The sequence below is a fragment of the Saccharopolyspora mangrovi genome (assembly GCF_035320975.1).
Lineage (GTDB): Bacteria > Actinomycetota > Actinomycetes > Mycobacteriales > Pseudonocardiaceae > Saccharopolyspora > Saccharopolyspora mangrovi.
The window spans coordinates 169,790-227,460 of sequence record NZ_JAWLNX010000006.1; the positions used below are offsets into that span (position 1 = coordinate 169,790).

At 70.6% G+C, this 57,671-nt stretch carries 48 protein-coding genes and 2 tRNA genes (1 of these 50 cut by a window edge); 16 read left to right on the forward strand and 34 right to left on the reverse strand.

Annotated elements, in window-relative coordinates; all coding sequences use genetic code 11:
• Positions 1-114: 114 nt before the first annotated feature.
• The 6 genes from R4I43_RS11050 to R4I43_RS11075 all read right to left on the reverse strand — a co-directional run bounded on the left by R4I43_RS11050 (position 115) and on the right by R4I43_RS11075 (position 6,323).
• Entirely contained in the window at positions 115-2,466 is a 2,352-nt protein-coding gene (locus R4I43_RS11050; protein WP_324265484.1) for a DNA internalization-related competence protein ComEC/Rec2, read from the reverse strand.
• Positions 2,463-3,275 carry a ComEA family DNA-binding protein gene (locus R4I43_RS11055; RefSeq protein WP_324265485.1) on the reverse strand — a complete coding sequence of 271 codons (813 nt, stop codon included), beginning with the start codon at positions 3,273-3,275 and terminating at the stop codon, positions 2,463-2,465. Before R4I43_RS11055 ends, R4I43_RS11050 begins: the two co-directional genes overlap by 4 nt.
• Before the next feature lie 123 nt (positions 3,276-3,398).
• On the reverse strand, positions 3,399-4,259 hold the full coding sequence (locus R4I43_RS11060) for a DegV family protein (protein WP_324265486.1): 861 nt from the start codon (positions 4,257-4,259) through the stop codon (positions 3,399-3,401).
• A gap of 34 nt (positions 4,260-4,293) precedes the next feature.
• On the reverse strand, positions 4,294-4,914 hold the full coding sequence (locus R4I43_RS11065) for a histidine phosphatase family protein (RefSeq protein WP_324265487.1): 621 nt from the start codon (positions 4,912-4,914) through the stop codon (positions 4,294-4,296).
• Complete coding sequence (gene rsfS, locus R4I43_RS11070; protein WP_324265488.1) at positions 4,911-5,294, reverse strand: ribosome silencing factor; 384 nt, start codon at positions 5,292-5,294, stop codon at positions 4,911-4,913. The genes R4I43_RS11065 and rsfS overlap by 4 nt, the downstream gene beginning before the upstream one ends.
• Before the next feature lie 321 nt (positions 5,295-5,615).
• Positions 5,616-6,323, reverse strand: coding sequence for a DUF1990 family protein (locus tag R4I43_RS11075; RefSeq protein ID WP_324265489.1), 708 nt, complete (start codon positions 6,321-6,323; stop codon positions 5,616-5,618).
• Between the two features lie 92 nt (positions 6,324-6,415).
• Between R4I43_RS11075 and R4I43_RS11080 the strand changes: the two genes are divergently transcribed.
• Complete coding sequence (locus R4I43_RS11080; protein WP_324265620.1) at positions 6,416-6,622, forward strand: hypothetical protein; 207 nt, start codon at positions 6,416-6,418, stop codon at positions 6,620-6,622.
• Positions 6,619-7,338, forward strand: a complete 720-nt coding sequence (locus tag R4I43_RS11085; protein ID WP_324265490.1) for a DUF1990 family protein — start codon at positions 6,619-6,621, stop codon at positions 7,336-7,338. Before R4I43_RS11080 ends, R4I43_RS11085 begins: the two co-directional genes overlap by 4 nt.
• A 10-nt stretch (positions 7,339-7,348) precedes the next feature.
• On the opposite strand, the gene nadD is transcribed toward R4I43_RS11085, so the two are convergent.
• The 5 genes from nadD to R4I43_RS11110 all read right to left on the reverse strand — a co-directional run bounded on the left by nadD (position 7,349) and on the right by R4I43_RS11110 (position 11,696).
• Positions 7,349-7,957, reverse strand: coding sequence for a nicotinate-nucleotide adenylyltransferase (gene nadD, locus R4I43_RS11090; protein ID WP_324265491.1), 609 nt, complete (start codon positions 7,955-7,957; stop codon positions 7,349-7,351).
• 281 nt (positions 7,958-8,238) lie between these two features.
• Entirely contained in the window at positions 8,239-8,460 is a 222-nt protein-coding gene (locus tag R4I43_RS11095) for a ferredoxin (RefSeq protein WP_324265492.1), read from the reverse strand.
• A 31-nt stretch (positions 8,461-8,491) separates the two neighbouring features.
• Complete coding sequence (locus R4I43_RS11100) at positions 8,492-9,700, reverse strand: cytochrome P450 (RefSeq protein WP_324265493.1); 1,209 nt, start codon at positions 9,698-9,700, stop codon at positions 8,492-8,494.
• A gap of 83 nt (positions 9,701-9,783) precedes the next feature.
• Entirely contained in the window at positions 9,784-10,365 is a 582-nt protein-coding gene (locus tag R4I43_RS11105) for a TetR/AcrR family transcriptional regulator (RefSeq protein WP_324265494.1), read from the reverse strand.
• Positions 10,366-10,367: 2 nt separating this feature from the next.
• A complete protein-coding gene (locus R4I43_RS11110; protein WP_324265495.1) occupies positions 10,368-11,696 on the reverse strand; it encodes a glutamate-5-semialdehyde dehydrogenase in 1,329 nt (442 codons plus the stop codon).
• A gap of 301 nt (positions 11,697-11,997) precedes the next feature.
• On the opposite strand from R4I43_RS11110, the gene R4I43_RS11115 reads away from it, so the two are divergent.
• Positions 11,998-14,118, forward strand: a complete 2,121-nt coding sequence (locus tag R4I43_RS11115) for a RecQ family ATP-dependent DNA helicase (RefSeq protein WP_324265496.1) — start codon at positions 11,998-12,000, stop codon at positions 14,116-14,118.
• On the opposite strand, the gene R4I43_RS11120 is transcribed toward R4I43_RS11115, so the two are convergent.
• Positions 14,096-15,709, reverse strand: a complete 1,614-nt coding sequence (locus R4I43_RS11120) for a DUF885 domain-containing protein (protein ID WP_324265497.1) — start codon at positions 15,707-15,709, stop codon at positions 14,096-14,098. The genes R4I43_RS11115 and R4I43_RS11120 overlap by 23 nt on opposite strands.
• Before the next feature lie 136 nt (positions 15,710-15,845).
• Between R4I43_RS11120 and R4I43_RS11125 the strand changes: the two genes are divergently transcribed.
• A complete protein-coding gene (locus R4I43_RS11125) occupies positions 15,846-17,117 on the forward strand; it encodes an MFS transporter (RefSeq protein ID WP_324265498.1) in 1,272 nt (423 codons plus the stop codon).
• A gap of 7 nt (positions 17,118-17,124) precedes the next feature.
• On the opposite strand, the gene proB is transcribed toward R4I43_RS11125, so the two are convergent.
• The 4 genes from proB to rplU all read right to left on the reverse strand — a co-directional run bounded on the left by proB (position 17,125) and on the right by rplU (position 20,498).
• Positions 17,125-18,240 (reverse strand): glutamate 5-kinase, encoded by a 1,116-nt coding sequence (gene proB, locus R4I43_RS11130; protein ID WP_324265499.1) that lies wholly within the window; start codon positions 18,238-18,240, stop codon positions 17,125-17,127.
• Positions 18,237-19,733, reverse strand: a complete 1,497-nt coding sequence (gene obgE, locus R4I43_RS11135; RefSeq protein WP_324265621.1) for a GTPase ObgE — start codon at positions 19,731-19,733, stop codon at positions 18,237-18,239. The genes proB and obgE overlap by 4 nt, the downstream gene beginning before the upstream one ends.
• A gap of 184 nt (positions 19,734-19,917) precedes the next feature.
• A complete protein-coding gene (gene rpmA, locus R4I43_RS11140; protein WP_093421130.1) occupies positions 19,918-20,175 on the reverse strand; it encodes a 50S ribosomal protein L27 in 258 nt (85 codons plus the stop codon).
• 14 nt (positions 20,176-20,189) lie between these two features.
• The gene (gene rplU, locus R4I43_RS11145) at positions 20,190-20,498 is read right to left on the reverse strand and encodes a 50S ribosomal protein L21 (RefSeq protein WP_324265500.1); all 309 of its coding nucleotides are present in this window, start codon (positions 20,496-20,498) and stop codon (positions 20,190-20,192) included.
• 435 nt (positions 20,499-20,933) lie between these two features.
• Between rplU and R4I43_RS11150 the strand changes: the two genes are divergently transcribed.
• The 4 genes from R4I43_RS11150 to R4I43_RS11165 all read left to right on the forward strand — a co-directional run bounded on the left by R4I43_RS11150 (position 20,934) and on the right by R4I43_RS11165 (position 27,788).
• The gene (locus tag R4I43_RS11150; RefSeq protein WP_324265501.1) at positions 20,934-22,634 is read left to right on the forward strand and encodes a hypothetical protein; all 1,701 of its coding nucleotides are present in this window, start codon (positions 20,934-20,936) and stop codon (positions 22,632-22,634) included.
• Entirely contained in the window at positions 22,631-23,593 is a 963-nt protein-coding gene (locus R4I43_RS11155; RefSeq protein WP_324265502.1) for a glycosyltransferase family 2 protein, read from the forward strand. The genes R4I43_RS11150 and R4I43_RS11155 overlap by 4 nt, the downstream gene beginning before the upstream one ends.
• A gap of 132 nt (positions 23,594-23,725) precedes the next feature.
• On the forward strand, positions 23,726-26,953 hold the full coding sequence (locus R4I43_RS11160) for an arabinosyltransferase domain-containing protein (RefSeq protein ID WP_456115122.1): 3,228 nt from the start codon (positions 23,726-23,728) through the stop codon (positions 26,951-26,953).
• A gap of 127 nt (positions 26,954-27,080) precedes the next feature.
• Positions 27,081-27,788 (forward strand): helix-turn-helix transcriptional regulator, encoded by a 708-nt coding sequence (locus R4I43_RS11165; RefSeq protein ID WP_324265503.1) that lies wholly within the window; start codon positions 27,081-27,083, stop codon positions 27,786-27,788.
• On the opposite strand, the gene R4I43_RS11170 is transcribed toward R4I43_RS11165, so the two are convergent.
• From R4I43_RS11170 to R4I43_RS11195, 6 genes are all read right to left on the reverse strand, one after another.
• The gene (locus R4I43_RS11170; RefSeq protein ID WP_324265504.1) at positions 27,770-28,678 is read right to left on the reverse strand and encodes a hypothetical protein; all 909 of its coding nucleotides are present in this window, start codon (positions 28,676-28,678) and stop codon (positions 27,770-27,772) included. The genes R4I43_RS11165 and R4I43_RS11170 overlap by 19 nt on opposite strands.
• 70 nt (positions 28,679-28,748) lie before the next feature.
• Entirely contained in the window at positions 28,749-31,706 is a 2,958-nt protein-coding gene (locus tag R4I43_RS11175; RefSeq protein ID WP_324265505.1) for a translation initiation factor IF-2 N-terminal domain-containing protein, read from the reverse strand.
• Between the two features lie 167 nt (positions 31,707-31,873).
• Complete coding sequence (locus R4I43_RS11180; RefSeq protein ID WP_324265506.1) at positions 31,874-32,668, reverse strand: TIGR03936 family radical SAM-associated protein; 795 nt, start codon at positions 32,666-32,668, stop codon at positions 31,874-31,876.
• A 219-nt stretch (positions 32,669-32,887) separates the two neighbouring features.
• Positions 32,888-34,852 carry a TIGR03960 family B12-binding radical SAM protein gene (locus R4I43_RS11185; RefSeq protein ID WP_324265507.1) on the reverse strand — a complete coding sequence of 655 codons (1,965 nt, stop codon included), beginning with the start codon at positions 34,850-34,852 and terminating at the stop codon, positions 32,888-32,890.
• A gap of 268 nt (positions 34,853-35,120) precedes the next feature.
• Entirely contained in the window at positions 35,121-35,537 is a 417-nt protein-coding gene (ndk, locus tag R4I43_RS11190) for a nucleoside-diphosphate kinase (protein ID WP_324265508.1), read from the reverse strand.
• A 209-nt stretch (positions 35,538-35,746) separates the two neighbouring features.
• Positions 35,747-37,279, reverse strand: a complete 1,533-nt coding sequence (locus R4I43_RS11195; protein ID WP_324265509.1) for an alkaline phosphatase D family protein — start codon at positions 37,277-37,279, stop codon at positions 35,747-35,749.
• 165 nt (positions 37,280-37,444) lie between these two features.
• Between R4I43_RS11195 and R4I43_RS11200 the strand changes: the two genes are divergently transcribed.
• Entirely contained in the window at positions 37,445-38,545 is a 1,101-nt protein-coding gene (locus R4I43_RS11200) for a zinc-binding dehydrogenase (protein WP_324265510.1), read from the forward strand.
• A gap of 104 nt (positions 38,546-38,649) precedes the next feature.
• Here R4I43_RS11200 and R4I43_RS11205 read toward each other — a convergent pair whose 3' ends face one another.
• The 5 genes from R4I43_RS11205 to R4I43_RS11220 form a co-directional block, all read right to left on the reverse strand.
• Positions 38,650-39,114, reverse strand: coding sequence for a DUF4233 domain-containing protein (locus R4I43_RS11205; RefSeq protein ID WP_324265511.1), 465 nt, complete (start codon positions 39,112-39,114; stop codon positions 38,650-38,652).
• Positions 39,111-40,469 (reverse strand): bifunctional tetrahydrofolate synthase/dihydrofolate synthase, encoded by a 1,359-nt coding sequence (gene folC / locus R4I43_RS11210; RefSeq protein ID WP_324265623.1) that lies wholly within the window; start codon positions 40,467-40,469, stop codon positions 39,111-39,113. Before folC ends, R4I43_RS11205 begins: the two co-directional genes overlap by 4 nt.
• Positions 40,470-40,606: 137 nt before the next feature.
• The gene (locus R4I43_RS11215; RefSeq protein WP_324265512.1) at positions 40,607-43,258 is read right to left on the reverse strand and encodes a valine--tRNA ligase; all 2,652 of its coding nucleotides are present in this window, start codon (positions 43,256-43,258) and stop codon (positions 40,607-40,609) included.
• 131 nt (positions 43,259-43,389) lie between these two features.
• A complete protein-coding gene (locus tag R4I43_RS34560) occupies positions 43,390-43,506 on the reverse strand; it encodes an MFS transporter small subunit (protein ID WP_443706188.1) in 117 nt (38 codons plus the stop codon).
• On the reverse strand, positions 43,503-44,840 hold the full coding sequence (locus tag R4I43_RS11220) for an L-lactate MFS transporter (protein ID WP_324265513.1): 1,338 nt from the start codon (positions 44,838-44,840) through the stop codon (positions 43,503-43,505). Before R4I43_RS11220 ends, R4I43_RS34560 begins: the two co-directional genes overlap by 4 nt.
• Positions 44,841-44,947: 107 nt before the next feature.
• Here R4I43_RS11220 and fdhD point away from each other — a divergent pair, with 107 nt between their 5' ends.
• Positions 44,948-45,784 carry a formate dehydrogenase accessory sulfurtransferase FdhD gene (gene fdhD / locus R4I43_RS11225; RefSeq protein WP_324265514.1) on the forward strand — a complete coding sequence of 279 codons (837 nt, stop codon included), beginning with the start codon at positions 44,948-44,950 and terminating at the stop codon, positions 45,782-45,784.
• 53 nt (positions 45,785-45,837) lie between these two features.
• Positions 45,838-46,692: an alpha/beta hydrolase gene (locus R4I43_RS11230; RefSeq protein WP_324265515.1), complete on the forward strand. Its 855-nt coding sequence runs from the start codon at positions 45,838-45,840 to the stop codon at positions 46,690-46,692.
• Positions 46,693-46,797: 105 nt separating this feature from the next.
• Here R4I43_RS11230 and R4I43_RS11235 read toward each other — a convergent pair whose 3' ends face one another.
• From R4I43_RS11235 to R4I43_RS11260, 6 genes are all read right to left on the reverse strand, one after another.
• Positions 46,798-47,436, reverse strand: a complete 639-nt coding sequence (locus R4I43_RS11235) for an RBBP9/YdeN family alpha/beta hydrolase (protein WP_324265516.1) — start codon at positions 47,434-47,436, stop codon at positions 46,798-46,800.
• A 172-nt stretch (positions 47,437-47,608) separates the two neighbouring features.
• Positions 47,609-48,889: an ATP-dependent Clp protease ATP-binding subunit ClpX gene (clpX, locus tag R4I43_RS11240; protein WP_324265517.1), complete on the reverse strand. Its 1,281-nt coding sequence runs from the start codon at positions 48,887-48,889 to the stop codon at positions 47,609-47,611.
• A gap of 260 nt (positions 48,890-49,149) precedes the next feature.
• The gene (locus R4I43_RS11245) at positions 49,150-49,782 is read right to left on the reverse strand and encodes an ATP-dependent Clp protease proteolytic subunit (RefSeq protein WP_324265518.1); all 633 of its coding nucleotides are present in this window, start codon (positions 49,780-49,782) and stop codon (positions 49,150-49,152) included.
• Between the two features lie 43 nt (positions 49,783-49,825).
• Complete coding sequence (locus tag R4I43_RS11250; protein ID WP_324265519.1) at positions 49,826-50,452, reverse strand: ClpP family protease; 627 nt, start codon at positions 50,450-50,452, stop codon at positions 49,826-49,828.
• Positions 50,453-50,703: 251 nt separating this feature from the next.
• Positions 50,704-52,098, reverse strand: a complete 1,395-nt coding sequence (gene tig / locus R4I43_RS11255; RefSeq protein WP_324265520.1) for a trigger factor — start codon at positions 52,096-52,098, stop codon at positions 50,704-50,706.
• 482 nt (positions 52,099-52,580) lie between these two features.
• Positions 52,581-52,654 (reverse strand) — tRNA-Pro (locus R4I43_RS11260).
• Positions 52,655-52,782: 128 nt separating this feature from the next.
• Between R4I43_RS11260 and R4I43_RS11265 the strand changes: the two genes are divergently transcribed.
• The 5 genes from R4I43_RS11265 to R4I43_RS11285 all read left to right on the forward strand — a co-directional run bounded on the left by R4I43_RS11265 (position 52,783) and on the right by R4I43_RS11285 (position 57,209).
• Positions 52,783-52,853 (forward strand) — tRNA-Gly (locus tag R4I43_RS11265).
• A 183-nt stretch (positions 52,854-53,036) separates the two neighbouring features.
• Positions 53,037-54,500, forward strand: coding sequence for an MDR family MFS transporter (locus tag R4I43_RS11270; RefSeq protein WP_324265521.1), 1,464 nt, complete (start codon positions 53,037-53,039; stop codon positions 54,498-54,500).
• Positions 54,501-54,560: 60 nt separating this feature from the next.
• Positions 54,561-55,181 (forward strand): 2'-5' RNA ligase family protein, encoded by a 621-nt coding sequence (locus R4I43_RS11275; RefSeq protein WP_324265522.1) that lies wholly within the window; start codon positions 54,561-54,563, stop codon positions 55,179-55,181.
• Positions 55,182-55,223: 42 nt separating this feature from the next.
• On the forward strand, positions 55,224-56,408 hold the full coding sequence (locus R4I43_RS11280) for a GNAT family N-acetyltransferase (protein WP_324265523.1): 1,185 nt from the start codon (positions 55,224-55,226) through the stop codon (positions 56,406-56,408).
• Between the two features lie 54 nt (positions 56,409-56,462).
• On the forward strand, positions 56,463-57,209 hold the full coding sequence (locus R4I43_RS11285; protein ID WP_324265524.1) for a hypothetical protein: 747 nt from the start codon (positions 56,463-56,465) through the stop codon (positions 57,207-57,209).
• A 410-nt stretch (positions 57,210-57,619) separates the two neighbouring features.
• Here R4I43_RS11285 and R4I43_RS11290 read toward each other — a convergent pair whose 3' ends face one another.
• Positions 57,620-57,671, reverse strand: partial view of a helix-turn-helix domain-containing protein gene (locus R4I43_RS11290; protein ID WP_324265525.1) — the end only. Its footprint extends 716 nt past the window's final position; 52 of the gene's 768 nt are visible here — the last part of the coding sequence; its start codon lies off the right edge, out of view — the gene reads right to left on this strand; the stop codon is at positions 57,620-57,622.

Consider the following 57,671-nt stretch of genomic DNA (forward strand, 5'->3'; position numbering starts at 1 on the left):
GTCACCCTGGCGCGGGGCCTCTGATTCAGTTCTTCGGCCAGTCCTCCTTTCCCGGGGCGGGTGGTGGTCCCAGCGGACCACCACCCGCCCTTCTTCCTTGCTCACTTCGGACGGTCAGTTGTCGGTGGCGCGCAGCGGGTCTCCGCGCGAGGCGAAGCGCGGCCCCTGCTGTCCCGGTAGGACGGCGATGTCTCCTTCCTGGTCGGTGCGCAGCACTCGAGTGCCGGCGCGGGTGAGGATGTCGACCACGAACGGGTTCGGGTGGCCGTAGTCGTTGCCCGCGCCGACGCTGATCAGCGCGAGCCTCGGTCGCACCGCGTTCAGGAAACGCGGTGTGGTGTAGCGGGACCCGTGGTGCGGAACCTTGAGCACCTCGGCTCGCAGATCCGCGCCCGAGGACACCAACCTCCCCTGCCCCGGCAGCTCGACGTCACCGGTGAGCAGCACTCGGCCAGACGGGGTGGTCGCGCGGATCACCAGCGACGCGTCGTTGGCGTCGTCGGCGGTCTGCGTGCGGGTCACGCCCGGGTCCGGTGCCAGCACGTCGAGCACCAGGCCCGGCCAGGTCAGCCGTTGTCCGGACCGCAGCGCGACGATCGGCGTGCGGTGCGCTCGGGTGTCGCGCACCAGGTCGTCGAAGGCCCACCTCGGTTCCCGCAACGGCCCGACCGCCACCGCACCCACCGGGATTTCGCCCAACACCGTGCGCAGCCCGCTGACGTGGTCGGCGTGCAGGTGCGTCAGCACGGCCATCGGGACCCGGCGAATCCCCAAGCGCCGCAGGCAGTTCGCGGCTCGGCGAGGATCCGGTCCGGTGTCGACCACCACAGCCTCCCCCGGCGTCCCGGTGGCCAGCACCAGGCCGTCGCCCTGCCCGACGTCGCAGGCCACCACGCTCCACCCCTGCGCGGGCCAGCCCGGCAGCATCGTGCGCACCGGCAGCACGACCAGCGCGCTGAGCAGCACCGCCACCACGGCCAGCAGCCGAATTCTCCTCCCTCGCAACGCGATCAGCCCCACCAGCAGCAGAACCGCCAGCAGCAGTCCGCCGCCGGTGCCCGTCGGCCAGTCCACGACCGCCCCCGGCACGGCCGAGGCTCGGTCGGCGATCAGCAGCACCCACTCCAGTTCCGGCCCGGCCAGCTCGACGAAGACCGCTGCCGGCCACGTCGATATCGGTGCGGTGATGGTGGCCAGCACCCCGAACACGGTCGCCGGTGCGATCACCGGTGCGGCCAGCAGGTTCGCCGGTACCGCGACCAGGCTCACGCCGCCGGAGATCGCGGCGATCAGCGGCGCGGTGACCACGTGCGCGGCCACCGGCACCGCGACCGCCTCGGCCAGCCCGACCGGAACGCCGCGAACCCGCAGCGCAGCCGCCCAGGCGGGCGCCAGCAGCACCAGGCCCGCCGTGGCCGCGACCGACAGCGCGAACCCCGCGCTGATCGCCAGCTGCGGAAGCAGGAGCAGCAGCGCGATCACGCTGGCCGCCAAGGCCGGCAGCGCTGAGCGGCGACGGCCGAGCACCAGCGCGAGCAGCGTGATCGCCCCCATCACCGCGGCACGCAGGACGCTCGGTTCCGGACCGGCCAGTCCGACGAACCCGATCAGCGCCACGCCCGCGCCCAGCGCGCAGACCACCGGGCCGAGGCCCAGCAGGTGCAGCAGCACCAGGACCGCACCGCACACGATCGCCAGGTTCGCGCCGGACACGGCGGTGAGGTGGCTCAGCCCGGCCGTCTCGAACTCCTGCTCCACCTCGGGTGCCAGCCCCGCGGTGTCACCCACCACGAGCCCCGGTAGCAGCCCGGCCGCCTCCGGGGCGAGCCGCTGCGCGGCGATCTCGCGCAACCCCGACCGCATTTCGGCGGCCACGCGCTGCCACTGCGGTGGCGGGGTGATCTCGCTCGGCGCCCGGTAGACCGGCACCACCGCCACGACCAGCTGACCCGCGCGCGGTGGCACGGCCTTGCCCCGGACGGTGAGCCGCTGCCCGGCGATCAGGCCGCGCCACGAGTCCGTCGGAACCAGCAGCACCACCGAACCGCCCGCCCGGAACCGGTGCCCGCCGATCTCGGTGGTCACCAGGTCCGCTCTGGCCAGCGACCGGTCCTGCGCGCGGCTGGCGCCGAAAGCCGCACCGCGCAACGGGGTCGGCGCTGCCGTCAGCTCGACCCGCAAGGTCACCCGCTCGCCCTCGCCGGTCGCGTGCCGCAGCGGGTGCTCGGCGACGTCGTGAGCCCGGACGGCGACCCCGGCGCCCCCGACGCCTGCCAGCAGCAGGACCACCAGCACCGCCCGGACAGCGGGCCCGCGTCGCGAGTACGCCCAGATCGGCGGGGCCACGACCGTGGTCGCCAGCGCCGTCACCGCTGCCGGTGCCCAGCCCGCCCGCAGGCCCAGCAGCGTCACCAGCCAGACCGCGGTTGCCGCCGGAACCAGCCGCAGGTCCGGCCGCCGGATCACACCCGCACCAGGTCGCGCAGCTTGGACAGCCGGGAATCGCCTATCCCGCCGACCTCGCGGAGCTGGTCGACCGAGTCGAAGCGGCCATGTTCGGTGCGCCACTGCAGGATTCGTTCGGCGGTGACCTCGCCGACTCCCGGTAGTCCATCGAGCTGCTCCTTCGTCGCTGCGTTGAGGTCGAGCTTGCCGTCACCACCGCCGCCCGAACCGGACTGGCCCGGCTGGGCGGCCTGAGCCTCCGGGGGCACCGGAATGGCGACGTAGAGCTGCTCGCCGTCGGCGAGGCGCCGGGCGAGGTTGAGTCCGGTCAGGTCGGTGTCGGGCAACGGCCCGCCGGCCGCTGTGACGGCGTCGGCGACCCGGGCACCGGCGGAGACGGTGACCAGCCCGGGACGCTCCACCCGGCCGACGACGCTGACCACCAGCTCCGCAGGAGCGGTGCTCGTCGCCACCGGGGGCGGCGGAGGCGGCAGCGGTGGCGGCACGGGTTCGGCGGTCGGGCGTCCCGACCAGGCGAAGACGAGCACGCCGAGCAGCACGGCGGCGGCCACCAGCCCGACCGCGAGCACCCCGGCGCGGCCGGGGTCCACTCTGGACCGCAGCAGGGGTTCGGGCAGCCATCGCTCGGCCAGCCGCGACAACGGCGAACTTCGGCCACCACCCGGCGGTTTCACCGAGTAGTTGCGCTCGAGTCGTCGCGTCGGCTCGTCGTGCTCGGCCTCACGGCGCAAGGTCTGCAACCGGGACCCGGTGTCGAGCTGTTCGTAGGAGGGGTTGTCGGCAGCGCGGAAGAACTTCGAGTCGAACATGGCGACGACAGTAGCGCGACCGAAAGTCGTTGTGCACGTTCATTTTTCGTGCATCTGACTACTGTGGACCGAACTGTCCCGGGATTCAGCTCGAAGGTGTGGAATCCGCGCCTCGAAAGGTTTTCACCCGGAGAAACGCCACCCGTTCGGGAGAACCACCACGCCCACGGATCCGGGGCCGATGTGCGCGCCGATGACCGCGCCGACCTCCGAGACCACGCACTCGACCGACTCCCCCAGCTCGGCGGTGAACCGCGCCGCGAGCTCCTCGGCGTGCTCAGCCGCGGCGAGGTGGTGCACCGCGACCGCCGCAGGTGCGGAACCCGCTGCGTCCAGCGAGATCTCGCGCAGCCGGGCCATCGCGCGGGTCGTGGTGCGCACCTTCTCCAGCGCGTCGATGCGCCCGTCGTGGACGTGCAGCAGGGGTTTGATCGACAGCGCCGTGCCCAGCACCGCCGCCGCGGTGCCGATCCTGCCGCCGCGCCGCAGGTATTCCAGGGTTTGCACGGAGAACACGGTGGTGGTGCGGGCGGACGTCACCGAAGCGGTGTGCTCCACCTCGTCCAGGTCGGCGCCCACCGCCGCCGCGTCGGCGGCGGCGAGCACGGAGAACCCCAGCCCCATCGCCGCCGACCGCGAGTCGACCACCCGGACCCGGTCCGGATCGGTCTCCCGGGCGGCCAGCCGCGCGGCGTCCCACGTCCCCGACAGCTGCCGGGACAGGTGCACCGCGACCACGCCTTCGGCGCCGTCGTCGAGCGCCTGCCGGTAGGCGCGCGCCAGCTCACCCGAGGTGGCGCTGGCCGTGGTCACCCGGTGCTTGCGCTCCAGGGCACCGGCGAGGTCGCAGGGCGAGAACTCGGTCTCGTCGACGTGCTTCCCACCGTCCACGCTGACGTGCAGCGGAACGACCCGAACCCCGTACCGAGCGGCGTATCCGGACGGCAGGTAAGCCGTGGAATCGGTAACGACGGCAATGGACACGGCGCAACCCTACGACGTCAGACGGCGGATGCGATCACACGTGCGCTTGGACGCCGGCGTTGTAGGCCATCAGGCGCCAGCGGTGATCGCTCGGGCTGCGGCGCTTGAGCACCACCCAGTGGCAGTTGCGCACGCCGCCCAGGCCTGGCCACAGCTCCACGGGCAGGGCCAGCAGCTTCGCGGTGAGCGCGGTGATCAGCCCGCCGTGGGCGCACAGCAGCGCGGTGTCCTCGTACTGGTCGTCGAGCTCGGTGACGACCTCGACAGCGCGCGTGGCGACCTCCACGCGGGACTCACCGCCGGGCGGCGCCCAGGTCGGGTCCGCCCGCCAGGTGTTGAGCGCGCCGGGCCAGCCGTGCTCAACCTCGGCACCGCTCAGGCCCTGCCACTCGCCGACGTGCGTTTCCCGCAGCCGCTTGTCCAGCTTCACCGGTTCGCCGCTGACCTTGGCGTAGGCGGCGGCGGTCGTGCGCGCGCGGTTCAGGTCCGAGCTGACCGCCACGGCCGGCTCGAAGGCCGCGATCGCCGGTGCGGCGTGCTCGGCCTGCGCGATGCCGTTGGCCGTCAGCGAGCTGTCGAGATGCCCCTGGATGCGGCCGGCGAGGTTGTAGTCGGTCTCGCCGTGCCGCCACAGCACGAGCCGGTCGAGGCTCACTCGTCTTCCTCGGCGGGCGCGCCCTGATCGACGAACTCGATCTGCGGGCAGTCCTTCCACAGCTTCTCCAGCTGGTAGAAGGAGCGCTCCTCCTCGTGCTGGACGTGCACCACGACGTCGACGAAGTCCAGCAGGACCCACCGGCCTTCGCGGGCGCCCTCGCGCCGGACCGGCTTGATCCCCGCCGCGCGCAGCTTCTCCTCGACCGCGTCCACGATCGCTTCGACCTGCCGCTCGTTGGGCGCGGAGGCGATCATGAAGCAGTCGGTGATGACCAGCTGCTCGGAGACATCCAGCAGGACCACGTCGGTGGCCTTCTTGTCGGCCGCCGCTTGGGCGGCGATCAGGGCCAGCTCACGGGCCTTGTCGGTGGCTGCCACGTCACTCCTCTCGGGCGGGCTCGGTGTGCCCGCGCCGGGTAGCAGGATAGGCCGCCCGCCCCAGCGAGGACCCGCCCGGCCTTCGCGTACAACTCCTTTATCCCCGAGCGCTGCGCTCAGGTCCACGCGGGCCCGAGGGCCGGGCGCTCGCCGATGCAGTGCACCACGTCGGCGACAAAACCCCGACATCGGCCTTGACCTGGAACGACAGCGGTGGCGGCTGATCTTCCACTTGCCGCGGCAGGAGCATCGCGGCGAGCTGCCGGGGCCCTCCGGCCGTGGTGATGGTCATGCGATGCGGATGCGGCTCGCCGCACCGCATCACCCCTGGCTGCCTCGATCGAGAACGCGCCGCGTTTCGATGGTCACCCCTCCGCTGGCTCGTCCCCCGCACACGTGCGCGATGCTCAGGCAGTAGCGCACCCACATGTTCAGCTGCATCTCCTTGGCCAGCCGGAGCCGGGCGTAGAGCAGGTTGACCAGTGCGCTGCTCGGGCGGGCCCACGTCTCGATCTCGAAGCGCAGGAGGTCGCCCTCGGGCACCGCGCGGAACTCGATCTGACCCGCTTCGAGGTGCCCCTTCAACGTCACGAAGCGGAAGCGGTCGGGCCCGCACCCGACGACCCGCACGGGCCCGTCCCACGGCCCGGGCATGCGCACCACGAACTCGTCACCGAGCCGCAGGTCGTCCATGTCCCCGCTGGTCTTGTAGAACTTCGCCACCTCGGTGGGAGCCGCGAGGTTGAGGTCCTCCTTCACCTGCTCCATCAGGTCGCCGGGACCGCGCACGCCGTCCTCGATGCGCACGCTGAAGAGGCGGTGGTAGAGCTCGCCCACACCGGCCGCGTCCGGCTGGCAGTGCTCATCGACCAGCTCGCGGGGGACCTCCGGTGGCGGTCGCTCATCGGTGCGCACGCACACCTCGCTGCGGTGCAGCGCAGTGGTCTGCCACAGGTAGCGCCAGGAGACCAGCGCCATTCCCATCAACCACCCCGCCAGCAGGGTGATGTACCCGGCGATCTTGGCCATGTCGTTCCCTTCGCGGAACCGGCTGGGAGCAGGGATGCTGGCATGGTCCCTCCAGTCGAGCAGAACCACACGTCAGCGAGGTGGGATCGGTGATGGCGCTCCTCCACCGGATCGGCGTGCGCAGCGCGTACCTGCAGGTGGCTTCCCTCGGATCGGTGGGCCTGTGCATCGGCCTGTGGATCCGGGCGAAGACCGTCGACCAGTCGGAGCGGGGCAACGCCGAGCGCAGGGCGTTGTTCGTCGGCTTGTGGCCGCCAACCCTGTGGTTGATCGGCGACACCCTCCGCGAGCTGGAGTGAGCGGAACCCGCGGCGACCTGCTCGCCGGTGTCGATCATGTCGCGGCGCTGGCGGATCTGGAGTGGCGGCACGTCAACTACGCGGCGGAGGAAGTCCGCGAGCCGCTCTGGAACTTCGACTCCCACCGCCGTTGCCTCGGCGTCGAACGACCCGGGCCGCCCGAGCCGGGCGGGGTCTGGGAGACCGCGTGCCGCCTGGTCCGCGACTACGAGTTCGCCGTCCCCGGACGGATTCGCGCGATCTACCGGCGGGAATCGGCGTTGCTGGGCCGGGACCTGCTGCTGGAGGGCCGCTTCTTCGGCTTGCGCTTCCACATGGGCGTGCGCGTCACGGAGATCGTTGACGAGGCACGTCCCGAGCGGGTGTGGGGCTGGTCGTACGAAACCCTCGAAGGGCACCTCGAACGCGGGAAGATGAGCTACCTGGTGACCAAGGACCTCACCTCAGGTCGCGTGGAGTTCCTCGTCTCCGGCTTCTCGCAGCGCTCACCCGGCCTGGCGCCCCTGGTGCGATTGGGCTGGGCGGTGTTCGGCAGGCGCACGCAACTCCGCTTCTACCGCCACTGCGGCGAGCGCGTGAAACGGCTCCTGCAGGAAGCCCTGGCCGGACGTGCTCCGGACCCGGTGCAGGTGTCGGACGGCGTGGTGCTGGTGCCCTCCGACGCCGCTGCGCACCGGCTCGACGTCGTGCGCGTCCACCTCGACCACCCGGGCTGATCAACCCCCGCTAGGGACCCCACTCCGCCGGGGTTTCGCGGTAGAGGCCGCGCTTCGTGATGTACTGGACGATGCCGTCGGGCACGAGGTACCAGACGGGCAGTCCCGCGCGGACGCGGTCGCGGCAGCCGGTCGAGGAGATCGCCATCGCCGGGATCTCCACCAGCGACACCGCTCCGTCCGGCAGGTGCGCGCTGTTGAGCGAGTAGCCGGGCCTGGTCACGCCGATGAAGTGGGCGAGCTCGAACATCTCCTCGACCCGGTGCCAGGACAGGATCTGCTCGAGGGCGTCGGCCCCGGTGATGAAGTACAGGTCCGCGTCCGGGAACTCCGCGTGGAGGTCGGTGAGCGTGTCGGCGGTGTAGGTCGGCCCCTTGCGGTCGACGTCGACCCGGCTGACCAGGAACCGCGGGTTGGACGCGGTGGCGATCACGGTCATCAGGTACCGGTCCTCGGCGGGCGAGACGACCTCGTGGCTCTTCTGCCACGGCTGCCCGGTGGGAACGAAGATCACCTGTTCGAGGCCGAACTGCGCCTGCACTTCGCTGGCGGCCACGAGGTGTCCGTGATGAATGGGATCGAAGGTGCCACCCATGACCCCGATCCGGCGACGAGACATAGCTGACAACCCTAGATAAGCGTCCCGACCAGGCACGTCAGCGGGGCGTCCCGGGGTGTCGGAGGCCACGGTCCCGGCGCGGACTCCCCTCAACCCCACGCCGGGTCCCGCGGCCGACCGCGAGACCCGGTCCAGGCTCCCCCCTCGACCGGGCCCCGCAGCCCTGCGCGATCCTCGGCGGCTGGGGGCCCACCTCGGATCGCGGGCGCTGCCTCGTGGGCGCGCACAGGTGAGATGCACGCGCTTCGGGGTTCATGACGCGACTGGCGAAGTGTTGCACGTCACTCTTCTGGGGCGATGACCTTCCCGGTCCCGACCTCCTTGACCAGGATCGCCTCCACCGGGCAGGACTCCGCCGCGTCGACGACCTCGTCGGCCGGTTCGACCTGGTCCTTCAAGGCCGTCGAGTAGCCGTCGACCAGGTCGAAGTGGTCCGGGGCGACCCCGGCGCACATGCCCGATCCGATGCAGGTGTTCGCGTCGATCTCGATCGACCAACTCATCAGCTCACCTCTTCTTCCCGTATGAGCGAGATCACTCGACACCTTGCCACGACAAGACCATCCGCTGGGGCCCGCGGACCAGAAGTCCGGTCTTCCAGTCCACGTCCTGCTCGGGCGAGTTCGGGAAACCCAAACCGGGAAACCGGGTCAGCAGGGTGCGCAGCGCGACCTGGAGCTCCATCCGGGCCAGCTGGGCGCCGAGGCAGTGGTGCGGGCCGTGCCCGAAACCGACGTGCGAGGCCTCCGCGCGGGCCAGGTCCAGCGCCTCCGGGTCGTCGAACACGGCCTCGTCGCGGTTCGCCGAACCGATGCTGGACAGCACCGGTTCTCCGGCGCGCACCAGCACGCCGCCGAGTTCGACGTCCTCGGTGGCGTAGCGGGCGAAACCGGCGCCGACGCCGAGCGGCACGAAGCGCAGCAGCTCCTCCACCGCCGACGGGATCAGGTCCAGGTCGGCGCGCAGCCGCTCCAGCTGCTCGGGGTGGGTCAGCAGCACGTGCAGGCAGTTGGGGATCTGCGAGGCCGTCGTCTCGTGCCCGGCGACGAGGATCCCGGCGACCAGCCGCACCATCTCGTCCTCGGTGAGCTTGTCCTGCTCGTCGCGCGCGGCGATGAGGCCGGTGATCAGGTCGTCGGCGGGTTCGACCCGGCGCTGGGCGATCAGACCGGCGATGTAGTCGTTCATCCGGTCGATGTGGTCGGCGGCCTGATCGGCGGAGAGCTTGCTGGTGGACAGGAACGCGTCCGACCAGACCCGGAAGTCCGCCCGGTCCTCGTAGGGCACGCCCAGAAGTTCGCAGATCACCGTGATCGGCAGCGGCAGGGCGAACTCCTCGACCAGGTCGGCCGGCCCGCCCCGCTCGATCATGGCGGTCACCAGGCCGTCGGCGATGTCCTGGGTGCGCGGGCGGAGCTGCTCGACGCGGCGCTGGGTGAAGGCCTTGGCGACCAGGCGGCGCAGCCGCGTGTGGTCGGGCGGGTCCATGCTCAGGATCCCGCCGGACTGCTGCCGGGGCCGCAGCCGGGGTTCGTCGCGCCGGAGGCATTCGGCGCGGCTGAAGCGCGGGTCGCCGAGGACGACCTTGACGTCCTCGTAGCGGCTGGCCAGCCACGCCTGCTCGCCGTAGGGCAGCTTGATGCGGGTGAGCGGTTCCTGCTCGCGCAACTGGGCGTAGATCGGATCGAGGTCGAGGGACTCGGCGACGTTGAACGGGTACGTCCTCGGCTCCGTGGCGGTCATGCGCAGCTCCCGGGAGACAGCGTTTGTAAGCACTCGCTCACAAGGTCACGCTACGCCCGGGAAAAGCCCTGCGCACGACCTGATCAGCGATCGTCCGAAAGGTCCGTTCGCTCCAGCAGGGCGGATGCGGCACGGGTGACGTAACGGACGATGACCTCGGGATCCGCCTCCGACAGCGGGCTCTTGCCGAGCACCGAGCGGACCATGCCGATGCCGAACACCCACGCCAGCACGAGGTCCGCGCGCAGCCGCGCGTCGTCGGCGTCGGTGAGCTCGGCGAGCCGCTCGGTGTAGCGGTCGCCGAGCTCGCCGCGCAGCATCTCGGCCGCGCGTTCGTCGCTCCACGAGCGCAGCATCGCCACCAGCGGGTGCTCGCCGTTGGGCTCGGCGCTGTCGAGCAGGTTGATCAGCAGCTGCCGGGGCAGCTCCTCGGCGGAGAGCTCGGCGATCACCTGCTCGTTGTTGCGTGTCAGCACGGCCGCGAACAGCTCCTGCTTGGAACCGAAGTAGCGGAACAGCAACGCCTGGTTGACCCCGGCCCGGGCAGCGACGTCGCGCACCGTCGTCGCGCTGAAACCGCGCTCGGTGAACAGCTCCGAAGCGGCTTGCAGCAGGGCTTCCTTGGTGGCGGCGGAATCGCGCTTGCGTCGCGGCGCCTGGGTCAAGCTCAGCTCCCCGGCTTGACCGGGGCCGAGCCCGGCCGCACGTGGCCGTCGCCGTAGGCGAGCCACTTGGTGGAGGTCAGCTCCGGCAAGCCCATCGGGCCCCGCGCGTGCAGCTTCTGGGTGGAGATGCCGATCTCGGCACCCATGCCGAACTCGCCGCCATCGGTGAAGGCGGTGCTGGCGTTGACCATCACCGCAGCCGCGTCCACCTGCGCGGTGAACTGCTGAGCGGCGCGGAAATCGCTGGTCACGATGGCCTCGGTGTGCCCGGAACCGTGCTCGCGGATGTGCTCGACCGCAGCGGGCAGCGACTCGACGACCGCAGCGGCGACGTCCAGCGACAGGTACTCGACGTCCCAGTCCTCGTCGGTGGCCGGCACGACGTGCGAACCACCGGCGCCCACCACCCGCTCGTCGCCGTGCACGGTCACCCCTGCTTCGCCGAGCTCGGCGATCGCGCGCGGCAGGAACTCCTCGGCGATGTCGGCGTGCACCAGGAACGTCTCAGCCGAGTTGCACACGCTCGGGCGGCGGGCCTTGGAGTTGAGCAGGATGCGCAGCGCCATGTCCACGTCAGCGCTGGCGTCGACGTAGACGTGGCAGTTGCCCACGCCGGTCTCGATGGCCGGCACCGTGGACTGCTCGACGACCGCCGAGATCAGGCCCGCTCCCCCGCGCGGGATGACCACGTCGACCAGGCCGCGAGCGGTGATCAGGTGGTGCACCGACGCCCGGTCGTGGCAGGGCAGCAGCTGGACCGCGTCCATCGGCAGGCCGTGCCGGGCCACCACGTCGCGCAGGATCCACACCAGCGCGGTGTTGGAGTTCTCCGCCGAGGACGAGCCGCGCAGCAGCACCGCGTTGCCCGACTTCAAGGTCAGCCCGGCGGCGTCGACCGTCACGTTCGGACGCCCCTCGTAGACGATGCCGACCACGCCGAGCGGCACCCGGACCTGGCGCAGCTGGACGCCGTTGGGCAGCACCTGACCGCGCAGCACCTCCCCCACCGGGTCCGGCAGGCCGGAGACCGTGCGCAGACCGTCGGCCATCGCCTCGACGCGGCCGGTGCTCAAGCTCAGCCGGTCGATCAGCGCCTCGGTCATGCCCGACTCGCGGGCGGCGGCGACGTCCTGCTCGTTGGCCTCCAGGACCTCGGGGGCGCGCTTGACCAGCTCGTCGGCCATGTCCTGCAGCAGGGCGTCCTTGGCGCCGCGGGTGGCCTGGGCCAGCTCGGCGGCGGCCTCGCGGCCCCGGCGCGCGGCCTCGCGCACCTGTTCGCGCAGCTCGTCGCCGGTGGCCTTGTCAGAGGTGGGGAACTCGATGACGGTCACCCCACCAGCCTAATCCGTGCGGTCACACCGCTGGCAACGCATTTCCCGCTCCTCAGGACAGCACCACCGGCAGCTCCCTGAGCCCTCGAATCCGGAAGCCGGGCGCCCGCTCCGGCACCGCGCCGGGGTCGGCCAGCCGCACAGCCGTGCGTGTCGGTGTCGAAGCCGTCAGCCGGAAGCTCCCCCATCCGCGGTCAAGGCACCAGAACCGTGCGATGCGCAGCCGGTCGGCAAGGGGCTCCGACACGCCCGCGCGGCCCCGAACGCGGTGCGTCAGGAGCTTCCGGTAGGAATTCGGGACGTGGATGAAGAAGCGCTGCGGGAACTCGCCGAGGAACGACTCCGAGCACTGGCCGGCCCGGAGGCCGCGCTGCGCGAGGACCAGTGGGCCGCGATCCGCGCGCTGGTGCTCGAACGCCGTCGCGCGCTGGTCGTCCAGCGCACCGGCTGGGGCAAGTCGGCCGTGTACTTCATCGCGACCGCGCTGCTGCGCGAGCTCGGCGAGGGCCCGACCGTGATCGTCTCGCCGCTGCTGGCGCTGATGCGCAACCAGGTCGCCGCGGCCGCCAACGCCGAGGTCCACGCCGCCACCATCAACTCGGCCAACCCCGAGGAGTGGGCCGACATCGAGGAGCGCGTGGCTGCCGGTGAGGTCGACGTGCTGCTGGTCAGCCCCGAACGGCTGAACAACCCCGACTTCCGCGACACGATCCTGCCCGAGCTGACCCAGAGCGCCGGTCTGCTGGTGGTCGACGAAGCGCACTGCATCTCCGACTGGGGCCACGACTTCCGCCCCGACTACCGCCGGCTGCGCACGTTGCTGACCGAACTGCCCGAGGGCGTCCCGGTGCTGGCCACCACGGCCACCGCCAACGACCGGGTGGTCGCCGATGTCTCCGAGCAGCTCGGGGTCGGCGGCGAGTTCACCGACCCGCAGGAGACGCTGGTGCTGCGCGGCACCCTCGACCGCGAGAGCCTGCGGCTCGGCGTGGTGCGACTGCCCACCGCGCAGGCCCGGCTGGGCTGGCTGGCCGGACGGCTCGAGGAGCTGCCCGGCTCCGGCATCATCTACACGCTCACGGTCGCCGCCGCTCACGAGATCACCTCCTACCTCCGGGAGCAGGGCTACGAGGTGGCCGCCTACTCCGGGCGCACCGACCCGGCCGAGCGGGAGCAGGCCGAGGCGGACCTGCTGGAGAACAAGGTCAAGGCGCTGGTGGCGACCTCGGCGCTGGGCATGGGTTTCGACAAGCCCGACCTGGGTTTCGTGGTTCACGTGGGCGCACCGTCCTCGCCGATCGCGTACTACCAGCAGATCGGTCGCGCCGGCCGCGGCGTGCAGCGCGCCGAGGTGCTGCTGCTGCCCGGACCGGAAGACCGCGAGATCTGGAGCTACTTCGCCTCGCTGGCGTTCCCGCCGGAGCACACCGTGCGCGCGGTGCTCGACGCGCTCGCCGAGCACGGCAAGCTCTCCACCGCCGCCCTGGAACCGCACGTGGAGCTGGGCCGCAACCGGCTGGAGATGGTGCTCAAGGTCCTCGACGTCGACGGCGCGGTGCAGCGGGTCAAGGGCGGCTGGGAGGCCACCGGCGAGCCGTGGCACTACGACGCGGAGCGCTACCAGCGGATCGAGGCCGAGCGGCGGTCCGAGCAGCAGGCCATGATCGAGTACCAGACCACCTCCTCCTGCCGGATGGAGTTCCTGCGCCGCCAGCTCGACGACCCGCACGCCGAGCCCTGCGGGCGCTGCGACAACTGCACCGGGACGGGCTACTCCGCCGACGTCGACGAGCAGGCCGTGCAGCAGGCGCAGGAGCGGTTGCAGCGGCCGGGCGTGGACATCGCACCGCGCAAGATGTGGCCCAGCGGCATGTCCGCGCTGGGAGTGGAGGCCTCCGGCAAGCTTCCCGAGTCCGAGCAGGCCACCACGGGTCGCGCGATCGGCAGGCTCACCGACATCGGCTGGGGCAACCGGCTGCGCGAGCTGCTGGCCACCGGCGCGCCCGACCAGGAGCTGCCGGACGACCTGTTCCAGGCGGCGATCAAGGTGCTGGCCGCGTGGGAGTGGGAGCAGCGCCCGGTCGGTGTCGTGGCGCTGGGCTCGCGGACCCGCCCGAAGCTGGTGCGCAGCCTGGCCGAGCGCATCGCCGGGATCGGCCGGTTGCCGCTGCTCGGCGAGGTGCTGACGAACCCGAACACGACGCCGAACCGCGCCACCAACAGCGCGCAGCGGGTGGCGTCGCTGTGGCGCCAGTTCAAGATCGACGAGGAACTGGCGGCGAAGCTGTCCGGGCTGGACGGGCCGGTGCTGCTGATGGACGACTACGCCGACACCGGTTGGACCGCAACGGTCGTCGGCCGGATGCTCCGCCAGGCCGGTGCGCCGGCGGTGCTGCCGTTCACCCTCGCCTCGACCAGCTAGCGACCGCACCGGCCAGCGCCGACATCGGCAGCGGACCGCTGGCCAGCACCGCGTCGTGGAAGGCGTGCAGGTCGAACCCCGCTTCGCGCTCGGCCTGCGCGCGCAGCCGCTGCAGCTCCAGGCGACCGACCATGTACGACAGCGCCTGGCCGGGAGACTCGACGTAGCGGTCGGTTTCGCTCTGGACCTCCACCTCGGGCATGAGGGTGTTCGCGCGCAGGAAGTCCACGACCCGCTGCCGTGGCCAGCCGAAGGCGTGCAGACCGGTGTCCACGACCAGCCGGGCCGCACGCGTGGAATCCATCGCGAGCATGCCCAGGCGGCTGAGATCGTCGCTGTAGAGCCCGATCTCGTCGGCCAGCCGTTCCGCGTACAGGCCCCAGCCCTCGATGTAGGCGTTGAACCCGGCGACCTTGCGGATCATCGGGACGTCGCCGAGCTCTTGGGCGAGGCTGATCTGGAAGTGGTGCCCGGGCACCGCCTCGTGGAACGCCAGCACCTCGGCGAGGAAGCGCGGCCGCTGCTCGGCGGCGTGGGTGTTGGCGAAGTAGGTGCCGGGCCGCGACCCGTCGACCGGGCCGGGCAGGTAGGCGGCGCCGACGGCGTCCGGTGCCTGGTCGGCGGGGAACGGCTCGATGCGGCAGCGGTGGGTGGGCGTCCGGCCGAACCACCGGGGTGCGACCTCCTCCGCCCTGGTCACAGCCGTTCTCGCGGCGGCGAGCAGCTCGTCACCGCTGGACCAGCGCAGTTCGGGGTCGGTGCGCATCCGGTGCCGGATCTCGGCGGCGTCGCGCAGGCCGAACACCCGGGAACCGATCTCGGCGTACTCCTCGTCGAGTTCGGCCAGCAGTGCCAGACCCGTCCGGTGCAGCTCCTCGGGCGTGCGATCGGTCGTGGTGTGCATCCGGGCGAGGGCGGTGTAGGTCTGCGCGCCGTCCGGGAGGAAGCAGAGCCCGGGTTCGTCGTCCGACCTGCCGGGCAGGTCGCGCAGCACGTCGCGGTAGGCCGCGAGCGCGGGCCGGACCTCCTCGGCCAGCAGCCGGTCCCGCTCGTCGTCGGAGCTCAGCGGTGGCCTGCGCAGCGGATCGTCCTGCGGTGCGGCCAGGTGGGCGTCGAGGTGCTCGATCGCGACCCGGACCCGGCGGGCGACCGGAAGCCGTCCCGCCCGCGCCCCGGCCAGGTGCCGCCTGCCGCTCTTGGCCAGGAACTCCGGGACGGCGGCGAGCACGGCGTGGAAATCCCGTTCCTGATCAGGGGTTTCGGGGTGCCGCTGCGGGATCATCTCCAGGACCTTGCCCAGCGGCGAGACCACCGAGTCGTGCATCGTGTGCTCGACCAGGCGGGACTCGATGCGAGTGGCCACGCCCTCCGCCTCGGCGATCACCACCTCGCGGGTGAGGTCGTCGCCGTCGAGTTCGCGCGCGGTCGCGGCGAGGCGCAGGGCGCGGTCGCGCACGGCGGCCCCGGCTTCCTCGTCCGGGTCGTCGAGCCGGTCGGCGGTTCCGGGAAGGCCCTGCAACAGCTCGTTGAGCGGGTTCTCGTCGACGAGCACCTCGACCAGCTCGTCGGCCGCTTCGCGCACCGCATCCATCCCGGCAGTGTGCCGCAACCGGTGCGCCGAGCTCACCCGCATTTCCCGATTCCAATCAGGATTCGGACCTTTCGTGCACCTGCTCGAACGCTTACCGTGTCGGCACCCGCACCGGGCGCCCCACACGGAGGTCGCGATGACCCAGGACGAAGCGGTGACCCACAAACTGCCGGTCCGAACGCTGGTCGCGGCCAGCATCGGCAACGCCATCGAGTGGTACGACTGGACGATCTACACGGCCTTCAGCGTGTACTTCGCCTCCGCGTTCTTCCCCGGCGAATGGGCCCTGATCAACACGCTGGCCACGTTCGCGCTCGCGTTCTTCTTCCGCCCGCTCGGCGGCTGGCTGCTCGGCCGCTTCGCCGACCTGCACGGGCGCAAGACCGCGATGCTGGTGACGATCTCGCTGATGGCCGGCGGGTCGCTGATCATCGGCCTCCTGCCGACCTACGGGGCGATCGGCTGGCTGGCGTCGATCCTGCTCGTGCTGGCCCGCATCGGGCAGGGGCTCTCGCTGGGCGGTGAGGTCTCCAACGCCTCGGCGTACCTGGCCGAGATCGCCCCCGCGTCCCGGCGAGGCCGGTACTCGTCGTTCTTCTACATCTCCACCGGTGCCGCGCTGCTCATCGCCTCGCTGCTGGGCTTCCTGCTGACCTCGGTGCTCAGCGACGAGCAGCTGTCGTCCTACGGCTGGCGGATCCCGTTCATCCTCGGCGGCGTCCTCGGTCTCGTGGGCATGTGGCTCCGGCGCACGCTGAGCGAGACCGAGCAGTACGAGGAGAACAAGACCAAGGCGAAGTCGTTGAAGAACCCGCTGATGCTGACGCTGCGGCACCACCCCAAGGCGGTCGGGCAGCTCGTCGGGTTCACGATGCTCTCGACGCTGTGCTACTACACGTTCTTCAGCGCGCTGACGCCGTTCGCCGTGAAGAACCGGGGCGCCGACGCCACCGACGTGTTCCTCGCGCTGTCCATCGCCACCGCGTTGTTCATCGCGCTGCAGTACCCGATGGGCGTGGTCTCCGACCGCTACGGCCGCAAACCGCAGCTGCTGGCCTGGTCGGCGGCCACCGCGTTCCTCATCGTGCCGCTGTCGTACCTGGTGCGGCCCGGGCTGGGCGGTCTGCTGGTGGTGTTCTGCGTCGGCGTCGGCCTCTACACCGCGATGACCTCGATCGCGCCGGCGATCATGTCCGAGCTGTTCCCCACCGAGCTGCGCGGGCTGGGCATCGGCGCCTGGTACAACCTCACCGTCGCCGTCTTCGGCGGCACGGCTCCGCTGGTCATCCAGGCCTTCGCCAAGTTCGACGCCTCGATGGGCTTCTTCTGGTACATCGCGGTGGGCGCGGTGATCGCCTTCTTCGTCATCCGCACCCTCCCCGAAACGCGGAACACCGAGCTCCGCTGACGCTGGGTCAGCGCAGCGGGACGAGGTCGTCCGCGTGGACCACTTCCCGGCGTTGTTCCGGGGGGAGGTCGTGGGAGGTGCGGCCGATGAGGGTCGGGAGTTCGTCCGCGTCGTAGGCGACGACACCCCGGGCCACGACCTTGCCGGTGGGGTTGATGAGTTCGACGACGTCGCCGCTGTCGAAAGCGCCCTCCACGGCGGTGATCCCGGCGGCGAGCAGGGAGCGGCGGCGCTTCACCACCGCCGCGACCGCGCCGTCGTCGAGCCACAGGCGGCCGTTGGCGCCCGCGGCGTGGGCCAGCCAGAAGCGGCGGGCCGAGAGCCGGTTGCCGGTCGCGGCGAAGGCCGTGCCGACGTCCGCCGCACCCAGCGCGCTCTCGGCGTTGGCCGTGGAGGTCAGCAGCACCGGGATCCCGGAGGTGCAGGCGACTTTCGCCGCCGCGACCTTCGAGGCCATGCCGCCGGTGCCCAACCCGGACGCGCCCGTGCTGCCCGCGTCGACGCCGGCCATGTCGGCGGCGCTGGTGACCTCGCGGATCACCTTCGAACCGCCCTTGCGCGGATCGCCGTCGTAGAGGGCGTCCACATCGGACAGAAGCACCAGCGCGTCGGCACCGACCAGGTGCGAGACCAGGGCGGCGAGCCTGTCGTTGTCGCCGAAGCGGATCTCGGTGGTCGCCACCGTGTCGTTCTCGTTGACCACCGGCACCACGCCCAGCCCGAGGAGCCGGTTCAGGGTGCGCTGGGCGTTGCGGTAGTTGCTGCGGCGCACCACGTCATCGGCGGTGAGCAGCACCTGCCCGACGGTGAGGTCGAAGCGGGCGAAGGACTCGGCGTAGGCGTGGGCCAGCGCCAGCTGCCCCACCGACGCCGCGGCCTGCTGCGTCGCCAGGTCCTTCGGCCTGCGGCGCAAGCCCATCGGGGCGATGCCCGCGGCGATGGCCCCCGAGGAGACCAGCACGACCTGGCCTCCGGCGGCGACCCGCTTCGCGACCGTGTCCACCAGCCCGGACAGCCGTTCGGAGTCCAGACCGCCCTCGGTGGTGGTCAACGACGACGAACCGATCTTCACCACGATCCGCTGCGCGGCCGCGACCGCCTGCCGAGTCGACGAGAGGCTCACTCGTCGTCCTCCTCGCCCCCGACGTAGCGGCCGAACTCGTCCAGCCCGCTACCGCGCCGCGCCTGCTTGGCGACCTTGCGCTCGTGCGCCGAAACCCGCTCGTCGGACTCCAGCCGCAGGTCGTGGCCGCGACGGCCGAGCACGCTGGCCATCCCGGCGGGGGTGGAGGGCTCCCAGTCGAAGGTCATGTTGCCGATGGTGACCTGGCTGCCCGGTTCGGCGCCCTGCTTGGCCAGCGCGTCCTCGACGCCCAGCTTGGCCAGCCGGTCGGCGAGGAAGCCCACGGCCTCGCTGTTGTTGAAGTCGGTCTGCCGGATCCAGCGCTCCGGCTTCTCGCCGCGCACGATGAAGGCGTCCTCGTCCTCCGGGTCGGGCTCGACGGTGAAACCACCGTCGTCGACCGCGGTCGGTCGGACGACCACGCGCGCCGGTTCGGGCTCGGGCAGCGTCTCGCGGTAGCGCTCGACCTCGGCGCCCATCGCGAAGCTCAGCTCGCGCAGGCCCTCGCGGGAGGCAGTGGAGACCTCGAAGACCGGCCAGCCGCGCTCCTCGACCTCCGCGCGCACGAAGTCGGCGAGCTCGCGGGCCTCCGGCACGTCGATCTTGTTCAGCACCACCATGCGCGGGCGGTCGGCCAGGTCGGCACCGCCCTGCTCGGCGGCCAGCGCCGGGGTGTACTCGGCGAGCTCGTTCTCCAGCGCGTCGATGTCGGACACCGGGTCGCGGCCGGGCTCCAGCGTCGCGCAGTCGACGACGTGCACCAGGACCGCGCAGCGCTCGATGTGCCGCAGGAAGTCCAGGCCCAGACCGCGGCCCTGGCTGGCCCCGGGGATCAGACCCGGCACGTCGGCTACGGTGAACACCGTCTGACCTGCGGTGACCACACCGAGGTTGGGCACCAGGGTGGTGAACGGGTAGTCGGCGATCTTGGGCTTGGCCGCCGAGAGCACCGAGATCAGCGAGGACTTGCCCGCCGAGGGGAAGCCGAGCAGGCCGACGTCGGCGACCGACTTCAGCTCCAGCACCAGCTCCAGCTCTTCACCCGGCTCGCCCAGCAGCGCGAAGCCCGGCGCCTTGCGGGCCTTGGACGCCAGCGCGGCGTTGCCCAGGCCACCGCGACCGCCGGCCGCCGCGACGAACGCCGTTCCCGGTCCGACCAGGTCGGCCAGCACCTCGCCGTCCGGGGTGAGCACCACGGTGCCGTCCGGGACCGGCAGCACCAGGTCCTCGCCCTGGGCACCGTTGCGGTGGCCGCCCTTGCCGGGCTGACCCTTCACCGCGCGCGCGTTGGGCCGGTAGTGGAAGTCGAGCAGGGTGTGCACACCGGAGTCGACGACCAGCCTGACGTCGCCGCCCTTGCCGCCGTTGCCGCCGTCCGGCCCGCCCAGCGGCTTGAACTTCTCCCTGTGCACCGAGGCGCAGCCATTTCCTCCGTCGCCCGCGGCGACGTTGATGGTCACGCGGTCAACGAACCGCGACACGAATGCCTCCAGGAAGATCAAGCCGAGCGGGAGCCCGGCGGGTAGTGCTCTTGCTTGACGATTGCAACAGCGACGGGGCGCGTGCGCTTCCCGACCGCAACGCAGGTCACCCAGGGCAACAAAAAGCGAGGGGCGGCCCGGTCATGCCGGTTTCCGCCCCTCGCCGGGAAGTTGCTGGCCTGCGTCGAGAGCCGGATCAGGCCTCGACCGGCTGCACGCTGACGGCCTTGCGGCCGCGGTAACGTCCGAACTCGACGGTACCGGCGGACAGCGCGAACAGGGTGTCGTCGTTGCCTCGGCCGACGTTCAGACCCGGGTGGAACTTCGTCCCACGCTGACGGATCAGGATCTCACCGGCCTTGACGACCTGGCCGCCGTAGCGCTTCACCCCGAGGTACTTGGGGTTCGAGTCGCGGCCGTTCCGAGAGCTGGATGCGCCCTTCTTGTGTGCCATGACTACTCAGGTCCTCACTTGTTGATGCCGGTGACCTTCACGCGGGTCAGCTTCTGACGGTGACCCTGACGCTTGTGGTAGCCGGTCTTGTTCTTGAACTTGTGGATGCGGATCTTGGGGCCCTTGGTCTGCTCGACCAGCTCGCCGGTCACCGACACCTTGGCCAGCGCGTCGGCGTCGGTCGTGACCTCGGAGCCATCGACGACCAGAACCGCCGGGAGCGCGACCTCGGAGCCCAGCTCGCCATCGAGCTTCTCGACCTGGACGACGTCCCCGACAGCCACCTTGTACTGCTTGCCGCCGGTCTTGACGATCGCGTACATGAGTCGGAAGTCTCCTGCTGCTCGGTTTCGCTAATTCACCAGTGTGCGGCGGACGTCCGCCCCACCACGGGGGCTGGGCTTCCTACCACGCCGCCGGTGCAGCGTCTCGGTGGGTTCCTGTCTCAGCAGCGAGGACCGCGCGGGGCCGCACTCGAAACAGGCGTTTAATCTCTCCGCCCGTCCGGCGGCGAGAAGTTCTCACCCATCATACAGACCAGGTTTCCGTCCCCGATCGACCGGGGCGGTACCACCAGTGCGGATCCTCGCGGACCCCGCTCTGACGGGCGAGCCGGGACAGCATAAGCGAGCTCGTCCGCGGTCGGCGAACCGCCCCGCCGCGATGGCGGTTTCCGGCCGGTTCCCCCGTTCGGCCACCGTCGTGACCTGCTCTTGCTACCGTCAGTGGCCGCCCGTGATGATCTAGGGAAACGCAGAGTGACTGACACCGCTTCGGAGACCGGCCGCCAGGCCCCCGCACCCCCGACACCGCGACTGCCCGGGCCGGCGCGCCGGTTCGGGCCGCTGCTGCTGGGGATGTCGGCCGTCGTGCCGCCGCTGATGATGCTGCGCGAGGTCCTGCGCTACCCGCAGATGCACTTCTACGACTACTGGTGGGTGCTGCTCGACATCACCGAGGCCGACGGCTCGCTGCGCCCCGAGGCCCTGCTGGGATTCCGCAACGAGCACCCGTTCGTGCTGCCGAGCCTGCTGTTCTGGCTCAGCGCCCGCTTCGGCCACGGCCTCAACCAGCCGCTCGGGCTGGTGGTGCTGGCGATGGGCGTGGGATGCGTGCTGCTGGTGGCGGTGATGCTGCCGAAGCACCTCAACGCCTGGCAGCGCGCCGGCCTGGTCGCGGCCAACTCGACGCTGGTGTTCAACCCGCACGGCATCCACAACTACGTGCGCTCGATGAGCGGCGCCTCGTGGATCCTGGCGATGCTGCTGGTCCTGGGCGCGCTGCTGGCGATGCACCGGGAGCGCCGGATGATCGCGGTGGTGCTGGGCCTGCTGGCCTCGATCAGCTACGGCACCTCGTTCGCCGTGTGGCCCGCGCTGGCGCTGGTGGCCTGGCTGCGCGGCGACCGGCGGAAGTGGATCGCGACCCCGCTGGTGGTCGGGGTCGTGGTGGTGGCGGCGTGGCTGGTGCTGCGCGGGCCGCAGGGCGGCGGCGGGAGCTCGCCGACCGACGATCCGGCGCAGGCGCTGCTGGCCGGGCTGAGCATGCTCGGCATGGTGTGGACCGGCACCGAACCGTCGGTCGCGCTGCTGGCCGGTGTGGCGGGCCTGGGCGTGCTGGTGCTGCACGCGCACCAGACCGAGTCCGAGCGGCGGATCGCCGCGCCCTGGTGGGGGCTGGCGCTGTACGCGCTGGGCTGCGCGGTGATGATCTCCGGTTCGCGGGCGGCGTTCGGCGAGTCGGCCGGGCTGCAGAGCCGCTACAACAGCATGACCGCGGCGCTGTGGATCGCGGTGCTGGTCATCGTGGTCGCCTGGGCTCGCTGGCCGCGGTTCCGCGCGGTCGCGGTGGGCGGCACGGTGCTGGCCACGGTCGCGCTCGGCGCGCCGATGGCGCAGAGCGTGCGGGCCGACGCGCCCACCCAGCAGCTGCTGGCGGTGGCCGCGCGGGTCGGGCACCCCGACGCCTTCACCGATCGCTTCCCGTCGCCGCAGCAGCTGCTGCCCCGGCTGCAGGCGCTCGGGCACTACCCCTTCTCCCCCGAGTTCTCGCTGGGCTGCCCGGACGGGCTCGACGTCGGCGACCGGGTCAGCACCGCCCACTGGCGCACGCCCAGCGTCGACTCGCTGCGCGAACCGCGCCCGGACGGCCGCGACGTCGTGCTCAACGTCGAGACCGACCAGGTCCAGGGCGGCGCGCGGATGCTCAAGGGCTGGGCGATCTCCGGCATCGAACGCGCTCGCTGCGTGGCCGTGCTCGACCAGACCGGCACCGTCGTCGGCGGTGGCGTGGTCGACATCCCGCGCTCGGACGCCGAGGCGGCCACGCCCGGCATCGAGAGCGGCCTCGGGTTCCAGGCCGTGGCTCCCGCCCAGCCGGGCGCGCTGCGCGTGGCCCTCCAGTTCCCCGACGGCTGGTGGATCCGGCCGCTCACCGAGAAACCGCAGGTGGCGCGATGAGCATCCCGGAAGTGTCGCTGCTGGCGCCGGCCAAGGACGAGCGCGACAGCCTGCCGAAGCTCTTCGCCGAGATCACCGAGGCGATGTCCGCCCAGCACCGCGAGTGGGAACTGCTCGTCGTCGACGACGGCAGCACCGACGACAGCTGGCGGATCATCACCGAGCACTCCGAGCGGGACCCGCGGATCCGGGGCATCCGGCTGCGCCGCAACTTCGGCAAGGCGGCCGCGCTGGCCGCCGGGGTCGCCGAGCTGCGCGGCGAGCTCGTGGTCACCCTCGACGCCGACCTGCAGGACGACCCGGCCGAGATCCCCCGGCTGCTGGCCGAGCTGGACGACGGAGCGGACCTGGTCAGCGGGCACAAGGCGCAGCGCAAGGACCCGCTGGGCAAGCGGCTGCCGTCGAAGGTGTTCAACTGGGTCACCGGCCTGATCACCGGGCTGCGGCTGTCGGACCACAACTGCGGGCTGAAGGCCGCGCGCACCGAGGTGTACCGGCGGGTTCCGCTGTACGGGGAGCTGCACCGCTACATCCCGGCGCTGGCGCACCAGCTCGGCTACCGGGTGGTGGAGCGGACGGTCAACCACCGGCCCCGGCAGCACGGGGTGTCCAAGTACGGGCTCGAGCGCTACGCGCGGGGTGCGCTGGACCTGCTCACCGTGATGGCCCTGACCCGCTACGGACGTCGCCCGGCGCACCTGTTCGGCGGGCTCGGGATGCTGGCGGGAACGCTGGGGACTCTGGTGCTGTGCTACCTGACCGGGGTGTGGTTGTTCACCGAGGAGTCGATTGGAACCCGTCCACTTCTCACTCTCGGCATACTGCTGGAGATCTTCGGAGTTCAGATGATCTCGCTGGGTCTTCTGGCGGAACTCGTGCTGCACCGAACAGGCCGAGAACACGACGTGACGGTGCTGGTCACGGAGCAAACCCGAAATTCCGCGCACCACGCTTCGTGACCAAACATTTCAATTGGGAACACAGCGCGGTAACGGGCTCCTGACAAAGCCATTGCCCATTACCTGACGCATTTGCGAAATAGTCCGGGGGGCGGCAGAACACACCCAGTCATCGGCCGTAGGGTCTCCCCCGTGCAGCAAGAGTCGGCGAAGAAATTGCGGCTGCTCGCCTCGCTCCTCGGGCTGGTCGGCACCGTGTTGGCGCTACTGGTTCCGTTCCTCCCCGTCAACCACAAGGTGGGGACGTTGCGATGGCCGACAGCGGAAGGAACCAGATCGGTTTCGGCCCCACTGGTGACCTACGAACCGGTGTGGCTGGACGCGAAGATCCCGTGCGTCTCCGCGCGGAGCCTCGACGCGCGCACCGAAGGCCCCGGGTTGCTGCTGAGCACCAACTCGCCCGATTCCGACTCCGGTCAGCTCACCGGCCTGGTGATGCAGGTCGACGACGGCCAGGCGCTGCTCTACAACAAGGGCCAGCAGGTCGGCACCACAACGCTGCCCGCCGGTGACTGCACCGTGAAGGTGCGCGCCGACGCCGGGGGCACCACCGCCACGGTCGGCAAGGAGCGCTGGGTCCACCTGACCGGCGACCAGCGCCCGCAGCTGACCGGGATCTACTCGAACCTGGACAACACCCGCGACGACGTGCGCGGACTGGACTTCCAGGCGCGCGTGGACAACCGGTTCAGCTCCTGGGCCACGCCGCTCAAGACGGTCGTCATCGCACTGACCCTGGCCTCGTTCATCGGCTCGGTGCTGTGCCTGCGCCGCTTGGACGCGCTGGCCGGTCGCCGCGCGCCGCGACTGGCGCCGCGCCGCTGGTGGCGGCCGACGCTGCGCGACGCCTCGGTGTTCGCCGCGCTGGGCATCTGGTGGCTGATCGGGGCGATGACCTCCGACGACGGCTACGTGCTGAGCATGGTGCGTTCGGAGCAGAGCGCCGGCTACGTCAGCAACTACTACCGCTGGTTCGCCAACCCGGAATCGCCGTTCGGCTGGTTCTACGAGGTCTACTCGCTGTGGGTGCGGGTCTCGACCGCGACCCCGTGGGTCCGGTTGCCCGCGCTGCTGATGGGCATCATCAGCTGGCTGCTGATCTCCCGCGAAGTCCTGCCCAGGCTGGGGCAGCAGGTGCGGCGCTCCAACGCCGCCGGCTGGGCCGCCGCCGCGGTGTTCCTCGCCTTCTGGCTTCCCTACAACAACGGTCTGCGCGCCGAGCCGGTCGTGGTGCTGTTCTCGCTGCTGGCGCTGTGCGCCGTCGAGCGCGCCGTGGCCACCGAGCGGCTCACGCCCGCCGCGCTGGGCCTGGTCGCCGCCGCGCTGTCGGTCGGCGTCAACCCGCACGGCCTGATCGCCGTGCTGCCCTACGTCGCCGGGTTCAAACCGCTGCACCGGATGGTGCGCAAGCGGGCGCAGGAGTTCGGCTGGCTGCCGGTGCTGGCGCCGCTCGCCGCGTCCGGGCTCGTGATCCTCACGCTGGTGTTCTACGACCAGACGTGGCGCTCGGTGATGGACGCGATGGAGCTCAAGACGACCTTCGGCCCCAACGGGCACTGGTACGAGGAGCTCAGCCGCTACCTGCTGCTGTTCAGCGAGAGCCCGGACGGTTCGCTGAGCCGCCGCTTCCCGGTGCTGCTGGTGATCCTGTGCGTGGCGACCTGCGCGGTCGTGCTGCTGCGCCGCGGCCGGATCCGCGGTGCGGCGCTGGGCCCGAGCCGGCGGCTGCTGGCGGTGGCCGCGATGTCCTTCGCGGTGCTGGCGCTCACGCCCACCAAGCACACCCACCACTTCGGCATCTTCGCCGCGGTCGGTGGCGCGCTGGCGGCGCTCACGGCGCTGGCCACCAGCACCACGGTGCTGCGCTCGCGGCGCAACCGGATGGCGTTCGTGACCGGGCTGCTGGTGATCCTGGCGTTCGCGGCGACCGGCCCGAACGCCTGGTGGTACGTGTCCGGTTGGGGCGTCCCGTGGTTCGACAAGCCGCCGTCGATCAAGGGCTACAAGGCCAGCACGATGATCCTGGTGCTGGCGGCGGTGACGGCCATCATCGCCGTGGTCGAGCACCTGCGGATCGACGAGAACAACCCGAAGGTCGTCGACGAGAGCTGGGAGAGCAAGGAGAAGCGCAACATCGCGTTGCGCTGGGGCACCGCACCGCTGTCGGTCCTGTGCGCGCTGCTGGTGCTCGGCGAGCTCGCCGCGTTCGGCAAGGGCATCGTCGAGCAGGGGTCGAGCTACACGCTGGCCACCGACAACATCAAGCAGCTCACCCAGCAGAGCTGCGGTCTGTCCGACTCGGTCGGGGTGGAGACCAACCCGCGCGAGGGCGTGCTGAAGGCCTCCGCGCAGCAGCCGACGGTGGCCGCCCCCGCCCAGCGACCCGACCTGAAGCTGCCGCCGCAGCGGTTGGCCAACCAGGAGAACGCCCAGCAGTACCTGCAGCCCAAGCAGGTGGGCTTCAACGACCCGGGTGTGCCGCCGTCCGACGAATCCTCGCCGGACGCGCCGAACTGGCGCCCGCCGAACCAGTTTGGCGGCCCGGAGGCACCGGTGTGGGGCAGCTACGACGAAGCCGGTCAGGGCACCGGTGAGCTGCGCACTCCCTGGTACGACATCGCGGAGGAGGCCAAGGCCGGCAAGCTGCCGGTGGCGATCAGCATCGCCGGCGCCGAGACGGGTGCCAACCAGGTCTACTTCGAGCTGGGCAAGGACACGCCGCAGGGCTTCCAGGTGACCAGCCGCTACACGGTCCTGCAGGGTCCGCCGCCGGGCTGGCGCGAGCACCGCTACATGCTCGGCGAGGAGGCCGAGGGCGCCACGAAGCTGCGGATGGTGATCGTCGACCAGTCCCTGGGCCAGACCGGCTGGCTGGCGGTCTCGGCGCCGCGCGTGCCGAAGCTGACGCAGCTCACGCAGTTCGTCGGCGACGACCCGACGTTCGTGGAGTGGCCCGCCGGGCTGGTGCACCCGTGCCTGGAGATCTCCGGGCTGTACAACGGCATCGCCGAGATCCCGAAGTTCCGGGTCAGCGCGGGCGAAGAGGTCCGGGGCATCGGCGAGGGCTGGTCCTCGCCGGATGCCGGCGGGTCGTTCGGCTGGATGACGGTGTCCTCCAGCGTCCGCAACCTGCCGACGTACCTGACCAACGATCCGCAGAAGGACTGGGGCTCGCTGTACCAGGTGCACCCCTACAGCCCGGACGCGCTGCCGGCCTCGAAGGCCCTGGAGCTGCACACCGAGACCCACTCCGGTCTCTGGTCGCCGGGCCCGCTCACCCAGGGCCTGGACCTGCCGGGGGACATGCCCAGCTCCGACGACAGGACGGACATCCCCAACTTCAGCACGGACCAGAACTGACCTGCGGGCCTCACCCGGGCACGGGGTGTCGAAATTCGCGCGAAATTGGAGTCCGAACTCCGGGAGTCGAAATTCGCGCGAAGTTCGAAGGCGCCCCGCTGTCCGGGTGACACCGCATACTTCGGGCATGGGGTACTGGGAGCGCGTTCCCGGGGCGGAGCTCCGGGGGATCGTGTCCTGCGTCTGGGGACACGGGGACGATCTCGCCGGCGGTTCGCAGCTGGTCGTGCCCGACGCGTGCGTGGACCTGATCTGGCGCGCGGGCCGGGTTGAGGCGGTGGGGCCTGACACCCGGGCCTGGGTCTCCGAGCTGGACGCCGGGCAGCCGATCTTCGGGATCCGGGCTGCCCCGGGAATGGCGCGCTCGTTGCTGGGCGTGCCCGCTGGGGAGGTGCGGGACCTCCGTCTGGACGCCGCCGAGCTGTGGGGCGCTGAGATGCGGGACCTAGGCGAGGCGATCGGAGAGCGGCCGGAACTCGCACCGGTGATGCTGGAGGACTTCGCCCGGCGCCGGCTGACCGAGTGGGCACCGGACCCGGCCGTGGCGGCCGCCGTGTCCGCGCTGGACGTGGCGCAGCCGCCTTCGATCTCCGCCCTGGCCCACCGGATCGGGGTGTCCGAGCGGCAGTTGCGGCGGCGGATCGGCGACGCCGTCGGGTACGGGCCGCAGACTCTGGTCGGCGTGCTGCGGTTCCAGCGGACCGCGCGCAGCGGAGGGCGGGAGCCGCTCGCCGACCTCGCCCACCGCTGCGGCTACGCCGACCAAGCCCACCTGACCAGGGAGTTCCGCAAGCTCGCCGGCACGACGCCGAAGCGCTACTTCGCCTCGTCGTAGGCCTTCAGCACCCGCAGCGCGTCGAGCGCCACCCGGGGCCTGCCCTCCAGCGCGGTGCTGGGAGACCACTCCAACCAGTGGATCGGCCAGCCGCCGTCCTCGCGCTGCTGCGCCGCGAGGTGGTCCAGTCCCCGCTCGATCTCGGCATCGGTGAACCACTCCCGCGCCAGGCTCGTCGGGCTCGCCGCGTAGTCGCAGACCCCGGGGATCTCGCCGGGGGCGTAGCCCGGCGCCACCTGGGCCCGCTCCGGGTGCTCCGGGTCGAGCAGCACGTACCCGGCCGCGCGGATCAGCCCCCCGATCCGCTCCGCCGCGTCGCGGGCCCGCCCCCGGTCCGGCACGTGGTCGAGGAACGCGATCGCTGCGATCGCCTCGTACGGGTGCGTCCCGGTCAGCGCGTCGATGTTCTTCCAGCAGAACTCGGTGGCTCCGGCCAGCCACGGGTGCTCGACGCCGTTCTTGTGCAGCACCCCGGCCAGCAGCGCGGTGGACAGCAGCACGCCCTCGGGTTCCTCGGCGACCGGGATCCACGGCGCGTGCGGGTAGTCGCGCAGCCGGACGTCGCCGCCGGGCACGCCGCCGTCCGGGCGGGTGATGGTGGTGAGGTGGTCGCAGATCGCCGGGGCTTCCTCGGCGCAGAGGCCGATCTCGTCCAGGATCACCAGCGCCGTCCAGGTCTGCAGCGGCTGGCTGATCGGCCCGCGCGCATCCGGTTCCAGCCCGTAGCCGTAGCCGCCGTCGGCGCAGCGGTAGGCCTCCAGCGCGGTGCGCACCGGCTCGGCCGTTCCCCCGGTGTGGAGGTGTTCGAAGCGGCGTTGTTCCAGCACCCGAGCCGTGAGCCAGATGAAGCGCTCGGCGTCGGCCAGGCGCTGCGGTGTGCAACGAGTCATGCCGCCGACGCTAGACGGAAATGGCCGACCCGTTCTTGAACGGATCGGCCATTTCCGGTGCTTGCTCGGGTCAGCCCTCGACGGGCGGGCCGGACGGGCGCGAGACCGCGCGGCGACGCACCCGGCGCGCCGGGGCGGCCGGCTCGATGTTGGCCAAGCCGTCCTCGGCCGACTTCGGCTCAGCGGGCTTGGACACCACGAGCGGCTGGGCTGGGGCACCCGCGCTGCCCGCGGACCGGACGGCCTTGCGGCGCGGACGGGCGCCGTTGGCGGACTCCTGCGGCTCCGGCTGCTTCTCGACCGGGGCCTTCGGGGCCTCGCTGACCTGCGGCTTCGCCTCAGCGACCGGCTCGGGCTGCTTGGCGGGCTCGGGCTTGGCCGTCTCTGGCTCGGGCTGCTTGGCGGGCTCGGGCTCGGCGGGCTTGGCCTCGACGGGAGCGGGCTCGGGCTTCGGCTCCGGCTTGCGCTCCTCGACCTTGGGCTCCGCCTTCGGCTCGGGCTTGCTCTCCTGCTTCGGCTCCGGCTTGGAGTCGGCCTTCGCCTCGGCCTTCGGCTCCGCCTTCTGCTCGGCCTTCACCTCGGGAGCCTGCTGCTGCTCGGCGTCCTGCTGCTTGCCGCGGTTGCGGTTGCGCCGGCCACCGCCGCCGTTGCCGCCACCGTTCTGGCCGTTGCCGCCACCGCCGCCGTGCTGGTGGTTGATCGGCTCGGTGGAGACCATCAGCCCGCGCCCGCGGCAGTGCTCGCAGGTGCTGCTGTAGGCCTCCAGCAGGCCGGTGCCGACCCGCTTCCGGGTCATCTGCACCAGGCCCAGCGAGGTCACCTCGGCCACCTGGTGGCGGGTGCGGTCCCGGCCCAGGCACTCGGTGAGGCGGCGCAGCACCAGGTCGCGGTTGGACTCCAGCACCATGTCGATGAAGTCGATGACGATGATGCCGCCGATGTCGCGCAACCGGAGCTGGCGGACGATCTCCTCCGCGGCCTCCAGGTTGTTGCGGGTGACCGTCTCCTCCAGGTTGCCCCCGGAGCCGGTGAACTTGCCGGTGTTGACGTCGATCACCGTCATGGCCTCGGTGCGGTCGATGACCAGGTAACCGCCGGAGGGCAGCCAGACCTTGCGGTCCAGGGCCTTGGCGATCTGCTCGTTGATCCGCTTCTCGTGGAAGACGTCGTTCTTGCCGACGTGCTTCTCCAGCCGCGAGGCCAGGTCGGGCGCCACGTGCTGGACGTAGGCCTCGATGGTCTCCCACGCGTCGTTGCCCTGGACGGTCATCGACGAGAAGTCCTCGGTGAACAGGTCGCGGACGACCTTGATCAGCAGGTCGGGCTCCTCGTAGAGCAGCTGCGGGGCGTTGGCGCCGGGGGTCTCGGCCTTCTCCTTGATGACCTCCCACTGCGCCTGCAGTCGCCGAACGTCGCGGTCGAGGGCTTCCTCGCTGGTGCCCTCGGAGGCGGTGCGGATGATCACGCCGGCGTTCTCCGGCACGATCCTTTTGAGGATCTCCTTGAGCCGCTTGCGCTCGTTGTCGGGCAGCTTGCGGCTGATGCCGGTGGCGCCGCCACCCGGCACGTAGACCAGGAACCGGCCCGGCAGGCTGATCTGGGTGGTCAGGCGCGCGCCCTTGTGACCGACCGGGTCCTTGGTGACCTGCACCAGGACGCTGTCACCGGTCTGCAGGGCCTGCTCGATGCGACGGGCCTTGCCCGCCAGCCCGGCGGCGTCCCAGTCGACCTCACCGGCGTAGAGGACCGCGTTGCGGCCCCGGCCGATGTCGACGAAGGCGGCTTCCATGCTGGGCAGCACGTTCTGCACACGGCCCAGGTAGACGTTGCCGACCAGCGAGCCGGAGCCCGACGAGGTCACGAAGTTCTCGACGAGGACGTTGTCCTCGAGCACCGCGATCTGGGTCTGGTCGCCGTTCTGGCGGACCACCATCTTGCGGTCCACCGACTCGCGGCGGGCCAGGAACTCCGACTCCGAGAGAACCGGTGCGCGGCGGCGACCGGCCTCGCGGCCGTCCCGGCGGCGCTGGCGCTTGGCCTCCAGGCGGGTCGAGCCCTTGACTGCGCGGACCTCGTCGTCGCTGGAGTCCTGCCGCGAGGTGGACTCGGGCGCGGGCTCGCGGACGTGCACGACGGTGTTCGGCGGGTCGTCCTCGCGGGTGCCGCTCTCGTCGTCGGACGAGCCCTTGCGGCGACGGCGGCGACGGCGACGGCGGCTGCCCTCGCCCTGGCCCTCGGCATCACCGGACTGCTCGTCGGAGGACTCCTCCGAGCTCTCACCCGAGGTCTCGGTCTTGGTGGCCTCGGACTGGTTGTCCTCAGCTCCGTCCTCGCCACCGCTGTCGTTGTCGGAGTCGGCGCCACGACCGCGGCCGCGGCCGCGACGGCCGCGACGGCGACGGCGGCGGCTGCCGGAGTCGCTCGAGTCGTCGTCGCCCTCGGCGGACTCGGCCTGCTCCTCGTCGGAGGAGCTGGTCTCGGCCGCTGCGGGTTCCTCGGCGGGCGCGGGTGCCGCTTCGGCCTCGGCCTCGGCCTCGGGCTCGGCCGCCGGGCGCTGCGCCGGCGGCTGCGGGGCCAGGAACATGGCCTCCGGAGCCGCGAACAGCGGCGTCAGGCCACCGGCCGAGGAGTCCTGCGAGTCGGAGGCCGGAGCCGGGGCGAAGTCGGCGGCGGGCACCGCAGCGCTCTGCTCGGTCCCGGCCGGCTCAGCCGTCTCCTCCGGTGCGGGTTCCTCCGACGCGGGGGCGGCCTCGGCCGCTTCCGCGCCGTCGTCGGCGACCATCTCCGGGTTCAGCGCCTGCACGACGCGCAGCGCCACGTCCCGGTTGATGTTCGACTGCGCGCTGCGGACCGGCTCGCCGATCTCGTCGAGCGCCTTGATGACCTCCCGGCTGCTGGCGCCCAGCAGCTTGGCCAGCGCGTGCACCCTGAGCTTCGCGGGCAGCTCGATCGTGCCCTGCTCCTCTTGGGTGGGTGTGGGCGATTGCCCGCTGGCGTTGTTCCCAGCGGGCGTGTCCATGTTCAACATCCAGCTCCTCCGCCCCCGGGCGCGTCCGGGTGGACGCGGCCGCACAGAGGCATGTGCGATCTTTTAGTTTCCGCCGCCCGCGGGCGACGGCAATTCTTCGTGGTCCCTCCGCCCCGGTCCTGCAGGCCGGGAAGCCGTACGGCGGGTCGACGACGTCACGCCGTCCGTCACCCGGCCGCGGGCTCTCCCGCCGGAGTCCGGTCGCCGCCTGAGTCCTGGGCCAACGGGTCGGCTATGCCTCCCCCGTCGTCGAGCCGACCCTGTTCCAGCCGGGTCGCGCTCGCGGCGTCCGACGGTGCCAGACCGGCGACGACACGCAGGGCGCTCAGTACGTCGTCGGGTCGTACGACGGGTGTTGTCTGCCGCACGACCGTTACGAGTATCCCATACGGTGCGGACGCCTCGGGCCAATCGTCCACCCGGGCGGTCGCGTCGCGTTTTTGATCACGCTGCGCAATCGGCCGAGGACCTTCCTGGACCTCGGCGCTGAGCAGCGCGGCACGGGCGTCGATGGTGCGCCTGCCGTCCTTGGTCATGCGCTCGACCAGGGCGGTTTCGGCCGCCATCAGCTGCTCGGCCGCCTGGCGCAGCTCGTCCACTCCGGTGCCGGGCACGTCGATGCGCCACTTGCTGACCTCGAGCCGGTCCGCGAGCGCTCCCGGGCGCGCCTCCACGGCCGTGAGCAGGTCGATCCCGTCCGGCAGGGCAGCGTCCAGCTCGGCGCGCAGCGCCTCGGGCTCGACGCGTTCGACTAACTGCAGCTCGACGTACTCGGCCTCGCTCGACACGCCCGTGGGCACGGCTCCGGCCCAGGACACCTTCGGGTGCGGGCTGAAGCCCTGGGAGTAGGCCATCGGGACGCCGGCCCGGCGCAGCGCGCGCTCGAAGGTGCGCGCCACGTCGCGGTGCGAGGTGAACCGCAGCCTGCCCCGTTTGGCGTAGCGCAGGCGCAGCTTCTGCACCGGCGGCGCCGAAGGATTGGGGTGATCTCGCCGACTCAGAATGCCTCCCCGACCATGATCGTCACCGCCGGTCCCCCAGGACCGCTCACGACGACGATGCTTGCTTGCTCAACCGCGCGGTGACAACACCTCGCGGGAAGTCTCCGACCCAGACCGTACCCGGCCGACGGTTTCCCGCACGTTCGTGCGCCACCGTGCGGCCGTGCGCGAACGTGCAGGTCAGCCGTTGGTGAACGCGGGATTCTGCACCGGCGAGCCCTGTCCGACCGGCGAGATCGGCAGCAGTTTTCGCCCGGTCGGGCCGACCTCGATGTCGGTGCCCATCGTCGGGCACACGCCGCAGTCGAAGCACGGCGTCCACCGGCAGTCGTCCTGCTCGCGGGCGTCGAGGGCGTCCTGCCAGTCCGCCCACAGCCACTCCTTGTCCAGCCCGGAGTCCAGGTGGTCCCAGGGCAGGATCTCGCCCTCGGTGCGCTCGCGGGTGGTGAACCAGGCCAGGTCCACGCCCAGCTCGGCGAGCTCGGACTCAGCGCAGTCAACCCAGCGCTCGTAGGAGAAGTGCTCGTTCCAGCCGTCGAACCGGCCGCCCTCGCGCCACACCCGCTCGACGACCCGGCCCAGCCGGCGGTCGCCGCGCGAGAGCAGGCCTTCGATCAGCGAGGGCTTGCCGTCGTGGTAGCGCATGCCGATGTTGCGGCCCAGCGAGCGATCCGTGTTGATCGCCTCGCGGAGCTTGCGCAGCCGGTCGTCGATGGTGTCGGGATCGGTCTGCGAGGCCCACTGGAACGGGGTGTGCGGTTTGGGCACGAACCCGCCGATGGAGATCGTGCACCGGATGTCCTTGCGGCCCGACGCCTCGCGACCTGCGCGGATGACCTCCTTGGCCATCTCGGCGATCTGCAGGACGTCGGAGTCCTCCTCGGTGGGCAGGCCGCACATGAAGTACAGCTTGACCTGCCGCCAGCCGTTGGCGAAGGCCGCCGAGACGGTGCGGATCAGGTCTTCCTCGGAGACCATCTTGTTGATCACCCGGCGGATCCGCTCGCTGCCGCCCTCGGGCGCGAAGGTCAGCCCGGAACGGCGGCCGTTGCGGGACAGCTCGTTGGCCAGGTCGATGTTGAACGCGTCGACTCGGGTCGACGGCAGCGACAGGCCGGTGTTGGTGCCCTCGTAGCGGTCGGCGAGGCCCTTGGTGACCTCGGCGATCTCGGAGTGGTCGGCGGAGGACAGCGACAGCAGCCCGACCTCCTCGAACCCGGTGTTCTCCAGACCGCGCTGGACCATCTCGCCGATGCCCTCGATGGAGCGCTCCCGCACCGGACGGGTGATCATCCCGGCCTGGCAGAAGCGGCAGCCGCGGGTGCAGCCGCGGAAGATCTCCACGCTCATCCGCTCGTGCACGCTCTCGGCGAGCGGGACCAGCGGCTGCTTCGGGTACGGCCAGTCGTCGAGCTCCATCGTGGTGCGCTTGAACACCCGGTACGGGGCGCGCTCCTGGTTGGGCACGACCTCGGAGATCGCGCCGTCCTCGCCGTAGGAGACGTCGTAGAACTTGGGGACGTAGACGCCGCCGGACTCGGCCAGCCGCAGCAGCAGCTCGTCGCGGCCACCCGGGCAGCCCTCGTCCTTCCAGCGCCGGATGGCCTCGGTGATCTCCAGGACGGCTTCCTCGCCGTCACCCAGCACGGCCGCGTCGAGGAAGTCGGCGATCGGCTCCGGGTTGAACGCGGCGTGCCCGCCGGCCAGCACGATCGGGTGGTCGTCGGTGCGGTCCACCGCGTGCAGCGGGATGCCCGCCAGGTCCAGCGCGCTGAGCAAGTTGGTGTAGCCGAGCTCGGTGGCGAAGCTGACGCCGAGGACGTCGAAGGCGCCCACCGGCCGGTGCGCGTCCACGGTGAACTGCGGGATGCCGTGCTCGCGCATCAGCTCTTCGAGGTCCGGCCACACCGCGTAGGTGCGCTCGGCGAGCACGTCGTCCTGCTCGTTGAGGACCTCGTAGAGGATCTGAATGCCCTGGTTGGGCAGCCCGACCTCGTAGGCGTCGGGATACATCAGGCACCACCGCACGGTGGTGTCCTCCCACGCCTTCACGGTCGAGTTGAGCTCGCCGCCCACGTACTGCACGGGCTTGGAAACCCGCGGCAGCAAGGGCTCCAACCTGTCGAAAACGGACTCCACAGCCACGCGACCAGGGTAGAGGTCCCCCGACCGAGCGCCGAGCGGGGGCGATTTCCAGCCGGGTCGCGGTTCGGAAGCACCCCCGCGAGCGGCGCAGCCGCGAGGTGTGAAACCCACCCTCGCAGCCTGCACCGCCGCGGGTTCTGACACGTCGTCTGGCGAGTACGCCGCGACGCCGCGCATCGACATACTCAAGGAGTGGCGCACGGAGTCCAGACGGCGTGTCAGGTTCCGCTACCCGCACCGCCAAGCAAGGCGACCACGGATACCAGTGTCAGGCGCTCAGGTCGGGGAACCAGAGCTTGAGTTCGCGGGCCGCCGACTCCGGGGAGTCCGAGCCGTGGACCAGGTTGTACTGGACCTCCAGGCCGAAGTCGCCGCGGATGGAGCCCGGGGCGGCCTTCTCGACCGGGTCGGTACCGCCGGCCAGCTGGCGGAAGGCCGCGATGGCCTTCGGGCCCTCGACGCAGGCCGCCACGACCGGACCACCGGTGATGAACTCGATCAGGCTCTCGAAGAACGGCTTGCCGTCGTGCTCGGCGTAGTGCTGCTCGGCGAGCTGGCGGTCGACGTTCTTGAGCTCCAGCGCGACCAGCTTCAGGCCCTTGCGCTCGATCCGGCTGATGACCTCGCCGACGAGGCCCCGCTCGACGCCGTCGGGCTTGACCAGCACCAGAGTGCGCTCGCTCACGTTCTCTCTCCTCACGTCACGGTTGCGCCAGGCGCGAAGACCCAGCGCCCGAATTGACCGCAAGCGTATCGACGCAGGTGAACCCGCTACTCCCCGGGCCCGAATCGATCACGCCTCCGCGGCGGTCACACGATTCCAATGGAAATCAGGTCCCCGACCTTCCACTGAAATCAGGTCCCCGACTTCCATTGAAATCGGGTGGGTGGGCCTCAGCGCCGGGGGTCGAGGGTCTTGGCCCAGAGGGAGGTGCCCTGCTGGTCGCGGATGTCGACGGTGAGCTGGCCGGTCTCGCCGTCGATGTTGACCTCGCCGAAGTGCTGGAAGCCCTCCAGCGGCGACGCTCCCTGGCGAGTCGGCGCGCTGACGAAGGCGACCTCCGGGCCGAAGGTCGGGTCCATCTCGCTGGGGCCGAAGGCACCGGCGTGCAGCGGTCCGGAGACGAACTCCCAGAACTCGTCGAAGCCGCTGAACGCGGCGCGCTCCGGCGAGTAGTTGATCGCCGCCGAGTAGTGCACGTCGGCGGTCATCCAGACGACGTTGCGCACCTGGCGGCGGCTGATCTCCTGCAGCACCCGGGCCAGTTCCGACTCACGGCCGTTGGGCGCGCCCGGCAGGCCGTTGGCGACGGCCTCGATGTTGTCCCCGTCGGGGACGATGATGCCGATCGGCATGTCCGAGGCGATGACCTTCCAGGTCGCGCGGGACTTCGTCAGCTCCTCGACCAGCCAGCGGGCCTGCGCGTCGCCGAGGACGCGCTCCGGCGCGGTGCCCGGCGAGTTCGGGTCCCGGTAGCTGCGCATGTCCAGGACGAACACGTCCAGCAGCGGGCCGTGCGAGACCTTCCGGTACACGCGGCCGTCGACGGCGTCGGTCTTGCGGACCGGCTGCCACTCGTGGAACGCCTGGAACGCGCGCTGGGCCAGCACGTCCACGCGCTTCTCGGTGTAGGCGTCGTTGTCCAGGACCTCGCCCGGGTACCAGTTGTTGGTGACCTCGTGGTCGTCCCACTGGACCAGCTGCGGCACGTTCGCGGCGAAGGCGCGCACGTTCTCGTCGAGCAGGTTGTAGGCGAACTGCCCCCGGTACTCGGCGAGGGTTTCGGCGACCTTGGACTTCTCCGGGGTGACGACGTTGCGCCAGACCCGGCCGTCGGGCAGCGTCACCGACTCCTTCAGCGGACCGTCGGCGTAGACCGTGTCACCGCTGTGCAGGAAGAAGTCCGGCTCGCGCTCGGCCATCGCGCGGTAGATCGTCATGCCGCCGATGTCGGGGTTGATGCCCCAGCCCTGGCCGACGACGTCTCCCGACCACAGGAACCGCACGTCGCCGCGATCCTGCCGCACCGTCCGGAAGCTGCCGGTCAGGTTCTCGCTTGCCACCCGGCCGTCGAGGTCCTCGGCGGTGACCCGGTAGTGCACCTCGCGGCCCGCCGGGAGCCCGGAAAGCAGCAGCTCACCGGTGCCGTCGGTGTCCGGGGTCAGCTCCGGGCCGGGGATGCGCAGCGCGTCGCGGAAGTCCGGGCGGCCGGAGATCTCGACGAACATCCGGGACGGGCGGTCGGCGCGGGTCCACACCACCGCTCCGTCCGGGCGCGGGTCGCCCAGCTGCACTCCGTGGGTCAGCACGGGACGGCCGGAGCGCGCGAACGCGGTGCCCGGCAGCAGTGCGCCGGCGGTGAGCAGGCCGGCACCGGTGGCGCCGCGGCGCAGCAGCTCGCGGCGAGTCAGGTTCTCGGGGGTCATGAACCCGGTTGTATTCCGGCGAGACCGCGCGGCGCTCACCACAGGTGAACGGGCAGGTGAAACTTCGGTGTTCAAACGCCCCACCCGCGCGGGCCCTGGTGCGAGCCCGGCCGGAGCGCTAGCTTCACGGCCGAACCGACTGGCCGGTCTGACGAGGAGGTCATGATGCGCGCCGCCGTGCACACCGCCGCCAACGAACCGCTGCGGATCGAGCAGCTGGACGATCCGACGCCGAAGGCCGGTGAGGTCGCCATCGACGTGCGCTCCTGCGGCGCCTGCCACAGCGACCTGCACGTGATCAAGTGCGAGCTGCCGTTCCCGACCCCGGCCGTGCTCGGTCACGAGGTCGCCGGGGTGGTCTCCGAGCTCGGTCCCGGCGTCAGCGGGCTGTCGGTGGGCGACCCGGTCGTGACCAGCTTCATCATGCCGTGCGGCCAGTGCTGGCAGTGCTCGCGCGGCAACGAGGAGATCTGCGAGCGGTTCTTCCGGTTCAACCGCGCCCAGGGCAAGCTCTACGACGACGACACGCGACTGCACCGGCCCGGCGGCGAGCCGGTCTGGATGTACTCCCAGGGCGGCATGGCCGAGCGCTGCGTGACCCCGGTGACCTCGGTGTACCGGGTTCCCGACGGGGTCGAGCTCGCCGACGTCGCCTCGGTCGGGTGCTCGACGATGACGGCCTACGGCGCGCTGCGGCACGCGGCGAACGTGCAGGTCGGCGACACCGTGGCGGTGGTCGCGGCGGGCGGCGTCGGCTCGGCGCTGATCCAGCTGGCGGCGGTGTTCGGCGCGTCGATGATCATCGCGGTGGACATCAACGAGGACAAGCTCGCGGGCGCCCGCGAGCTCGGCGCCACGCACGTGGTGAACTCGTCCGAAGTGGACGCTCCCGCGGTGATCCGCGAGCTGACCGGCGGACGCGGCGTGGACGTCGCCTTCGAGGCGCTGGGCGCGGTTCCGACGTTCAACGTCGCCCGGGACTCGGTCGTCGAGGGCGGTCAAGTCGTGGTCGTCGGGATCGCGGCCAAGGGCACGACCGGCGAGTTCGACCTCGCCACCATCGCCCGCCGCAAGCTGCAGATCAAGGGCTCCTACGGCGCCAAGCCCCGCCGCGACATGCCGGTCCTGCTCGACCTGGTGGCCCGCGGCCACCTCCGCCCGCAGGACGCGATCAGCCGCCGCTACCCGTTCGAGAAGGTCCAGGACGCCTTCGACGCCCTCAACCGGGGCGAGATCCTCGGCCGAGCCGTCGTCGACCTCACCTGACCGGCTGGCGAAATTCGAATTTCGCGCGAAATTCGAGCTCCGCGAGGCGCGGTCGAACTTCGCGCGAAATTCGAACCCACCCTGCGTTTCCGCAGGTGGGAGGGTCAGTCCGTGCCCTCCGGGTAGCCCGGGGGGTGGCCGAGCTGGTCGTAGAGCTGGCCCTCGCGCATGCGCTTGGCGATGTCCTTGCGCAGGTGCAGGATGTAGGCCCAGATCAGCGCGAAGATCACGCCCATGATGCCGATCGACGGGTGGATGAACGCGCAGAGGATCATCGCCGCCTGCAGGGCGAGGGCGAAGCCCAAGCCCCAGGGCCGGCGTTGCACGAAGGCCGCCGCCAGCATCAGCACCGACAGCACGATGACGATCACGAAGCCGGCGCTGGAGACCCCGCCGCCGAACTTCCACACCACCGGCAGCGCCAGCAGGAACGTGATGAACTCCAGCGCCAGGGTGGCCGCCATGATGCCGCGCAGACCCTTCCACGGGTCGCGCACGCCCTCCGGCGCCTCCGGCAGGCCCTTCTCGGGCTGGGACTCCTCGGCCACGACCGCTCCCGTCTCGCTCACGCGGGCTCCTTGCCGAACAGGGCGCGGGCCTCACCCGCGGTCACCACGGACCCGGTGATCACCACGCCACCGCCGGACACCGACTCACCGGGGTCGTCGGTCTCCTCGGCGAGCTGGATCGCCTGCTCCACGGCGTTGTCCAACCGGGGCTCGACCATGATCCGGTCCTGCCCGAAGATGTCCAGCGCGATCCCGGCCAGCTCGTCGGGATCCAGCGAGCGCGCCGAGGAGTTGCGGGTCAGCACCAGCTCCTCCACCACCGGCTCCAGCTCCGACAGGATGCCGCGCGCGTCCTTGTCCCCCAGCACGCCGACCACCGCGACCAGCTTGCGGAAGGAGAATTCCGAGCTGAGCGCGTCGGCCAGCGCCCGGGCACCGTGCGGGTTGTGGGCAGCGTCGACCAGCACCGTCGGTGCCGCGCGCACGCGCTCCAGCCTGCCGGGCACGATGACCGAGGCGAACCCGGCCCGGATCCGGTCGACGTCGAGCTGGCGCTGCGCGCCCGCGCCGAAGAACGCCTCGACGGCGGCCAGCGCGAGAGCGGCGTTGCGCGCCTGGTGCTCGCCGTGCAGCGGCAGGAAGATCTCGTCGTAGACCCCGCCGAGGCCCTGCAGCTTCAGCAGCTGGCCGCCGACCGCGACGGTCCGCTCCAGCACGCCGAACTCCTGGCCTTCGCGCGCCACGGTCGCGTCCACTTCGGCGATCCGGTTCATGATCACCTGCTGCGCCTCGGCGGGCTGGGAGGCCATGACCACCACGGAGTCCGGCTTGATGATCCCGGCCTTCTCCCGGGCGATCCCGGCGAGGTCGGTGCCTAGGTACTCGGCGTGGTCGAGCGCGACCGGGCAGATCACCGCGACGTTGGCGTCGGCGACGTTGGTGGCGTCCCAGCTGCCGCCGAGACCGACCTCGACGACGCCGACGTCCACCGGTGCTTCCGCGAACGCCGCGAAGGCCATGCCGGTGAGCACCTCGAACTTGCTCATCTTCACGTCGTTGCGGGAGTCCACGATGGACACGTAGGGCGCGACGTCGCGGTAGGCCTCGACGTAGCCCTCCGGGCTGATCGGGCCGCCGTCGACACCGATGCGCTCGGTGGCCAGCTGGAGGTGCGGGCTGGTGTAGCGGCCGGTGCGCAGTTCGAGCCCGGTCAGCAGGGCGTCGACGATGCGCGTCGTGGACGACTTCCCGTTGGTGCCCGCGATGTGCACGATCGGGTAGCCGCGCTGCGGCTCGGCGAGCAGGTCGGTGAGCGCCCGGATGCGGTCCAGCGACGGCTCGATCTTGGTCTCCGGCCAGCGTTCGTTGAGCTCGGCCTCCACCACGCGCAGCTCGTGCAACGCGGCGGGATCCATGCCGGTCAAGTGCCCACTCCCCTAGCGACGACGGAAATGCCGAGGTTGAAGTCTACGTCTCCCCAGGTGGGCAGCGGCCCAGGCCCGCTCGACGCGACGAGGGGCCCTCCGGGGAGGGCCCCTCGTCGGAGATCGCGTCAGCCCTGCGGGAGGGCTTCCAGGCGCGCGGTGATGCGGGCGATGTCGGCCTCCGCGGTCTCCCGACGAGCCTTGATCTTGTCCACCACCTCGGCCGGGGCCTTGGCGAGGAACGACTCGTTGCCGAGCTTCTTGTCGGCGCCGGTGAGCTCCTTCTCGGCCGCGGCGAGGTCCTTGGCCAGGCGCTTGCGCTCGGCCTCGACGTCGATCGCGCCCGACAGGTCGAGCTCCACGGTCACCGTGCCCTCGGCCAGGCCGACCTCGATGGAGGCCGACGAGGTGAAGCCGTCCTCCGGCTCGGTGACCTTGGCCAGCGAGCGCACCGCGGGGACGTGCTCGGCCAGGCCCAGCTCCTCGACCCCGCTGAGCCGCGCCGCGACCTTCTGGCCGGGCTTGAGGCCCTGGTCGGAGCGGAACCGGCGGATCTCGGTGATCAGCTTCTGGGTCGCCGCGATCCGCTCGGCCGCGCCGCTGTCGGCCTCCGCGCCGGTGGGCTTCGGCCAGTCGGCGATCACCACGGACTCGCGGCCGGTCAGCGCCGTCCACAGGGTCTCGGTGAGGAACGGGATGGTCGGGTGCAGCAGCCGCAGCAGCGTGTCGAGCACCTGGCCCAGCACCTGCCGGGTCAGCTCGGCGCGCTCCTCGGTGCCGTCGAACTGGACCTTGGACAGCTCCAAGTACCAGTCGCAGAACTCGTCCCACGTGAAGTGGTAGAGCGCCTCGGTGGCCTTGGCGAACTGGTAGTCCTCCAGCATCTCGTCCACGAACGACACCAGCGCGTCGGCGCGGTCGAGGATCCACCGGTCGGCGTCGGTCAGCGCCGCGCGGTCCAGCTCCGACGACGGCACGCGGGCGCCGTTCATCAGCGCGAACTTGGTGGCGTTGAACAGCTTCGTGCCGAAGCTGCGCGACGCCGAGACCCACTCCTCGCTGATCGGCGAATCGGTGCCCGGGTTCGCGCCGCGCGCCAGCGTGAACCGCAGCGCGTCGGTGCCGTAGGTGTCCATCCACTCGATCGGATCGACGGTGTTGCCCGCGGACTTCGACATCTTCTTGCCGTGCGCGTCGCGGACCATGCCGTGCAGCGCGATGGTCTTGAACGGGATGGCCTCGGCCGGGTCCCGGTCCTTCATCGCGTACAGGCCCATCATCATCATCCGGACGACCCAGAAGAAGAGGATGTCGTAGCCGGTGACCAGCACGGACGTCGGGTAGAACTTCGCCAGGTCCGGGGTCTCGTCCGGCCAGCCCATCGTGGAGAACGGCCACAGGCCCGAGGAGAACCAGGTGTCGAGGACGTCCTCGTCCTGGTGCCAGCCATCGCCCGACGGCGGCTCCTCGTCCGGTCCGACGCACACGACCTCGCCGTTGGGGCCGTACCAGATCGGGATCCGGTGGCCCCACCACAGCTGCCGCGAGATGGCCCAGTCGTGCAGGTTGTCGACCCAGTCGAAGTAGCGCTTGGCCATCTCCGGCGGGTGCACGGCGACCCGGCCGTCGCGGACGGCGTCACCGGCGGCCTGGGCCAGCGGGCCGACCTTGACGAACCACTGCAGCGACAGCCGCGGCTCGATCGGCTCCTTGGAGCGCGAGCTGTGGCCGACGCTGTGCAGGTAGGGCCGCTTCTCGGCGACGATGCGGTCCTGCTCGCGCAGCGCCTCGCGCACCGCCACCCGGGCCTCGAAGCGGTCCATGCCGTCGAAGCGGGTGCCGGTGTGGGCGATGCGGCCCTGCTCGTCCATGATCGTCAGCATCGGCAGGTCGTGCCGCTTGCCGATCTCGAAGTCGTTCGCGTCGTGCGCCGGGGTCACCTTGACCGCGCCGGTGCCGAACTCGGGGTCGACGTGCTCGTCCGGCACGATCGGGATCTTGCGGCCGGTCAGCGGCAGCTCGATCTCGGTGCCGACCATGTGCTCGTAGCGCTCGTCATCGGGGTGCACCGCGATGGCGGTGTCACCGAGCATCGTCTCGACGCGCGTGGTCGCCACCACGATCGAGGCGTCGCCGTCGCCGTAGCGCATGGAGACGAGCTCGCCCTCGACCTCCTTGTGCTCCACCTCGATGTCGGAGATCGCGGTGCGCATCTCCGGCGACCAGTTGACCAGGCGCTCGGCGCGGTAGATCAGGCCGTCGTCGTAGAGGTTCTTGAAGATCGTCTGGACGGCGCGGGACAGCCCGTCGTCCATCGTGAAGCGCTCGCGGGACCAGTCGACGCTGTCGCCGAGGCGACGCATCTGCGACAGGATCGCCCCGCCGTGCTTCTCCTTCCACTGCCAGACGCGCTCCAGGAACTTCTCGCGGCCCAGCTCGCGGTGGTCGATGCCCTCCTCGCGCAACTGCTTCTCGACCAGCGCCTGCACGGCGATGCTGGCGTGGTCCATGCCCGGCAGCCACAGCGCCTCGTAGCCCTGCATCCGGCGGCGCCGGGTGAGGACGTCCATCAAGGTGTGCTCGAAGGCGTGGCCGATGTGCAGGCTGCCGGTGACGTTCGGCGGCGGGATGACGATCGAGAACGGCGGCTTGTCGCTGTTCGCGTCGGCGGTGAAGTACTCGGCGGCTACCCAGCGCTCGTACAGCTCGGCCTCTACGTCGGCCGGGTTCCAGGTCGACGGGAGTTCACGGTTGGCTGCGGCTGCGTGGGTCTGTGTCACGCGTCGGATTCTACGAGTGGCCGAACGGCGGTTTCGCCGGGCATACCACCGGCCACGAGCAGCGGGTACGTGACGCCCGGCACGCGGGAGGGCGCGACTCGACGAGCCGCGCCCTCCCGCTGCGTCCGAGGTCAGCCGGTGAACAGCTTGGTGACCTTGGTGATGAGCTCGTAGAGGCCGTAGAGGAACGGGACGCCCACCCAGAGCCAGGCGATGACCAGGAGGACTTGGCGGTTCACGGTCGTCACTTGTCTCCTCCCTTCGCCGGTTCGTGGAACTTCGGGTTGACCGGCCGGATCAGCTCGTTGGCGATGAAGCCCACGACCAGCAGGCCGATCATGATGTAGAGCGAGGCCGCGTACAGGTCGGGCCCCTGAGCGCCGCTCGCCTCCTGGGCGTCGGCGACGGCGTTGACGATCAGCGGCCCGAGCACGCCCGCCACCGACCACGCGGTGAGCAACCGGCCGTGGATCGCGCCCACCTGCAGGCTGCCGAACAGGTCCTTCAGGTACGCCGGCGCGGTCGCGAAACCGCCGCCGTAGAACGACAGGATCAGGATCGCGCACAGCACGAACATCGGGACCCCGGTCGCACCGAACAGCAGGATCCCCAGGTACAGCAGGGTTCCTCCGCCCAGGTAGAGGCGGTAGATGTTCTTGCGCCCCACCACGTCCGATGTGGACGACCAGACGAACCGCCCGGCCATGTTCGTCAGCGACAGCAGCGCCACGAAACCGGCCGCCGCGCCGGTGGCCACCGGCGTCGAGCTGCCCGCGAAGAAGCCCACGATCATCGGCGAGGCCTTCTCCAGGATGCCGATGCCCGCGGTGACGTTGCAGCACAGGATCACCCACAGCAGCCAGAACTGCGGGGTGCGGATGGCGTTGCTAGCGGTGACCTCCGCCGTGGTGATCATCGGCTTGGCGATCTGCGCGGGCATCGACCTGGGCTTCCAGCCCGGCGGCGGAACCCGCACCAGCAGCGCGCCCAGCGACATGAACACCGCGTAGACCACGCCGTGCACCAGGAAGGTCTGCGCGATGCCGGAGCGGTCCTCGCCGAAGGAGTCCAGCATCTGCGTCGACCACGGAGAAGCGATCAGCGCACCGCCGCCGAAGCCCATGATGGCGATGCCGGTGGCCATGCCGGGCCGGTCCGGGAACCACTTCATCAGCGTCGACACCGGCGAGATGTAGCCGATGCCCAGGCCGATGCCGCCCACGAAGCCGTAGCCGAGCACCACCAGCCAGTACAGGCCCAGCGCCACGCCCAGCGAGGAGATCAGGAATCCCAGCGAGAAGCAGGTCGCCGAGACCGTCATGGCCCAGCGCGGGCCGCGCTTCTCCACCAGCGTGCCGCCCAGCGCGGCCGACAGCCCCAGCATCACGATGCCCAGCTGGAACGGCAGGGCGCTCAGGGTTCCGGACAGCCCGAGCGCGTCCTCCAGCGGTGGCTTGAACACGCTCCACGCGTAGACCTGCCCGATCGACAGGTGCACCGCCAGCGCTGCCGGTGGGATCAGCCACCTGCTCCAATCCGGTGGAGCGACGATTCGACTGGGTGAAAGCAGCCCTGAAACCATTGGGCCTCCCGGCTTCGCGACGTTGATCAGCGCGCCGAGCATACTGTTGACGACGACCCGGAACGAGGAATCTCTTTCAACTTGAAACAAAGTTCCGAGGAGGCGTGATGGGACGTGTCACGGTGCGGCGGCCGGTGCTGCGGATCGCCGAGAACGGCCACCGGACCAGGCCGGACACCCTGGCAGCCGAAGAACCGCTGGAGATCCGGGTCAACGGCAAGCCGCTGTCGGTGACCATGCGCACGCCCGGTCACGACGTCGAACTGGCGCACGGCTTCCTGCTGACCGAGGGCGTCATCGGCGACCCCGAGCAGCTGGCCACCGCCCGCTACTGCGACAGCCCCGGCCCCGACGGCCGCAACACCTACAACGTGCTCGACGTCGCGCTGGCCCCAGGTGTTCCGATGCCGGACGCCTCGGTGGAGCGCAACTTCTACACGACCTCCTCGTGCGGGGTGTGCGGCAAGGCCGCGCTGGACTCGGTCAAGCTGCGCACCCGCCACTCCCCCGCCGCCGACCCGATGAGCGTCGACAGCACCACCCTCATCGGACTGCCCGACGCGCTGCGCTCGGCCCAGCGCGTCTTCGACTCCACCGGCGGTCTGCACGCGGCCGGGCTGTTCGGCGCGCGCGGGGAGCTGCTGGCCGTGCGCGAGGACGTGGGCAGGCACAACGCCGTCGACAAAGTCCTGGGCTGGGCCCTGCTGGAACGCCGCGTGCCGCTGACCGGATGCGTCCTGATGGTCTCCGGCAGGGCCTCGTTCGAACTGGTGCAGAAGGCCGCGATGGCGGGCGTGCCGATGCTGTCCGCGGTCTCGGCTCCCTCGTCGCTGGCGGTGGACCTGGCCGAGGAGCAGGGCATGACGCTGGTCGGTTTCCTGCGCGGGTCCTCGATGAACGTCTACACGGGAGCCGAGCGCGTCACCATCGCTGAAACCGCGTGACGAACACCCGCCGGACTTGGGATGATCGCAGCAGGTGTTCGAGGAGGAGTGGATTGCCGCACCGAAGATCGATCGGCCGCGCGCTGTCGAGGCGCGCACTGCTGACCTCGGGGGTCGCCGGGCTCGCGGCGGCCGGCTTCGGGCTGAGCACCGACAGCGCGAGCAGGCCCGTCGAGCAGCGCGTCTCGCTGGCCACCAACGTCTCGCTGGAGCGGATCTACTCGCACGCGCGCAAGCAGACCGTGGACATGGTCGCCATCCATCCGAGGGGGATGTCGCCGCACGGGCTTCCGGTGTGCCTGATGCTGCACGGGCGGTTCGGCGACGCGCTGGACTCCGTCAGCGGCCTGCCCGGGTGGCTGTCGAACTCCGTTGCGGCCGGGCGGGTCCCGCCGTTCACCCTGCTCGCCGTGGACGGTGGTCCGAACAACTACTGGCACCGCCGTCCCGGCGACGACGCGATGAGCATGCTCCTCGACGAGGTCCCGGAGTGGCTGAGCGAACGCGGCCTGGGCGAACCGATCGCGGCCGCGGGCATCTCGATGGGCGGTTTCGGCGCCCTGGTCTACGCGCGGCGGCGCCGCGAGATCGGCGATCCGCTGCAGGCCGCCGGCGCGGTCGCCCCCGCGCTGCTGACCAGCTGGCGAGAGATGCGCAAGCGGCGCGCCTTCACCGACGAGGCGGAGTGGCGCGCCATCGACCCGCTCCGCCACATCCACACCCTCGGTGACCTGCCGATCGGCGTCTGGTGCGGCAACGGTGACCGCTTCATCGAGGGCACTCGACGGTTCATCCGCCTCGCCAACCCCACCTACGCCTCGACGAGCCCGGGCCGCCACAACAAGACCTACTTCCGCAAGGCCCTCCCCGAGCTCGTCGACTTCATCGGCGGCCACCTCCACACCTGACCCCTCCGACCACGCCCCACCGGGTCGAACCCGATTTCAATGGAAATCAGGACTCCGATTTCCATTGAAATCCGGAACTCGACTTCCATTGAAATCGGAAACCGGTCAGACCAGGCGGAGTTGCTCTTGGGAGCGGCCTGCGGTGTAGGCGTCGGTGTCGAAGCGGTCGTGGAGCGGGACCGTGCCGTAGAGGGTCCAGCGCAGGACCGAGGGCCAGGGGCCGTAGCCGGCGTCGGTGTTGAGGTGGCCGCCGTCGAGGATCACGTCCATCTCGACCTGCAGGTCCTCGGCCAGCGCGTGGGCGCGGTGCATCGGGAGGTAGGCGTCGCCGGTGCCCGCGACCAGGCGGGTCATGCCCGCCGCGCGGCGCAGGGACGTCGCGTCGGCCGGGTACGGGGCGACCTCGCGGGCGTCCGGGTGATCCCACTCGGCATCCGGCGGGGCCACCAGCAGGACCCGGTCCGCGCGGCGGTCGTCGAGGCCGATGGTGGCGGCGTGGTGCAGCCACAGGCCGACCCCGCACGAGTGCGCGGCCACCACCAGCTCCGCCTCGGGTGGTACGGCGGCCAGGCGCTCGCGCAGCACCGGAAGCCGACGTCGCAGGTCAGGTCGGGCCGGGTCGGGCAGCACCGGCGCGTCGACCTGGACCCCCTGATCCCGGAGCTGCCCCGCCAGCCAGTGCTGCCAGTGCCAGGGACCGGCGCCGGTCATCCCGTGAATCAGCAGAACACGCAACTCGCTCATGGCGGGCACTCCCGGACTCGTCGTTGCCACCCATCCAATATCAACTATTCACCTCAGCACCGCAGGACGTGGCACCGGGTGCCCGGCACTTGACCGGAATGACCGCATCGTGTGACGTCGCGCAAAAGCACCCCGCGCCGATCCGGCCACGGGGTGCTTGCGAAGCGACAGCTCAGGCGGACTTCTCGCGGCGCTCCCGACGCGATGCCTGACGGGCCACGATCGTGGGGTTGACGTTCTCCCGCACGGTCTGCTCGGTGATCACGACCTTCGCCACGTCCGAGCGGCTCGGGATGTCGTACATGACCGGCAGCAGGACCTCCTCCAGGATCGCGCGCAGTCCGCGCGCCCCGGTGCCCCGCAGGATCGCCTGGTCGGCGATGGCCTCCAGCGCCGTCTTGGTGAACTCCAGCTCCACGTTGTCCATCTCGAACAACCGCTTGTACTGCTTCACCAGCGCGTTGCGCGGCTCGGTGAGGATCCGCACCAGCGACGGCTTGTCGAGGTTGGTCACGCTGGCCACCGTGGGCAGCCGGCCGATGAACTCCGGGATCAAGCCGTACTTGATCAGGTCCTCGGGCATGACGTCGGAGAAGTGGTCCGCCGTGTCGATCTCGGTCTTGGACCGCAGCTCGGCGCCGAAGCCGACGCTGTGCTTGCCGACCCGCTCCTCGACGATCTTCTCCAGCCCGGCGAACGCGCCGGCCACGATGAACAGCACGTTCGTCGTGTCGATCTGGATGAACTCCTGGTGCGGGTGCTTTCGGCCGCCCTGCGGCGGAACGCTCGCGGTGGTGCCCTCCAGGATCTTCAGCAGCGCCTGCTGGACGCCCTCACCGGAGACGTCGCGGGTGATCGACGGGTTCTCGCTCTTGCGGGCGATCTTGTCGACCTCGTCGATGTAGATGATGCCGGTCTCGGCGCGCTTGACGTCGTAGTCGGCCGCCTGGATCAGCTTGAGCAGGATGTTCTCGACGTCCTCGCCCACGTAGCCCGCTTCGGTCAGCGCCGTGGCGTCGGCGATCGCGAAGGGCACGTTGAGCATCTTGGCCAACGTCTGGGCCAGGTAGGTCTTGCCGCAGCCCGTCGGGCCGAGCATCAGGATGTTGGACTTGGCCAGCTCGACGGCCTCTTCACCACGCGCCTCGCGCCGCTCACCGGCCTGGATGCGCTTGTAGTGGTTGTAGACCGCGACCGAGAGGTTGCGCTTCGCCGGATCCTGCCCGATGACGTACTGGTCGAGGAACTCGTGGATCTCCGCCGGCTTGGGCAGCTCGTCGAGCTTGACCTCACCGGCCTCGGCCAGTTCCTCCTCGATGATCTCGTTGCAGAGATCGATGCACTCATCGCAGATGTACACGCCGGGGCCGGCGATGAGTTTTTTCACCTGCTTCTGGCTCTTCCCGCAGAAGGAGCACTTCAGCAGGTCGCCGCCGTCACCGATACGTGCCATGACCGCTGACCCCGTCCCCTCCGGCACGCCCTCCGAATAGCGTGCCTGACCGTATGTGCCTCCGACGGTACCTGTCGTTCCCCGCGTTCGGGGAGACTCACAGTGTCCGCCATCGCCGTGCGCGCTGTGACCAGCGTCGCGTTCGGCGTGTCGCGGTCCCGGTGGCCGGGCGTGGCGCCCGTGCGACGCAGGACCGCAGACCGGAACTCACGCTGCCGGAACGTTTCCCGGGGACCCGCAGGCCCCCGGGAAACGCCACGTCAGGACTGCTGCGCCGACAGCTTCCGGTACGGCACGACCTCGTCGATGATGCCGTACTCCTTGGCCTGCTCAGCGGTGAGGATCTTGTCGCGGTCGACGTCCTCGTGCACCTGCTCCTTGGAACGCTTGGTGTGCTTGGCCAGCGAGGACTCCATCAGGTCGCGCATCCGCTGCACCTCGTTGGCCTGGATCTCCAGGTCGGAGACCTGACCGTAGATGCCCTCCACGGACGGCTGGTGGATCAGCACGCGGGAGTTCGGCAGCGCCTGGCGCTTGCCCTCGGTGCCCGCGGCCAGCAGCACCGCCGCCGCCGAGGCCGCCTGGCCCAGGCAGATGGTGCGCACGTCGGGACGCACGTACTGGATGGTGTCGTAGATGGCCATCATCGCGGTGAACGAGCCACCGGGGGAGTTGATGTACATCTGGATCTCGCGGTCCGGGTCGTCGGACTCGAGGAACAGCAGCTGCGCCATCACGTCGTTGGCCGAGGCGTCGTCGACCTGGACGCCGAGGAACACGATGCGCTCCTCGAACAGCTTGTTGTACGGGTTGGACTCCTTGACCCCGTACGCGGTGCGCTCGACGAACGACGGCAGCACGTACCGGGACTGAAGAGACTGGTAAGGGTTCACGACGGGTGACTCCTCGTAACTAGGTCCGGGTGCGGGAGGGTGATCAGCTGGTCGGCAGGTTCGCCGCGCTCGCCACGTAGTCCACGAGCCCGTAGTCGCGAGCCTCCTCGGCGGTGAACCACCGGTCCCGGTCGAAGTCGGTCATGATCGTCTCGACGGACTTGCCCGTCTGCCCGGCGATCAGGCCCGCCATCTCCTCCTTGTGCTTGGTGAACATCTTCGCCTGGATGGCGATGTCCGCCGCAGTACCACCGAGGCCGGCGGAAGGCTGGTGCATCATGATCCGCGCGTGCGGCAGCGCGAAGCGCTTGCCCTTGGCTCCCGCCGAGAGCAGGAACTGCCCCATCGAGGCCGCCATGCCCATCGCCACGGTGGCGACGTCGGGCTTGATCAGCTCCATCGTGTCGTAGATCGCCATGCCCGCCGTGACCGAACCGCCCGGCGAGTTGATGTACAGCGAGATGTCCCGGTCCGGGTCCTCGGCCGCGAGCAGCAGCAGCTGCGAGCAGATCTGGTTCGAGATGTTCTCCTCGACCTGGGAGCCCAGGACGATGATCCGCTCCCGCAGCAGCCGCTCGTAAACCGAGTCGTTGAGCGAGAGTCCGTTCGTGCTCGTCCGCATGGACGGCGCCTGCGCATCGGACGCCGGAACAGTCAGGTGCTGCGTCACGTCTCCCCTGCCTTCTCCCACATTGGGCCCTTGTCCACCCTGGTCGGTCGGGTCTTCCGGGAGTCCGCCGCGTCCTTCCAAAGTGGACCCGACGAACCACCGGGTGTCCTCGGCGACCGCAGGTGATGTCCTGCTTCCCTACTCGGGTGATCCGCTACAACTGACCCTAACGAACGTGGACGGCACCAGCTTCCCAGTACCGCCCACGTTCGCTTAGAGCATGCGTATCAAGTTGTTCGACGAGAGCCGGGTCACTCCGACTTGGCGGACTCGGCCTTCTCCTCGGTGGCCTCGCCCTCGACGACCTCGGGGGTTTCCTCGCCCTCCTGCGGACCGAACAGCTCGTCCATGTCCAGGGTGTTGCCCGACCCGTCCGTCACGGTGGCCTGGCGGACCACCGAGAACAGCGCCTTGCTGCGGCGGACGTCGGCGAACAGCGCGCCGATCTGGCCCGACTCCTGGGCCTGCTGGACGAACTGGTCGGGGCTCATGCCGAAGCGCTGCGCCTGGTAGATGATCCGCTGCGTCAGCTCTTCGTCCGAGACCGACACGCCCTCTTCATCGGCGATGGTGTCCAGCACCAGCTGGGTGCGGACGGCCTTCTCGGCCTCTTCGCGGGTCTCGGTGTCGAACTGCTCGCGAGTCTTGTCCTGCGTCTCGAGCCAAGCCTCGAAGGCCTTCTCGTCGTGGTCGAACGGGTGCACCGCGTCGTGCTGGCGCACCTCGATCTCCTGCTCGACGACCTTCTCCGGCAGCGGGACCTCGACGGTCTCCAGGAGCACGTCCAGGACCTTGTCCCGGGCCTGCATGCCCTGCTCCATCTTCTTGACCCGGGCGAGGCGCTCGCGCAGGTCGGCGATCAGCTCGTCGATCGTGTCGAACTCGCTGGCCATCTGCGCGAACTCGTCGTCGGCCTCCGGCAGCTGGCGCTCCTTGATGGAGTTCACCTTGACCGAGACCTCGGCGTCCTTGCCCGCGTGCTCGCCGGCCACCAGCTTGGTGGTGAAGGTCTTGGTCTCGCCCTCGGTCGCGCCGGTCACCGCGTCGTCGATGCCCTCGACGAGCTGGCCCGAGCCGATCTCGTACGACAGGCCGGAGGTCTGGGCGTCCTCGACCTCTTCACCGTCGACCGTGGCCGACAGGTCGATGCTCAGGAAGTCGCCCTCCTGCGCGGGGCGGTCAACGCCGGCGAGGGTGCCGAAACGAGCGCGCAGCGAGTCCAGCTGCTCGTTGACGTCCTCTTCCGCGACCTCGACGTCGTCGACGCTCACCGACAGCTCGCCGAATGCGGGCACGGTGATCTCGGGGCGGACGTCGACCTCGGCGGTGAACGCGATCTCCGCGCCGTCCTCGATCTTGGTCACCTCGATGTCCGGGCGCCCGAGGGTGCGCAGCTCGTCGCTGTTGACAGCCTCCAGGTACTTGGCCGGAACCGCCTCGTTGACGACCTCGTCGAGCACGGGCCCACGACCGATGCGGCTCTCCAGCACCCGCGCCGGGACCTTGCCCGGCCGGAAGCCGGGGATGCGGACCTGCTGGGCGAGTGCCTTGTACGCGCGGTCGAAGTTCGGCTTGAGCTCGTCGAACGGCACCTCGACGTTGATCCGGACGCGCGTCGGGCTCAGGTGCTCGACGGTGCTCTTCACGTGGTCTCCTAGTGCGAACGTGCTTGATTCCCCGGCGCTAGCTGAGGGCGCGGCCAAACACCACGTCCAATGCCGGGCTGACCACCGAGTCTATTGCTTCCCGCCCGGGCACACGGCCCGGGGTTGCGACAAGGGGCTCATACCCGCTCAGCGAACGGGCGGAACGCCGAGGTCCGTCGGCGTCACCGCGGTGACGATGCCCGCCGCCGGGGACGAGGCCGGAGCGACCGGCGGGCCCGGCACCCACAGCGAGACGGCGATCAGCGCCACCACGGCGGCGCACAACGCCGCGCACACCACGGCGGCGGACCGCTGAACACCGGGTCCGGTTCGAATCGCATCTCGCACGCAGGGGAAATCGGACCGGTTCACCAGGTCGTTACCAACCCCCACCGCCCCGTGCGGCGGGGATCACTCCCGAGGTGGTCCGGTGAAAAGCGAAACCGGCCACTCGCGAAAGCTGCGAGCGGCCGGCCGACACGTCGGGGTGGCGGGATTTGAACCCACGACCCCTCGCACCCAAAGCGAGTGCGCTACCAACCTGCGCCACACCCCGTCCGACGTGCGGCGCACCCGGGAATCACCGGGTGCGTTGCGAAGAGCCTATCGCGACCGGTTAAGCTAGGGCACGCAAGGTCACCAACGGACCGCGGCAACCTCGCGAGGACCAGGTGAAACCGGCACGCGGGCGTAGCTCAATGGTAGAGCCCCAGTCTTCCAAACTGGCTACGCGGGTTCGATTCCCGTCGCCCGCTCCGAGCAGGGCGGAGACCCCGGTGGACCAGCCGGGATCTCCGCCCTCCTTCTTTGTCCGACCCCTTTCCCGTGGTGCGTTCGCACGCTCGTGAGACGCCTGTGACCGGCGGCAAAATCGTTTTGGGGATTGCCGCGGGGTGCGGGATGCTGAAGGGGTTTCCGGTCTTCATCCAGGGGGTTTCGTGCGGCGGCTCGAGTACAAGTGGCTGGTCGGCATCACATTCGTGCTGGCGCTGATCATGCAGATCCTGGACGTCACGATCCTCAACGTGGCGCTGGCCACGTTGGGCCGCGAATTCCAGGCCGAGCCCGCCCAGCTGCAGTGGGTGCTGACCGGCTACATGATCAGCCTCGCCGTGTTCATCCCCTCGTCGGGCTGGATCGCCGACCGCTTCGGCAGCAAGAAGACCTTCCAGGCCGCGGTGATCATCTTCACCCTGGCCTCGATGCTGTGCGGGCTGGCGACCTCGATGGAGATGCTCGTCGGCTCGCGCATCCTGCAGGGCGTGGGTGGCGGCATGCTCGTGCCCGTCGGGCAGGCGATGATGTTCCGCGCCTTCCCCGCCAACGAGCGCGCCAAGGCCGGAGCGGTGCTGTCCATCCCGATCACCGTCGCCCCGATGCTGGGACCGCTGCTCGGCGGCGTGCTCGTGGAGTACGCGAGCTGGCGGTGGATCTTCTTCATCAACCTGCCGGTCGGTGCGCTCGCGCTGCTGTTCACGATCCTGTTCCTCGAGGAGGAGACGACCCGCGATCCCGGCCGCTTCGACCTGCCGGGCTTCGTGCTGGCCGGCGCCGGCCTGGCCACGCTGCTGGTGGGCCTGGACCAGGGGTCGCAGGTCGGCTGGACCGAGCCCTCGGTGTGGCTGAGCCTGGTGGCGTCCGTGCTGCTCATCGGCGGTCTCGTGTGGCGCGAGCTGGCGGTGAAGTCGCCGATGCTGGACCTGCGGCTGCTGGCCGACCGGCTGTTCGGCACCGGCAACCTGCTGCTGCTGTGCATGACCGGCGCGATGTTCGGCGTGCTGTTCCTCATCCCGCTCTACCTGCAGACGCTGCGCGGGGTGTCGCCGATGTTCGCAGGGCTGACGATGATGCCGCAGGCCATCGCGATGCTGGCGACCACGCAGGTCGTCAGCCGGGTCTACGGCCGCATCGGACCCAAGCGGCTGGTGCTGGCCGGCTTCGGCGTGCAGCTGATCATCGGCGGGTTGCTGCAGCTGCAGAACCTGTCCACGCCGCTGTGGGCGCTCGGCCTCATGCTGGCCACCCAGGGCGTGGCGATGGGCCTGCTGATGACGCCGGTGCAGACGGCCACGTTCGCGGCGGTGTCCGGTCCGGCGATGGGCATGGCCAGCTCCATGTTCAACGTCACCCGCCAGGTCGCCACCGCGCTGGGCACCGCGGTCGTCGCGACCGTGCTCACCGTGCTCATGCAGCACAACCAATCCACTGTGGACCCCACCGTGCCTGCGATGGTGGCCGACGCCCAGCTGGGCGCCTTCCACGGAGCGTTCCTGGTCTCGGTGGCCTTCGCGGTGCTGGGTATTGTGCTGGCATTGCGGGTGCGCGACGCCGATGCCGCGGCCAGTCTCGACCGCCCAAAAGCCGCCGCACGGCAGGGTGAACCCGAGCCGTCGAAACCGTGAGATAGGTCAAGCGCGCCCCACTTCCGGACACGTCCGGGCACTATGTGAGGGGTGACCGACATGCCACATGCCGATCAGGTTCGCAACCACACCCGCTGGCGCACCGACTGGCACGCCGGCCGCACCGGCTACGCCTGGGTGTTGCCGCTGGCCGACCAGCCCGGGCTGCGCAAACTGGTCAACGACTACCAGTACGCGCTGCGCGATCTGCCCGGTTTCGACCTGGTCCCGCTGGAATGGATGCACATCCTGGTGCAGGAGATCGGCTTCACCGATGAGGTGGACTCCTCGCGCATCGAACCGCTGCTGGAGGCCGCCCGGCCGAAGCTGGCCGAGGTCATGCCGCTGACGCTGGCGTTCCACCACGCGGTCGTGCTGCCCGAGTCGCTGGCGCTGCCCGCCGAACCGCAGTCCAGCGTGCTCGAACTGCGGGCCGCCGTCCGCGAGGCCACCTCCGAGGTGCTGGATTCGGTCCCGTCGGAGCCCGAGGACATCGACAAGCACGTCAGCCTCGCCCACTCCACCACCGACGGCCCGGCGATCTTCGCCATCGCCACCCTGCAGGCGACCATCGTCGAGTCGGCCACCGCGAAGGTCTCGTCGTTGTCGCTGGTCAAGATGAGTCGCGACCACTCCAGCACGGAGTGGGAGACGATCGCCGAGGTCCCGCTGGGCGGCTGAAAACCGGTCGCTTCGGGTCCGGTCGCGCGGTACCAATGCTTCATGGGGAATCTTGAAGCGAGGAAGCTCGACGCCGGCGAGCAGGACGAGTTCCCGGCCGTGTTCGGGGCCGCGTTCCTGGAGGATTCCGAGGCCGACGTGGCCCGGCTCCGCCCGATCGCCCCGTTCGTCACGGCCTTGGGCGTGTTCGACGACGCCGAGATGATCGGCACCGCCGGTCACTACGACCTCACGATCACGCTGCCCGGCGGGCACCACTCCCGGCTGGCCGGGGTCACGCTCGTCGGCGTCAAGCCCGGTCACCGCCGTCGCGGCGTGCTGACCTCGCTGATCCGCGAGCAGCTCGACGACCTGCGCGAATCCGGTGTCGCGCTGGCCGCGCTGTACGCCTCCGAGGGCGCCATCTACGGCCGCTTCGGCTACGGCATGGCCTCGTTCGAGAACCACCTCTCCCTGTCGGGCAAGCCCGGTTTCCGGACCGGTGTCGAGGTCGACGACCGCCCGGTGCGCGAGGTCGAGCGCGACCGCGCGCTGCCGGTCATCCAGCAGCAGCACGCCCGGATCGCCGCGAACCGGGTCGGCTGGACCGGGCGGGCCGACGGGTCGTGGGAGGCGCTGGAGCTGATGCGCCGGTCCCGCAACGGCCGTCAACCGCCGCGCTACGCGCTGCACCCCGAAGGCCACGTGATCTACCGGCCGGAGACGAAGTGGACCGATCGCGGCCCGGACTACCGGCTGGAGATCACCCACCTGATGGCCGAGACCCCGCAGGCCTACGCCGCGCTGTGGCGCTACCTGCTGGAGTTCGACCTGGTCCGCGAGCTGCACTGGGGCAAGGCCGCCATCGACGAGCCGATCGTTCACCTGCTGGCCGATCCGCGCGCCGTCGACCAGCGCATCGTCGACGGCCTGTGGCTGCGGCTGGTCGACGTGCGCGCCGCGCTGGCCGCCCGCGAGCTCAACGGCCCGGACGACGTCGTCCTGGAGGTCACCGACGCGTTCTGCCCGTGGAACAGCGGCCGCTGGCGGCTCAGCGGCGAGTGCACCACCGCCCCGGCGCAGGTGGCGCTGGACGTGGCGGACCTGGCCGCGGCCTACCTGGGCGGAACCACGCTGAGCCAGCTCGCCGCCGCCGGGCGGGTCCGCGAGCTGGAGCCGGGCGCGCTCACCGCGGCGTCGCGCGCGCTCGCGACGGATCGCGCACCCAGCTGCCCCGACGCCTTCTAGCACCCGCTCGACGCGGGTACCGTCGGAAGCATCGGCGTCCCCCAGGAGGCAGGGATGACCAGTGCACTCGTAGTTCTGCTGATCGCGCTAGTCGTGCTGGGCGCCGCCGTGTGGTGGTCCCGGCAGAAGGTCCTGTCCCACCGGCGCAAGCAGCTGGAGGACGACAAGGCCGAGGCTCGCCGCTGGGTGGAGCGGCTGGGCGGCCAGGTCCTCAACCTCATCGGCACCAACGAGGCCGCCAAGCAAGCCCTGGCCGACGCGGCCGAGCGGCACGGAGCCGCGCTCACCCAGCTCGAGCAGGCCACGACCGCCACGCAGGCCCGGCTGACGTCGGAGTCGGCGATGGAGGGTCTCTACTACGTGCGCGCCGCGCGCATCGCGATGGACCTGGACCCGGGGCCCGAGCTGCCCGTGCTGTCCGGCCAGCGCTACGCGGGCCGCGTCAGCGAGGAGCGCGAGGTCGAGGTCGACGGCCAGACCCAGGTGGCCTCGCCGAACCCGAGCGAACGCACCCCGCACTACTACCCCGGCGGCACGGTCGCCGGGAAGCCCGTCCCGCAGGGCTGGTACAGCGACCCGTGGTGGAAGCCGGCGATGGCAGCGGGCATGTGGACGGCGGGCTCGTACGCGCTGATGTCGGTGATGTTCATCGGCATGGCCACCGTCCCCGCCGAAGCCGCCTACGCCGACGGCTTCGCCGACGGAACCGGAGCCGGCGATGGCGCCGGCGGCGACCCGAACACCTTCAACGACGGCGGGATGGGCGGCGACGGCTTCGACATGGGAGGCTTCGGCTTCTGAGCCCACCACCGCGCAGTCCGGGCACGACGCGCCGACCACGGGAGCAGCGTCATCGCCGACCTGATCCGGTCGGCTCAGCCTTCTCCCCTGAGGGTTTCGTTGCAGGTCACACAGGTCGGGAAGGAGATCCAGTCCAGCTCGCTGGGCTGGGCGAGGGCAACGTGCTAGCCGCACACGGGGAGAGCGGCGCGCTGGCCGTCCCAACGAGCTCCGCGGAAGGCGTGGCGGGTCCCGCCCGACCGACCGCGGTTCGGCACCGGAAGCCAGAAGTGCCGTTCAGATCGCGAACCGACCTGCGCTGACGGATGTGAGCCGTAGTCGCTGTTCATGCACATCCCTTCGTTGCCCGCGCGCTCCGGGTGGAGGCGATGCGGGCAATGCGCATGGCTCACGCATGGCCCGAACAGCACTCACGAGGAAGCCAGGGCGGTGAGCAGGCCTTCGAGGCCGTGGGGAGCGCGG

What these genes read in the sequence shown, in the direction of transcription:
- R4I43_RS11055 (WP_324265485.1), bottom strand. Translation starts at nt 3,275, where the DNA reads ATGTTCGACTCGAAGTTCTTCCGCGCTGCCGACAACCCCTCCTACGAA.
- R4I43_RS11075 (WP_324265489.1), bottom strand. Translation starts at nt 6,323, where the DNA reads ATGGCCAAGATCGCCGGGTACATCACCCTGCTGGCGGGGTGGTTGATG.
- R4I43_RS11080 (WP_324265620.1), top strand. Translation starts at nt 6,416, where the DNA reads ATGGCGCTCCTCCACCGGATCGGCGTGCGCAGCGCGTACCTGCAGGTG.
- nadD (WP_324265491.1), bottom strand. Translation starts at nt 7,957, where the DNA reads ATGTCTCGTCGCCGGATCGGGGTCATGGGTGGCACCTTCGATCCCATT.
- R4I43_RS11095 (WP_324265492.1), bottom strand. Translation starts at nt 8,460, where the DNA reads ATGAGTTGGTCGATCGAGATCGACGCGAACACCTGCATCGGATCGGGC.
- R4I43_RS11100 (WP_324265493.1), bottom strand. Translation starts at nt 9,700, where the DNA reads ATGACCGCCACGGAGCCGAGGACGTACCCGTTCAACGTCGCCGAGTCC.
- R4I43_RS11120 (WP_324265497.1), bottom strand. Translation starts at nt 15,709, where the DNA reads ATGGATGCGGTGCGCGAAGCGGCCGACGAGCTGGTCGAGGTGCTCGTC.
- R4I43_RS11125 (WP_324265498.1), top strand. Translation starts at nt 15,846, where the DNA reads ATGACCCAGGACGAAGCGGTGACCCACAAACTGCCGGTCCGAACGCTG.
- rpmA (WP_093421130.1), bottom strand. Translation starts at nt 20,175, where the DNA reads ATGGCACACAAGAAGGGCGCATCCAGCTCTCGGAACGGCCGCGACTCG.
- rplU (WP_324265500.1), bottom strand. Translation starts at nt 20,498, where the DNA reads ATGTACGCGATCGTCAAGACCGGCGGCAAGCAGTACAAGGTGGCTGTC.
- R4I43_RS11155 (WP_324265502.1), top strand. Translation starts at nt 22,631, where the DNA reads ATGAGCATCCCGGAAGTGTCGCTGCTGGCGCCGGCCAAGGACGAGCGC.
- R4I43_RS11165 (WP_324265503.1), top strand. Translation starts at nt 27,081, where the DNA reads ATGGGGTACTGGGAGCGCGTTCCCGGGGCGGAGCTCCGGGGGATCGTG.
- R4I43_RS11170 (WP_324265504.1), bottom strand. Translation starts at nt 28,678, where the DNA reads ATGACTCGTTGCACACCGCAGCGCCTGGCCGACGCCGAGCGCTTCATC.
- R4I43_RS11175 (WP_324265505.1), bottom strand. Translation starts at nt 31,706, where the DNA reads ATGTTGAACATGGACACGCCCGCTGGGAACAACGCCAGCGGGCAATCG.
- R4I43_RS11195 (WP_324265509.1), bottom strand. Translation starts at nt 37,279, where the DNA reads ATGACCCCCGAGAACCTGACTCGCCGCGAGCTGCTGCGCCGCGGCGCC.
- R4I43_RS11200 (WP_324265510.1), top strand. Translation starts at nt 37,445, where the DNA reads ATGCGCGCCGCCGTGCACACCGCCGCCAACGAACCGCTGCGGATCGAG.
- folC (WP_324265623.1), bottom strand. Translation starts at nt 40,469, where the DNA reads ATGGATCCCGCCGCGTTGCACGAGCTGCGCGTGGTGGAGGCCGAGCTC.
- R4I43_RS11220 (WP_324265513.1), bottom strand. Translation starts at nt 44,840, where the DNA reads ATGGTTTCAGGGCTGCTTTCACCCAGTCGAATCGTCGCTCCACCGGAT.
- fdhD (WP_324265514.1), top strand. Translation starts at nt 44,948, where the DNA reads ATGGGACGTGTCACGGTGCGGCGGCCGGTGCTGCGGATCGCCGAGAAC.
- R4I43_RS11235 (WP_324265516.1), bottom strand. Translation starts at nt 47,436, where the DNA reads ATGAGCGAGTTGCGTGTTCTGCTGATTCACGGGATGACCGGCGCCGGT.
- clpX (WP_324265517.1), bottom strand. Translation starts at nt 48,889, where the DNA reads ATGGCACGTATCGGTGACGGCGGCGACCTGCTGAAGTGCTCCTTCTGC.
- R4I43_RS11275 (WP_324265522.1), top strand. Translation starts at nt 54,561, where the DNA reads ATGCCACATGCCGATCAGGTTCGCAACCACACCCGCTGGCGCACCGAC.
- R4I43_RS11280 (WP_324265523.1), top strand. Translation starts at nt 55,224, where the DNA reads ATGGGGAATCTTGAAGCGAGGAAGCTCGACGCCGGCGAGCAGGACGAG.
- R4I43_RS11285 (WP_324265524.1), top strand. Translation starts at nt 56,463, where the DNA reads ATGACCAGTGCACTCGTAGTTCTGCTGATCGCGCTAGTCGTGCTGGGC.